The organism is Methylobacterium sp. D53M (assembly GCF_053345625.1).
In genome coordinates this window covers 1-55,479 of sequence record NZ_JBKFAL010000025.1, presented here as the reverse complement: position 1 = coordinate 55,479, position 55,479 = coordinate 1, and the positions used below count along the sequence as shown (strand labels likewise).

The 55,479-nt window shown below is 71.3% G+C and carries 51 protein-coding genes and 1 tRNA gene (1 of these 52 only partly in view); 18 read left to right on the top strand and 34 right to left on the bottom strand.

The window, feature by feature from the left end:
• Both ACLBYG_RS25785 and ACLBYG_RS25780 read left to right on the top strand, forming a co-directional pair.
• Window positions 1–1,376: the 3' portion of a B12-binding domain-containing radical SAM protein gene (locus ACLBYG_RS25785; RefSeq protein WP_447683369.1), read on the top strand. Its footprint begins 310 nt before the window's first position; only the last 1,376 of its 1,686 coding nucleotides appear in the window; its start codon lies off the left edge, out of view; it ends in the stop codon at window positions 1,374–1,376.
• Between the two features lie 128 nt (window positions 1,377–1,504).
• Entirely contained in the window at window positions 1,505–1,825 is a 321-nt protein-coding gene (locus ACLBYG_RS25780) for a DMT family transporter (RefSeq protein WP_042672508.1), read from the top strand.
• A gap of 15 nt (window positions 1,826–1,840) precedes the next feature.
• Here the strand turns inward: ACLBYG_RS25780 and ACLBYG_RS25775 are convergent, their stop codons facing one another.
• The 16 genes from ACLBYG_RS25775 to ACLBYG_RS25700 all read right to left on the bottom strand — a co-directional run bounded on the left by ACLBYG_RS25775 (window position 1,841) and on the right by ACLBYG_RS25700 (window position 19,581).
• A complete protein-coding gene (locus ACLBYG_RS25775) occupies window positions 1,841–3,526 on the bottom strand; it encodes a methyl-accepting chemotaxis protein (RefSeq protein ID WP_447683368.1) in 1,686 nt (561 codons plus the stop codon).
• A gap of 97 nt (window positions 3,527–3,623) precedes the next feature.
• Window positions 3,624–4,628 carry a magnesium transporter CorA family protein gene (locus tag ACLBYG_RS25770; RefSeq protein ID WP_012320756.1) on the bottom strand — a complete coding sequence of 335 codons (1,005 nt, stop codon included), beginning with the start codon at window positions 4,626–4,628 and terminating at the stop codon, window positions 3,624–3,626.
• 138 nt (window positions 4,629–4,766) lie between these two features.
• Complete coding sequence (locus tag ACLBYG_RS25765; RefSeq protein ID WP_447683367.1) at window positions 4,767–6,014, bottom strand: methyl-accepting chemotaxis protein; 1,248 nt, start codon at window positions 6,012–6,014, stop codon at window positions 4,767–4,769.
• A 93-nt stretch (window positions 6,015–6,107) separates the two neighbouring features.
• The gene (locus ACLBYG_RS25760; protein WP_085986780.1) at window positions 6,108–6,476 is read right to left on the bottom strand and encodes a response regulator; all 369 of its coding nucleotides are present in this window, start codon (window positions 6,474–6,476) and stop codon (window positions 6,108–6,110) included.
• A gap of 51 nt (window positions 6,477–6,527) precedes the next feature.
• Window positions 6,528–7,325, bottom strand: coding sequence for a ParA family protein (locus ACLBYG_RS25755; protein ID WP_447683366.1), 798 nt, complete (start codon window positions 7,323–7,325; stop codon window positions 6,528–6,530).
• Complete coding sequence (locus ACLBYG_RS25750) at window positions 7,322–7,591, bottom strand: hypothetical protein (RefSeq protein ID WP_447683365.1); 270 nt, start codon at window positions 7,589–7,591, stop codon at window positions 7,322–7,324. Before ACLBYG_RS25750 ends, ACLBYG_RS25755 begins: the two co-directional genes overlap by 4 nt.
• A complete protein-coding gene (locus ACLBYG_RS25745) occupies window positions 7,591–10,173 on the bottom strand; it encodes a chemotaxis protein CheW (protein ID WP_447683364.1) in 2,583 nt (860 codons plus the stop codon). The genes ACLBYG_RS25750 and ACLBYG_RS25745 overlap by 1 nt, the downstream gene beginning before the upstream one ends.
• Window positions 10,170–10,541, bottom strand: a complete 372-nt coding sequence (locus ACLBYG_RS25740) for a response regulator (protein ID WP_447683363.1) — start codon at window positions 10,539–10,541, stop codon at window positions 10,170–10,172. The genes ACLBYG_RS25745 and ACLBYG_RS25740 overlap by 4 nt, the downstream gene beginning before the upstream one ends.
• Window position 10,542: 1 nt before the next feature.
• On the bottom strand, window positions 10,543–11,406 hold the full coding sequence (locus ACLBYG_RS25735; RefSeq protein ID WP_020095616.1) for a CheR family methyltransferase: 864 nt from the start codon (window positions 11,404–11,406) through the stop codon (window positions 10,543–10,545).
• Window positions 11,407–11,418: 12 nt separating this feature from the next.
• Window positions 11,419–12,018 carry a HEAT repeat domain-containing protein gene (locus ACLBYG_RS25730; RefSeq protein WP_447683362.1) on the bottom strand — a complete coding sequence of 200 codons (600 nt, stop codon included), beginning with the start codon at window positions 12,016–12,018 and terminating at the stop codon, window positions 11,419–11,421.
• 19 nt (window positions 12,019–12,037) lie between these two features.
• Window positions 12,038–13,093: a chemotaxis-specific protein-glutamate methyltransferase CheB gene (cheB, locus tag ACLBYG_RS25725; protein ID WP_447683361.1), complete on the bottom strand. Its 1,056-nt coding sequence runs from the start codon at window positions 13,091–13,093 to the stop codon at window positions 12,038–12,040.
• Between the two features lie 50 nt (window positions 13,094–13,143).
• Window positions 13,144–14,727: a chemotaxis protein CheW gene (locus ACLBYG_RS25720; RefSeq protein ID WP_447683360.1), complete on the bottom strand. Its 1,584-nt coding sequence runs from the start codon at window positions 14,725–14,727 to the stop codon at window positions 13,144–13,146.
• 54 nt (window positions 14,728–14,781) lie between these two features.
• The gene (locus ACLBYG_RS25715; protein WP_447683359.1) at window positions 14,782–16,710 is read right to left on the bottom strand and encodes a methyl-accepting chemotaxis protein; all 1,929 of its coding nucleotides are present in this window, start codon (window positions 16,708–16,710) and stop codon (window positions 14,782–14,784) included.
• 491 nt (window positions 16,711–17,201) lie between these two features.
• On the bottom strand, window positions 17,202–17,474 hold the full coding sequence (locus tag ACLBYG_RS25710; RefSeq protein ID WP_091683006.1) for a hypothetical protein: 273 nt from the start codon (window positions 17,472–17,474) through the stop codon (window positions 17,202–17,204).
• Between the two features lie 53 nt (window positions 17,475–17,527).
• Window positions 17,528–18,793 (bottom strand): class I SAM-dependent RNA methyltransferase, encoded by a 1,266-nt coding sequence (locus ACLBYG_RS25705; protein ID WP_447683358.1) that lies wholly within the window; start codon window positions 18,791–18,793, stop codon window positions 17,528–17,530.
• Window positions 18,790–19,581, bottom strand: a complete 792-nt coding sequence (locus ACLBYG_RS25700) for a TlyA family RNA methyltransferase (RefSeq protein WP_447683357.1) — start codon at window positions 19,579–19,581, stop codon at window positions 18,790–18,792. Before ACLBYG_RS25700 ends, ACLBYG_RS25705 begins: the two co-directional genes overlap by 4 nt.
• 109 nt (window positions 19,582–19,690) lie before the next feature.
• Between ACLBYG_RS25700 and ACLBYG_RS25695 the strand changes: the two genes are divergently transcribed.
• Window positions 19,691–20,230, top strand: a complete 540-nt coding sequence (locus ACLBYG_RS25695; protein ID WP_056526253.1) for a superoxide dismutase family protein — start codon at window positions 19,691–19,693, stop codon at window positions 20,228–20,230.
• Here the strand turns inward: ACLBYG_RS25695 and ACLBYG_RS25690 are convergent.
• The 4 genes from ACLBYG_RS25690 to ACLBYG_RS25675 form a co-directional block, all read right to left on the bottom strand.
• The gene (locus tag ACLBYG_RS25690) at window positions 20,223–20,675 is read right to left on the bottom strand and encodes an acyl-CoA thioesterase (protein WP_020095626.1); all 453 of its coding nucleotides are present in this window, start codon (window positions 20,673–20,675) and stop codon (window positions 20,223–20,225) included. The genes ACLBYG_RS25695 and ACLBYG_RS25690 overlap by 8 nt on opposite strands.
• Before the next feature lie 26 nt (window positions 20,676–20,701).
• Window positions 20,702–20,839, bottom strand: coding sequence for a hypothetical protein (locus tag ACLBYG_RS25685; protein ID WP_165923092.1), 138 nt, complete (start codon window positions 20,837–20,839; stop codon window positions 20,702–20,704).
• A gap of 149 nt (window positions 20,840–20,988) precedes the next feature.
• Window positions 20,989–21,258, bottom strand: coding sequence for a hypothetical protein (locus ACLBYG_RS25680; RefSeq protein WP_331293994.1), 270 nt, complete (start codon window positions 21,256–21,258; stop codon window positions 20,989–20,991).
• A gap of 162 nt (window positions 21,259–21,420) precedes the next feature.
• Window positions 21,421–21,606 carry a YegP family protein gene (locus ACLBYG_RS25675; protein WP_026605317.1) on the bottom strand — a complete coding sequence of 62 codons (186 nt, stop codon included), beginning with the start codon at window positions 21,604–21,606 and terminating at the stop codon, window positions 21,421–21,423.
• 228 nt (window positions 21,607–21,834) lie between these two features.
• Between ACLBYG_RS25675 and ACLBYG_RS25670 the strand changes: the two genes are divergently transcribed.
• Window positions 21,835–23,973, top strand: a complete 2,139-nt coding sequence (locus ACLBYG_RS25670) for a molybdopterin-containing oxidoreductase family protein (RefSeq protein WP_447683356.1) — start codon at window positions 21,835–21,837, stop codon at window positions 23,971–23,973.
• Between the two features lie 170 nt (window positions 23,974–24,143).
• Here ACLBYG_RS25670 and ACLBYG_RS25665 read toward each other — a convergent pair whose 3' ends face one another.
• The 3 genes from ACLBYG_RS25665 to ACLBYG_RS25655 form a co-directional block, all read right to left on the bottom strand.
• On the bottom strand, window positions 24,144–25,694 hold the full coding sequence (locus ACLBYG_RS25665; RefSeq protein ID WP_447683355.1) for a DEAD/DEAH box helicase: 1,551 nt from the start codon (window positions 25,692–25,694) through the stop codon (window positions 24,144–24,146).
• A 652-nt stretch (window positions 25,695–26,346) separates the two neighbouring features.
• Window positions 26,347–26,431 (bottom strand) — tRNA-Leu (locus ACLBYG_RS25660).
• A 118-nt stretch (window positions 26,432–26,549) separates the two neighbouring features.
• Complete coding sequence (locus ACLBYG_RS25655) at window positions 26,550–26,855, bottom strand: FliM/FliN family flagellar motor switch protein (protein WP_020095633.1); 306 nt, start codon at window positions 26,853–26,855, stop codon at window positions 26,550–26,552.
• 89 nt (window positions 26,856–26,944) lie between these two features.
• Between ACLBYG_RS25655 and lipB the strand changes: the two genes are divergently transcribed.
• Complete coding sequence (lipB, locus tag ACLBYG_RS25650; protein WP_447683354.1) at window positions 26,945–27,676, top strand: lipoyl(octanoyl) transferase LipB; 732 nt, start codon at window positions 26,945–26,947, stop codon at window positions 27,674–27,676.
• Window positions 27,677–27,824: 148 nt separating this feature from the next.
• Here the strand turns inward: lipB and ACLBYG_RS25645 are convergent, their stop codons facing one another.
• On the bottom strand, window positions 27,825–29,948 hold the full coding sequence (locus ACLBYG_RS25645) for a carbohydrate porin (RefSeq protein ID WP_447683353.1): 2,124 nt from the start codon (window positions 29,946–29,948) through the stop codon (window positions 27,825–27,827).
• Between the two features lie 353 nt (window positions 29,949–30,301).
• Here ACLBYG_RS25645 and ACLBYG_RS25640 point away from each other — a divergent pair, with 353 nt between their 5' ends.
• Genes ACLBYG_RS25640 through ACLBYG_RS25625 form a run of 4 tightly spaced genes read left to right on the top strand, consistent with a single transcriptional unit; the run spans window position 30,302 to window position 33,539 of the window.
• On the top strand, window positions 30,302–30,865 hold the full coding sequence (locus ACLBYG_RS25640; protein WP_020095636.1) for an iron transporter: 564 nt from the start codon (window positions 30,302–30,304) through the stop codon (window positions 30,863–30,865).
• A gap of 17 nt (window positions 30,866–30,882) precedes the next feature.
• Window positions 30,883–31,233, top strand: a complete 351-nt coding sequence (locus tag ACLBYG_RS25635; RefSeq protein ID WP_447683352.1) for a cupredoxin domain-containing protein — start codon at window positions 30,883–30,885, stop codon at window positions 31,231–31,233.
• Entirely contained in the window at window positions 31,230–32,663 is a 1,434-nt protein-coding gene (locus ACLBYG_RS25630) for a 4Fe-4S binding protein (RefSeq protein WP_447683351.1), read from the top strand. Before ACLBYG_RS25635 ends, ACLBYG_RS25630 begins: the two co-directional genes overlap by 4 nt.
• A gap of 51 nt (window positions 32,664–32,714) precedes the next feature.
• The gene (locus ACLBYG_RS25625) at window positions 32,715–33,539 is read left to right on the top strand and encodes an FTR1 family iron permease (protein ID WP_447683350.1); all 825 of its coding nucleotides are present in this window, start codon (window positions 32,715–32,717) and stop codon (window positions 33,537–33,539) included.
• A 65-nt stretch (window positions 33,540–33,604) separates the two neighbouring features.
• On the opposite strand, the gene sseA is transcribed toward ACLBYG_RS25625, so the two are convergent.
• The gene (gene sseA, locus ACLBYG_RS25620) at window positions 33,605–34,453 is read right to left on the bottom strand and encodes a 3-mercaptopyruvate sulfurtransferase (RefSeq protein ID WP_447683349.1); all 849 of its coding nucleotides are present in this window, start codon (window positions 34,451–34,453) and stop codon (window positions 33,605–33,607) included.
• A 378-nt stretch (window positions 34,454–34,831) separates the two neighbouring features.
• Here sseA and ACLBYG_RS25615 point away from each other — a divergent pair, with 378 nt between their 5' ends.
• The gene (locus tag ACLBYG_RS25615) at window positions 34,832–35,089 is read left to right on the top strand and encodes a GcrA family cell cycle regulator (RefSeq protein ID WP_012320730.1); all 258 of its coding nucleotides are present in this window, start codon (window positions 34,832–34,834) and stop codon (window positions 35,087–35,089) included.
• A 25-nt stretch (window positions 35,090–35,114) separates the two neighbouring features.
• Here ACLBYG_RS25615 and ACLBYG_RS25610 read toward each other — a convergent pair whose 3' ends face one another.
• The 7 genes from ACLBYG_RS25610 to cpaB all read right to left on the bottom strand — a co-directional run bounded on the left by ACLBYG_RS25610 (window position 35,115) and on the right by cpaB (window position 43,182).
• Window positions 35,115–36,092 (bottom strand): type II secretion system F family protein, encoded by a 978-nt coding sequence (locus ACLBYG_RS25610; protein WP_020095643.1) that lies wholly within the window; start codon window positions 36,090–36,092, stop codon window positions 35,115–35,117.
• Between the two features lie 31 nt (window positions 36,093–36,123).
• Window positions 36,124–37,101, bottom strand: a complete 978-nt coding sequence (locus ACLBYG_RS25605; protein ID WP_020095644.1) for a type II secretion system F family protein — start codon at window positions 37,099–37,101, stop codon at window positions 36,124–36,126.
• A gap of 4 nt (window positions 37,102–37,105) precedes the next feature.
• Window positions 37,106–38,554, bottom strand: a complete 1,449-nt coding sequence (locus tag ACLBYG_RS25600; RefSeq protein WP_026605321.1) for a CpaF family protein — start codon at window positions 38,552–38,554, stop codon at window positions 37,106–37,108.
• A gap of 57 nt (window positions 38,555–38,611) precedes the next feature.
• Window positions 38,612–39,856, bottom strand: coding sequence for an AAA family ATPase (locus ACLBYG_RS25595; RefSeq protein WP_056526226.1), 1,245 nt, complete (start codon window positions 39,854–39,856; stop codon window positions 38,612–38,614).
• 78 nt (window positions 39,857–39,934) lie between these two features.
• A complete protein-coding gene (locus tag ACLBYG_RS25590; protein WP_175556351.1) occupies window positions 39,935–40,702 on the bottom strand; it encodes a CpaD family pilus assembly protein in 768 nt (255 codons plus the stop codon).
• A gap of 30 nt (window positions 40,703–40,732) precedes the next feature.
• The gene (locus tag ACLBYG_RS25585) at window positions 40,733–42,361 is read right to left on the bottom strand and encodes a type II and III secretion system protein family protein (RefSeq protein WP_447683348.1); all 1,629 of its coding nucleotides are present in this window, start codon (window positions 42,359–42,361) and stop codon (window positions 40,733–40,735) included.
• Between the two features lie 5 nt (window positions 42,362–42,366).
• Window positions 42,367–43,182, bottom strand: coding sequence for a Flp pilus assembly protein CpaB (gene cpaB, locus ACLBYG_RS25580; RefSeq protein ID WP_447683347.1), 816 nt, complete (start codon window positions 43,180–43,182; stop codon window positions 42,367–42,369).
• Between the two features lie 257 nt (window positions 43,183–43,439).
• Between cpaB and ACLBYG_RS25575 the strand changes: the two genes are divergently transcribed.
• On the top strand, window positions 43,440–44,669 hold the full coding sequence (locus ACLBYG_RS25575) for an ABC transporter substrate-binding protein (protein ID WP_447683346.1): 1,230 nt from the start codon (window positions 43,440–43,442) through the stop codon (window positions 44,667–44,669).
• A gap of 129 nt (window positions 44,670–44,798) precedes the next feature.
• Here ACLBYG_RS25575 and ACLBYG_RS25570 read toward each other — a convergent pair whose 3' ends face one another.
• Together ACLBYG_RS25570 and ACLBYG_RS25565 are read right to left on the bottom strand one after the other, a co-directional pair.
• On the bottom strand, window positions 44,799–45,962 hold the full coding sequence (locus ACLBYG_RS25570) for an iron-containing alcohol dehydrogenase (RefSeq protein WP_447683345.1): 1,164 nt from the start codon (window positions 45,960–45,962) through the stop codon (window positions 44,799–44,801).
• A gap of 87 nt (window positions 45,963–46,049) precedes the next feature.
• The gene (locus tag ACLBYG_RS25565) at window positions 46,050–46,958 is read right to left on the bottom strand and encodes a LysR family transcriptional regulator (RefSeq protein WP_244491912.1); all 909 of its coding nucleotides are present in this window, start codon (window positions 46,956–46,958) and stop codon (window positions 46,050–46,052) included.
• 116 nt (window positions 46,959–47,074) lie between these two features.
• Between ACLBYG_RS25565 and ACLBYG_RS25560 the strand changes: the two genes are divergently transcribed.
• The 7 genes from ACLBYG_RS25560 (at window position 47,075) to ACLBYG_RS25530 (ending at window position 54,982) form a co-directional block, all read left to right on the top strand.
• A complete protein-coding gene (locus tag ACLBYG_RS25560) occupies window positions 47,075–48,571 on the top strand; it encodes a CoA-acylating methylmalonate-semialdehyde dehydrogenase (protein ID WP_020095653.1) in 1,497 nt (498 codons plus the stop codon).
• A 124-nt stretch (window positions 48,572–48,695) separates the two neighbouring features.
• Window positions 48,696–49,841, top strand: coding sequence for an isobutyryl-CoA dehydrogenase (locus ACLBYG_RS25555; RefSeq protein WP_020095654.1), 1,146 nt, complete (start codon window positions 48,696–48,698; stop codon window positions 49,839–49,841).
• Window positions 49,838–50,899 carry an enoyl-CoA hydratase/isomerase family protein gene (locus tag ACLBYG_RS25550; protein ID WP_447683344.1) on the top strand — a complete coding sequence of 354 codons (1,062 nt, stop codon included), beginning with the start codon at window positions 49,838–49,840 and terminating at the stop codon, window positions 50,897–50,899. The genes ACLBYG_RS25555 and ACLBYG_RS25550 overlap by 4 nt, the downstream gene beginning before the upstream one ends.
• Before the next feature lie 185 nt (window positions 50,900–51,084).
• On the top strand, window positions 51,085–51,978 hold the full coding sequence (mmsB, locus tag ACLBYG_RS25545) for a 3-hydroxyisobutyrate dehydrogenase (RefSeq protein ID WP_056526206.1): 894 nt from the start codon (window positions 51,085–51,087) through the stop codon (window positions 51,976–51,978).
• Entirely contained in the window at window positions 51,975–52,754 is a 780-nt protein-coding gene (locus ACLBYG_RS25540) for an enoyl-CoA hydratase (protein WP_020095657.1), read from the top strand. Before mmsB ends, ACLBYG_RS25540 begins: the two co-directional genes overlap by 4 nt.
• Window positions 52,755–52,768: 14 nt before the next feature.
• Entirely contained in the window at window positions 52,769–53,203 is a 435-nt protein-coding gene (locus ACLBYG_RS25535) for a hypothetical protein (RefSeq protein WP_447683343.1), read from the top strand.
• Between the two features lie 45 nt (window positions 53,204–53,248).
• Window positions 53,249–54,982: an AMP-binding protein gene (locus tag ACLBYG_RS25530; RefSeq protein ID WP_447683342.1), complete on the top strand. Its 1,734-nt coding sequence runs from the start codon at window positions 53,249–53,251 to the stop codon at window positions 54,980–54,982.
• Window positions 54,983–55,479: the final 497 nt, after the last annotated feature.

Genomic DNA, 55,479 nt, shown 5'->3' with positions numbered 1-55,479 from the left:
GCGTCGGCGGCCCGGCTCCGACCTCGACGCCGGAGGTCTACGACAAGGCCGACTTCCTGGTGCTGGGCGAGGCCGAGGGCATTCTCGACAAGTTCGTGGCCGCCTGGGAGGCCGGCGAGCGCCGCGGCCGGCTCACGGCCGAGAAGTTCAAGGCTGACGTCACCAAGAGCCCGATTCCGCGCTTCGACCTGCTGACCTTCAGCCACTACCTCTACATCGGCGTCCAGTTCTCGCGCGGCTGCCCGTTCACCTGCGAGTTCTGCGACATCATCGAGCTCTACGGCCGCGCCCCGCGGACCAAGACCACGCCGCAGATGCTGGCCGAGCTCGACCGGCTCTACGGCCTCGGCTACCGCGGCCATGTCGATTTCGTCGATGACAACCTGATCGGCAACAAGAAGGCGATCAAGCTGTTCCTGCCGCACCTGATCCAGTGGCAGGAGGCGCACGGCTACCCGTTCAAGTTCTCCACCGAGGCCTCGCTGAACCTCGCGGACGACGACGAGCTGCTCGGGATGATGCGGGACGCGAATTTCTTCGCCCTGTTCACCGGGATCGAGACGCCCGACGAGGCGACGCTGATCCAGACCCAGAAGAAGCAGAACACCAAGCGGTCCATCGCCGACAGCGTGCACAAGCTCTACGAGCACGGCATGTTCGTCACGGCCGGCTTCATCGTCGGCTTCGACACCGAGAAGGACAGCATCAGCAAGGCGATGTCGCTGTGCATCGGCCAGACCGGCATCCCGATCGCCATGGTCGGCCTGCTCTTCGCGCTGCCGAACACGCAGCTCTCGCGCCGCCTGCGCAAGGAGGGCCGCCTCTACGAGAACTACGCGGCGACCACCGCCGACCAGGGCGATCAGTGCACGCAGGGCATCAACTTCGTGACCCTGCGGCCGCAGCGCGACGTGCTGGCCGACTACCGCGACGTCCTCCAGGAGATCTATGACCCGCCGAACTTCTTCGACCGGGTCCGGGTGGTCGCCCGGCGGGTGAAGCGGCCGAAATTCGCCGCCCAGAAGCTCAACTGGGGCCACATCGCCCACGATCTCTACTCGCTGCTGCGGGTGTGCTGGCGGATGACCGTGCGGCGTCCGGAACTCGCCAAGCACTTCTGGAGCGTGTTCCTGGAGACCGCCCGCCGCAACCCGGCCGCCCTGGAGGCCGTGGTCACCAACATGGTGATCTACCTCCACGTCTACCCGTTCTCGCGCTACGTCATCCGCGAGATCAACGGCCGGATCGCCGACCTCGATGCCGGCCGCTGGGTGCAGCCGCCGGTCCTGGCGCCCGAAGCGGAGACCTGCAAGGCGCCGCCGGTCGGCAAGGTGGTGGCCAAGGCCGAGGTCAAGCACCTCGCCGCGGTGGCCTGAGGGATCCGCGGCCGCTGCGCTTGCGGGCTCGGCCGATCATCGCTAGCTGACCCGCCGCGAGGCCACGTCCTCCCCCCGCCGCGCGGGGCACAAGTCCGGGACGGCCCGGCCCTTTCGGGAGGGCCGCCGTGGCCTGGATCTATCTCGTCACCGCGGGCGTACTGGAGGTCGTCTGGGCCTTCGCGATGAAGCAGTCGGAGGGCTTCACGCGCCTCTGGCCGACCGCCATCATGGCGTTGGCGATGGCCGGCAGCGTCGGCTTCCTGGCGCTGGCCATGCGCACGCTGCCCCTGGGCACCGCCTACACGATCTGGACCGGCATCGGCGCGGTCGGCGCCTTCCTGGTCGGCATCGCCGTGCTGGGGGAGCAGGCGAGCGCCAGCCGGATCCTCGCGGCCGGCCTGATCGGCTCCGGGCTCGTCCTGATGAAGCTGTCGAGCCCCGGCTGAGCCTGAGGCCGAGCCTCAGGCCGCGCGCACGGTGTGCAGGAAGGCGTCGATCTCCCGGCGCAGCTCGGCGGCCTCCTCCGAGAGACTCGACGCCGAGGCCAGCATCCGCGTGGCGGCCGTGCCCGTGTCGTCGGCCGCCCGCGCCACCGCGTCGATCGTCCCGGTGACCGCGCCGGTCCCGGACGCCGCCTCGGCCACGTTCCGGGCGATCTCCCGGGTCGCCGCGCCCTGCTGCTCGACGGCGGCCGCGATCGAGGTCGCCACCCCGTCGATCTCGCGGATGCGCGCCGTGATCCCGTCGATCGCGTCCACGGTCTGCCCGGTCGCGCCCTGGATACGGCCGACCTGACCGGCGATCTCCTCAGTGGCCCGGGCGGTCTGGGCGGCGAGCTGCTTCACCTCGCTGGCGACCACCGCGAAACCGCGCCCCGCATCGCCGGCGCGGGCCGCCTCGATCGTGGCGTTCAGCGCCAGCAGGTTCGTCTGGCCAGCGATGTCGGTGATGAGGCGCACGACGTCGCCGATCCGGCCCGCGGCGGTGCTCAGTTCCTGCACGAGGCCGGCCGTGTCGCCGGCCTGGACCACCGCGCTCCGGGCGAGTTCTGCGGACCCGTCGACCTGGCGGCCGATCTCCTGCACCGAGGCGCCGAGTTCCTCCGCGGCCGCCGCGACCGTGCCGACATGCTGGGCGGCCTCCTGGGCGGCGCCCGCCACCGTGGCCGAGCGCTCTGCGGTGTGCGTGGCCGTGCCGCTCATCGCCTCGGCGTCGGCCCGCAGGCCGAGGGCGGCGTCCGCCACCCGGGCCAGCACGCCGCCGACCGCGGCCTCGAAGGACTCGGCCATGGCGTGGACCGCGCGCCGGCGCTGCGCCTCGGCGCCGTCCCGCGCCAGGGCGGTCTCCCGCTCCAGGGCACGGGTGTGGATCAGGTTGTCCTTGAAGACCTGCACGGCCGCCGCCATCGCGCCGATTTCGTCGCGGCGCCCCGTATGCGGGACCGGCACGGTCTCGTCGCCCTCGGCGAGGCGGCCCATCGCGCCGGTCATGCGCTCGATGGGGCGCGCGATCCCGAACAGGGCGAACAGCATCGCGGCCGCCGCGACCGCGAGGCCGACCACCGTGGCGAGCAGCGCGATCAGCTTGGCCCGCGTCGCCGCCTGCACGGTCTGGGTGACGTTGGCCTCGGTCTGGCCCCGCGCCGCCGCGATCGACTCGGTCAGGCTGGCCACCGCGGCGTCGTTCTGCGCCCCCGTCGCGGGATCCAGCACGAGTGCGAGGGCGCCCGGCTGGTCGCCCGCGATCATCAGCTCGACCACCTGCAGCTGGATGTTCTGGTAGGCGTTCCACGCGTTGGTGAAGCGCTCGTAGATCGCCCGGGCCTGCGGGCTCGTCAGGCGGTCCTGATAGGCTTGCCGGAGGCTGGACAGCTCGCCGAGGGCGTCGGTCAGGGCCGTCTGGTTCTTGTCCAGGGCCGCGGCGTCGGGAGAGGCCACCGCGAGGCGGTAGAGGCGCAGGCGCGCGTCCCGCACGGCCGTCCCGATGGCCTCGGCCTGGTTCTGCACGGGCAGGGCATGCTGCGAGATCGCCGCGGCGTTCCGCTCGATCTCCGACAGGCTCACGACGCTGGCGATGCCCTGGCCGACGGCGGCGAGGGCGAGCAGGCCGATGGCACCGGCGAGGACCGTCTTGAGGGAGAAGCGCATGGGAGGTTCCGTCTACGCGGCCGCGCCGCGCCTTCAGGCCCCACCATGCTCCCGCAGAGGTCTTAAGATTCTGTCGGCTCTATACCAGCATTTGTTGTCAGAGCCACTTCTTCCACCGAAAGAAAAAGTAGGGAAATACGGCGGCCACGACCATCATGATCAGCGCCATCGGATATCCGAAGGCGAAATCTAGTTCCGGTATGGACTTAAAATTCATGCCGTAGATCGACGCGATCAGGGTCGGCGGCATGAAGACCACCGCCATGACCGAGAACAGCTTGATGATGTTGTTCTGCTCCAGGTTGACGAGCCCCAAGGTCGCGTCGAGCAGGAACTGGATCTTCGTCGACAGGAAGGTGGCGTGCTCCTCGAGGGACTGAAGATCCCGCAGGGTCGAGCGCACGTCCTCGCGCAGGTCGCGCGGGGCCTTGTTGGTCCGGTAAGTCGCCGACAGCGAGAGCAGGATCCGCTCCATGGAGACGAGGCTCTCGCGCTGCTTGGAGATGAGATCGCCGTGCCGGCCCAGCGCCCGCAGCGTGTCCTGCAGCGCGGTGTTGCGGGCGGAGGGGTCTTCCTGCACTTCGAAGATCTTGCCCGACAGGCGGTCGATGCGCTCGCCCTGGAGCTGCAGAACGTCGGCGGCCCGGTCGATCACCGCCTCGATCAGCCCGGCCAGGATCGACTCGCCCGAGGGTGTCGAGGCGCCGCCGTTGCCCATCGAGCGCCCGGCGCGCTGCGTGTACATGCGGAAGGCCTGCGGCTCCTCGTGGCGCACCGTCACCAGCCGGTTGCCGCGCAGGATGAAAGTGATGCCGGCCAGCCCCGGCTCCTCGGCGTCGCTGACCTTCGAGAGCACCCGGCCGGTCATGTAGCGGGCGCCGTCCTCGACGTAGAGCAGCTCCGAGGGCTCGATGTCCTTCATCTCTTCGCGGGTCGGCACCTCGATGCCCGCGAACGACTCGACCTTCAGTTCCTCCTCGCGGCTCGGGCGGATCAGATCGAGCCAGACCGTGTCCTCGGGGATCGTGTCCTGGAGATCGATGACGCGGCGCTCAAGCAGCGTGGCTCCGGCGCCGACGGCGGGCTGGTGGATGAAGATCACGTACGGGTCTCGGATGCGGATCGGTCACGGGACAGCGCGGGGCCGCAGCCCGCATCCGGCACCGCGACGGTCGATGCAAGCTGTGCCGCGGATGTGGCGCTGTTTTCTGACGCTTCCGTGACATCGCGGCCCGCCCCGTCAGAACAGCTCGATGTCGGGCGCTACCGGGTCGAGGGCTTGGTCGACGACGTGGTCGAGGGCCTGGGCGTCGACGCGGCGCTGGATCTGGGTGACGTAGCGCGCCCGCGCGGTCTCGAGGATCGCCGCCGGCGCGATCGCCCGCCCCGGCCCGGTGCCGATCAGCCGCCGGCGCAGGCCGTCGAGGCAGAGCTGCAGCGCCGCGTTGGCGGCGTCGACCGCCTCGATCTGCTGGCGGACGACGTCCTGGAACTGAACTTGGCCGAAGACCGACAGCACCTCGTCGCCCACCGCCGCATTCTGCGCCTTGACCTCGGCGAGGTCCGTCCGCGCCATCCCGAGGAGGACCCGGGTGGTCGTCTCGGCGATCCCGCCGAGTTCGGCCATCAGCGCGCGGAGGCGCTCCTGCTCGGTGCGGGTCGCGTCGTCCCCGCGATCGGCGATCAGCACCCGGCTGATCGTCTGCTGCGCGTCCGCCACCTGCACGCGCGCCTCGGCCATCGCGGTCTGGGAGGTCTGCGCGAGATCCTGGAGCTCCCGGGCGATGACCCGGAAGCCGGCTCCGTGGGCCCCGGCGCGGGCCGCCTCGATGTTGGCGTTGAGCGCCAGCATCCGGGTCGCCGCCCCGACCTTCTCGAGGCTGAGGATCAGGGCATCGAGCCCGCGCATCTGCCCGACGGCCACTTCGACGGTGCCGCGTTCCTCGCGGGTCTCGTTCAGGCGCCGGTCGAGATAGGCGCCGAGGGCCGCCGCCAGGGATTGCAGCGCGGCGTCGCTCTGCTCGGCGAAGCCGACGATGCGGTCGTGCGCGCCGCCGATGCAGGCGGCGCTGCGCGCCTGGGCGGCGTCGAGCCTCTGCAGCGAGGCGAGGATCGCGGCGGCGGCCGCCTCGGTCTGCGCGACGATGCTGCGCAGCTGCTCGCCCGTCACGGCGAAATAGGGGTCGAGGTCGCCGAGATCCCGGGCCACGGCCCCGGCGCAGGCCGCTCCGTGCGCCGGGGCGGCCGCCGGTTCGGCCCGAAGCGTGACCGCCATCGGCGGGGCATCCGGCTCGACCGCGCGGCAGGACGGTTGCAGCCCGCGGGTCACGATGCCCCCGCAGAGCGCGGCGGCGGCCGCGAAGAGGAGCTGCGCCGGCTGCGCGATCCCCAGGATCAGCGGCACGGCCCCGACCGCGCCGCCGGCCGCGGCACTGAGCAGGAGCGTCCGCAGCTCGGTCTTCGCGGAGGGACGGGCAGCAATCTGCATCGCGGGAACGGTCATTCGGTCGGAAGCGGTGGCGCGGGGCCGGTCGAGGCCGAGGCCCGCGGAGCGGGCTTCAGCGGAGAGGGGTCGCCCGGATCAGGCGGCGCGGCGCTGAATCGCGGGGGCGACCTGTGTCAGGACCTGCAGCAGCTTGTCGGCCTGGACCGGCTTCACCAGCCAGCCGGTCGCCCCCGCCTGACGCGCGCCGTCGCGCTTCTCCTGCTGCGATTCCGTCGTGAGAACGAGCATCGGCGTGAAGCGGGTCGGCGCGAGCTTCCGCAACTCCTGGATCAACTGGACGCCGTCCATGCCGGGCATGTGGAAGTCCGTGATCACGAGGGCCGGCTTCAGGCCTGCCTTGACCTTCGCGAGTGCTGTCTCGGCATCGGCGGCCTGTTCGGTTTCATATCCCGAACTGCGAAGTATTCCTGACATGCTCGAAAGAATGGTCGGTGAGTCGTCCACCAATAATATCGTATTCATCTCTCGCTCTGAGCTCCATCTCTGTGCGAACGGCTAAGTTTTAATCGTTCCAATCTGCCCGGCAATGCATTTTTCCATGACGTGGTCGCATAACAGCTCGAAGTCCTGCACCGCCCGCGCACGGGGCTTCACGTACCGAACCGGCCGTCCGCATCCGAAGGCCTCCGCCAGAGCGATGTCCGTGCGGATCCCAGCCAGGAGGCGCTCCCGGCCGAACCGGCTCGCGAGCTGCTCGAGGGCCTCCCGCTGCATCGTGATCCGGAGATCCACCTGCACCGGCACGATCGAGAGGCCGCGCAGACCGGGATTGAGGCTCGTCGCCACCCGGAAGAACGCGCGCGCGAACTGCCCGACGCCGTCCACCGCGAGGTGGCTGAGCTGTGTCGGAACCAGGACGTGGTGCGCGCTCGCCAGGGCGCTGATCAGCAGGGCGTCGGCCGTCGGTGCGGTGTCGATCAGGATCACCGCGTAATCCGTCGCCAGGGGCTTCAGCGCCGCCGCGAGGCCGAGGGGCGCGACGGCGCCGTCGGGGCCCGAGAATCCGCGATCGGCCGGCAGCACGTCCACGTTCGGCACGGCGGTGCGCCGCACGGCGCGCCCGAGATCCGTCACCCCGGTGCCGCGGAACAGGTCGTGCACCGTCGGCTCGCCGGGCCTCGCCCGCACGCCGAAGCCGAGGCCGGCATGGCCCTGGCTGTCGAGGTCGACGAGCAGCACCCGCCGGCCGCGCTCCGCGAGGCTTGCGGCGAGATTCACGGTCGTCGTGGTCTTGGCGGTGCCGCCCTTGCGGTTCGCCACGGCGAGGATGCGCCCGGTCCCCGGCTCGGTCATCCGCGCTCGGCCTCCGCGGCGCCTTCCGCGGCGGCCTCGGGCAGCGCGGCCAGGCAGGCCGCCGGCACGGCTCCGGCCGGCCGGCCGCGGAGGGCGGGTGCCGCGACCATCAGCACCTGGAGCACCGCCGTGTGGAGCCACGCCGCGCCGGTGAGGTCGACGACGGCCTCCGGGGTGGCGCGCAGGATATCGAGCAGCGGCTCGGCATCCTCGACCGGGCAGTGGCCCGAGAGCCGGATGCGGGCGCCCCTGTGTTCGAGGGCCATCAGAGCAGATCCGACAGGTTGAGGACGAGGAGAACCCTTCCGTCGCCGAGGAGCGCCGTCCCGGAGAAGCCCGCGAGGCCGGCGAGGAGACCGTCGAGGGGCCGCACGATGACCTCCATGCGCTCGCGGAAGCCGTCGACCACGATGCCGACCCGCTCGCGTCCGACACGGGCGACCATGACGGCCTCCTCCTCCGGCGGCGCGTCCGAGGCCGCCGGGAGGCCCAGGCTGTCGGCGAGCCGGATCAGGGGGATCATCGCGTCCCGCAGGACGAAGGTCTCGCGCTGCTTGATCCGGTGGATCTGGTCCCGCGGAACCTTCACGGTCTCGGCCACCGCGTCCATGGCGACCCCGTATTGCTGGCCCCGCGCCACCACGGTGACGATGCGGGTCACCGCCATGGTCAGGGGCAGCTGCACGGTCACGCAGGTGCCCGCGCCCGGCTGGCTCGCGAGCCAGACGTCGCCGCCCGCCCTGCGCACCGCGCTGCGCACGACGTCCATCCCGACGCCCCGACCCGAGAGGTCCGAGACCTGATCCCGCGTCGAGAAGCCGGGCGCGAAGACGAGGTTGACGAGATCCTCCGCGGTCATCTGGGCGGCCTGATCCGGGCCGATCAGGCCGCTGCGCAGCGCCTTCTCGCGGACCGCCTCCGGGTCGATGCCGCGGCCGTCATCGGCCACCTCGATGATGACGTTGTCGTTCTCCTGCCGCGCCGCGAGCCGCAGGGTGCCGCGCGCCGGCTTCCCGGCGGCGATCCGGATCGCGGGGGTCTCGATGCCGTGATCGAGGGCGTTGCGGACCATGTGGATCAGCGGGTCGGCGAGGCTCTCCAGCACGTTCTTGTCGGCCTCGGTCTCCTCGCCCAGGATCACCAGCTCGACCTCCTTGCCGAGCTTGCGCGTGATGTCGCGGACGAGCCGGGGGAAGCGCTGGAAGACCTGGCTCACCGGCATCATGCGGATCGCCATGACGCCGACCTGCAGGCTCTGGGCGATCCGGTCGATGACCGCGTACTGCTCCTTGATCTCCCGACCGAGCTGGCGCGAGCCGCTGACCTGCTCGACGCGCCCGGCGAGATAGGCGAGCCCGTTCTTGGCGACCGTCAACTCGGCCGCGAAGTTCATCAGGGCGTCGACCTTGCCCTGCTCGACCCGCAGCATGCGCGCCGGACCCTTGGCGTCGGGGCCGGATCCCTCCGGGGCATCGCGCGGCTCGGTCGCCGGCGGCGGGGCCGCGGTGGGCCGCGGCGCGGGCTCTCCGGAGGGTGTCGGCATCGGCGGTGCGGCGGTCGCGCCGCTCGCCGCGCCGCGGAGGACGGCGCCGAGGGGCTCGGTGGCGCCCGCGCGCGCTCGGCCCAGGGCTGCTTCCAGGGCGGCGGCCCGGCCCGGCGCCAGATGCGGCAGGCAGCGCCGCACCACCGTGCGCACGGACTCGAACCGGCCCTCCGCGACGGCCGGGTCCGTCGGCACGGCCAGCATCTCGGCCTGCGCGGCGAGGATCGCCTCTGCCTGCTGGCGCAGGGCGAGGTCCGGGGCGGGCGCGTCTGCGGGCGGCCGATCGGTCGGCGGCGAACCCGAGGCCGGCCGCGGGCCGCCGAGGTCGGCGGCGAGGCGGCGCAGCGTCTCGGTCTCCGCCGTGGCGGCCAGCGCCGCGATCCAGCGCAGGGCGCAGGCCTGCCGGGTCCCGGCGCCGACGATCCCCAGCAGGGCGTCGGCGGCGGCGGCGAGGTCCGCCCGGGCGTCCTCGGCGAGGAGCGTCCCGGCCCGCGCGGCGAAGTCGCCGAACACCTCGGCCTCATCCTCCGTCCCGGTCAGGACGATCAGGTCGTCCGGCCGGATCGCGCCGACCCGGACCTGATCGGCGACGTAGCGCAGATGGTCGGCGACCGCCTCGGCGTCGGCGACGCACAGAACCTCGAAGCGGAGCCAGCTCAGCACCGGATCGCAGGTCTCCGGCGACGGAGTTGCGGCGCGCGGCCGTACCCGCAGCGCGACGAGGCCCGGGGCCTGCGCCACAAGATGGGCCGGGTCGTCGCCGCGGAAGAAGCAGGTCTCGTCGGGCTCGTAGTGCCAGGCGGTCAGGGGGGCGCCCGCTGCCGCGGCGCGCCTCCAGGCGGCCTGCCGGTCCGCCTCGGGGAGGTCGGCGAGCCAGTCCGGCGGCCCGTAATCGGCCCTCGCGACGGTGGCCTCGATCGCCGCGGGGAGCCACGCCCGCAGGGCCGTCACCCGGCCCGCCATCACGGCGTCGGCGTCGTCCGGCAGGACCGCGCGGCTCTCCAGGACGTCGATCCAGTGGCCGACCAGATCGAGGCTGTCGAGGAGCCCGTCCACGATCGCGGGTTCCAGGACGAGCGTGCCGGCCCGGACCTCGACCAGAAGGTCCTCGGCCGCGTGGACCAGATGGGTCAGCGGCGCGATCTCGAATAGGCCGGACGTGCCCTTGAGGGTGTGCACCGCCCGGAAGACGTCGTCGAGGGATTCGGCGCCCGGCGACTTCTCCAGGACCAGCATGCCGCTCCCCGCGCGCTCCAGGAGCTCGCGGGCCTCGGGGATGAACTGGGCGAGCAGGGCGTTGGTCACGGTGCGGCTCCGGCCATCACGGTGGCGACCGCGACGAGGGCGTCCGGGCGCACCGGCTTGACGAGGTAGAGGTTGGCGCCCGCCGCGAAGGCCCGCGCGCGGTCGGCGCTGGCGCTCTCCGTGGAGATCATCACGGCCGGCACCGCCTGGAGCTCCGGCATGGTCCGGCCCTGCCGCAGGAAGGTGTAGCCGTCCATCTTGGGCATGTTCACGTCGACCAGGACGAGGTCGAAGCCCTCGGCGACGGCCTTCTCCAGGCCCTCGTAGCCGTTCACGGCCTCCTCGACCGCGAAGCCGGCCTCTTCCAGCACGTCGCGGTAGTACAGGCGCACCGTGGTGGCGTCGTCGATGACGAGGATCCTGGCCATGTCAGGCCTCCGCGCTCAGGGGCTTCTGGTAGACGATCGCCTCCGCGAACTTCCGGAGGTCGAACAGCGCGGAGATCCGACTCATCGACTCGGAATGGCCGAGGCAGACGAAGCCGCCGGGATCGAGCGCCTCGTAGAGCGTCTGGGCGGCGCCGCGGCGGGACGCGTCGTCGAAGTAGATCAGCAGGTTGCGGCAGAACACGACGTCGAAGCCGCGGAACTGCCGGGTCGAGAGCGGGTCCGAGAGGTTGACCTGCGCGAAGGCGATCGACTCGCGGATGTCCGGGATCACCTCGTGGGCGCCCTGCACCCGCCGGGTGTAGCGCTCCAGGGTCGCCCGGGGGACGTGCTGGACCGCGCGGTCGCCGTAGAGGCCGCGCTTGGCTTGGTCGAGCACGGCGGTGTCGATGTCCGAGGCGACGATCTCGATGTCGTACCGGTCGACCTCCGGCCACGTGTCGAGGAGCTGGAAGGCGATCGAGTAGGGCTCCTCGCCGGTCGAGCAGGGCACCGACCAGATCCGCACCGGCTCGCCCGGCCGCTTGCGCCGGGTGACCTCCGGGAGGATCGACCGGACGAGGCAGCGGAACTGGTACTCCTCGCGGTAGAAGTAGGTCTCGTTGACGGTCATCAGGTTGACGAGCGTCTGGAACTCCTGGCCGCTGGCCTGGAATCGCAGGGTGTTGAAGTAGTCGCGGAAGACCGGCAGCGCGCTCGCGAGCATCCGCTCCTGCAGGCGCTTGTCGACGAAGTAGCGCTTGTTGTCGGCGAACATGATGCCGGTCTTGCGGTAGAAGAAGTCGCGGAAGCGGACGAAGTCGGCATCGGTGACGACGGGCGTCGGCGGCGGGAACGGTGCGGTCATGCCGGCCGCCGGTCAGGTGATGCGGCGGCAGGCGGCCCTGGCCGCGAAGCGCAGGAACGGCGCGTCGGGGAAGCGGGCGGCGGCGGCCTCGATCTCCGGCACCATCTCGGGCGTACCGATCTCGGCGAGCACGTCGAGGGCGGCGGCGCAGACGTTGACGTGCCCGTCCTCGGCCAGGACCCGGCGGGCGTAGGTCGCGGCCGCCGGGTGGCGCAGGGAGACCAGCACGTTCACCGCGAAGATCCGGCGGTCGCTGTCGGGATCGGCGAGGGCCCGCTCGAGGGCGCCGAGCACCGCCGCGTCCATCTCCTGCAGCGTCTCGATCGCGGCGTTGCGCAGCCAGACGTCCTCCGAGCCCAGCAGGCCGAACAGGCGCTCTGCCGCCGCCGGGGTGCCGATGCGGCCGAGGGCGCCGAGGATCGCCTCGCCGACGCTTCGGTCCGCCTCGCGGCCGAGGCGGTCGGCCAGCAGGCCGGCGGCGTCGGGATCGGCGGCCAGGCGATGGGCCGCGTCGCGGCGCCCGGTGGCCGTCGGGCCCTCCAGGGCGATCCGGGGATCCTCCGGGGCTTCCGCCGGCGCGGGGAGGGCGGGGTGCTTGCGGACCAGGGCCATGGCAGTCTCGGTGTCGATCTCAGGAGAGCCAGCCGACGAGCTGGGCCGGGATGGAGCGGGCGGGCAGCGTCAGGGTCGCGCCGCCGAGGCGGATCAGCTCGGCCGGCATGCCGAACACGACGGCGCTCGACTCGGCCTCCGCGATGGTGCGGCCGCCGGCAGCCCGCAGGGCCGCCAGGGCGGCGGCGCCGTCGTCGCCCATGCCGGTGAGTTCGACGCCGATCAGGGCTTCGGGCAGCAGGTGATCCCGGGCGCTGCGGACGAGGCGGTCGACGCTGGGGTGCCAGCGCAGGGCCGGGTCGCTCGGGACGGTGGCGACCGCGAGCCGGCCGAGCCGGCGCTCGATCACCACGTCGGCGTCGCCCCGGCCGATGTAGACGCGGCCCGCCGCGAGGGGGACCGGGGCGGTCACCTCCACCACCTCCAGGGCGCAGAGGCGGTCCAGGCGCTGGGCGAAGGCCCCCGTGAAGGAGCCCGGCATGTGCTGGGCGATCACGACCGGCCAGGGCAGGTCGGCCGGAAGCTCCGGCAGGATCTCCTCCAGCGTCCGCGGTCCCCCGGTCGACACGCCGATCAGGACGCAGCCCTCGACGCGGGCCGCGGCCCGGGGCGCCGGGCGGCGCTTCGCGATCTCGCCGCGCCCGCGCCGGACCCGGTCGAGGAGGCCGCGGGCGCGGCGGGGCTTGGCCCGGGCCGCGACGCGGACCTTGGCGACCATCTCGTCCCGGACCTCGCCGATGTTGAGGGAGACGGTGCCGCCGGGCTTCTCCACGTAATCGACGGCGCCGAGCTGCATCGCCTCCAGGGTCACGGCGGCGCTCTCGCGGGTCAGCGACGAGACCATGACCACCGGGCGCGGGCGCGCCGCCATGATCTCGCCGAGGCAGGTGAGCCCGTCCATCTCGGGCATGTTGATGTCGAGGGTGACCACGTCTGGCTCGAAGCTGTCGATCTGGTCCAGGGCGTCACGGCCGTTGCGCGCCGTGCGCACCTCGAACTGGCCCGTCTCCTCGAAGATCAGGCGAAGGTGTTTGCGCATCAGAGCGGAGTCGTCGACGATCAGGAGCTTGGGCATGGCGGGTTGCGTGGCAGGAGCGGCCTCGGACCGGGCCCGGAGACGGCGGCTCAGGCCGCCTGCAGATCCGCGAGCTCGTGCCGGCTGAGGAGCCGGTCGACGTTCACCATCAGGATGATCCGCTTGGCGGCGGCGAGGTTGGCGACCCGCTCGACGGCGCTGTCGTCGTCCTGCGCGAGGTCCGGCGCCGGCACGATGGCCGAGCGGGGGATCTTCAGGACCTCCGAGACCGAGTCGACGATGAAGCCGGTCCGCACCCCCGCGATCGCGAAGACCATGATGCGCTGGCGGTCGTTGCGCGCGGCCTCCGGGAGCCGGAAGCGGCGGCGCTGGTCGACCACCGGCAGCACCGCCCCCCGCAGGTTGACGATGCCCTCGATGAAGCCGGGCGTCCGCGGCACGTGGGTGAGCTGCTCGGGGACGCGGACGATCTCGTGCACGGCGTCGATCGGCACGCCGTACTCCTCGTCCGCCAGGCGGAAGACGACGAACTGCTCCTCCTCGTCGGCGCGCGTCGGCCCGGTCGCGGTCTGACGTTCCTGCACGGGTCCCTCCTCTGCGGCTCCGAGGCCGGCGAGGCCGGCGGCGATCCCGGTGGTGGCGAACAGGCGGGCGGCCGACAGGATCGAGACCAGCCGCTTGCCGCCGCCGAGCCGGCAGATCGCCTCGACCTCGCGCAGCGCGTCGCCCTGCGCGAGCAGGTCGGGCAGCGGGTCGACCACCGCGCGGGGCACCCGCAGCACCTCCTTCACCGTGTCGGTGACGATGCCGACGGAGCCGGCGGATCTCCGGGAGGCGACCACCACGATCCGGTTCTGCTCTCCCAGGGGCACGCCCGGCAGCCCGAACAGCGCCCGCAGGCTGACCAGGGGCAGCAGCCGGTCGCGCAGGTTGATCACACCGATGACGTGGCGCTCGGCCTTCGGCAGCTCGCTGACGCGGTCGGGGACCTGGACGATCTCCTGCACCTGCTCGATCGGCAGGGCGTATTCCTGGCCCGCGAGCTCGAAGGACACGAGCTGGATCTCGTCGGAGAGCCCGGCCTCGCCCTCCGGCCGCACCGAGGCCGCGCCGCCGGCCTCGATCGGCCCGACCGCGTTCCGTCCGCCCGACCCGCCCTCTGCGCCGGCGCGCCCGGACCCGCTGCGCTGCAGCAGGCGCCCGAGATCGATGATCAGCACGATGCCGGCCGGCCGCTTGATCACGCCCGCGAGCAGCTCGGTCGCCGCGGTGGCGGTGAGGCCGTCGGTCCCCTCGATCTCCCCGGGCTCGGCGGTGATCACGCTCGCCATCCGGTCGACCACGAAGCCGGAGGTCCCGCCAGCGCCGCCGCCGTCGCCGGACCCCTGGCCGACCACGACCACCCGGGCGGCGTCGTCGTGGACCCGGTCGGGCAGCTCGAACAGCCGCCGCAGGCTCGCCACCGGCAGGACCGAGCCGCGCAGGTTGGCCAGTCCCACCAGGGCGGGGGGTGCCAGGGGAACGTCGACCATGTCGGGCAGGCGGATGATCTCCTGCACCTCCGCGAGGGGCACCGCGTAGGTTTCGCGGGCGACGTGGAAGGTCACGAACTGGAGCGCGGAGGCGGTCTCCGACCGGCCGGTCGCGGCCGAGGCTGGGGCGTCGTTGGGCATGGCGGGCTCCGGGCTGAGCAGGATTCGGGTGGGGCCGTCCCGGCCGGGCGCGTCTCAGTCCTGGTTCTGGAGTTCGTCGGCCAGCGACGCGACCTCCTCGATGGCGGCGGCGAGTTCCTCCGCGCCGTTCGCCTGCTCGCGGGCGGCCTGCTGCGCCTCGTTCACCGCCTGGCCGCCCTGGCGGGCCGCCGTGGCGATCTGGTCGACGCCGCGCTTCGCCTCCTCGACGTTGCGGATGATCAGGTCGGCGCCCTGGAGGATCTGCCGGTTGCCGTCGAGCACCACGCCCATGTCGTCGGCGGTGGTCTCGAGGTCGCGGGTGATCGCCCGGTTCTTCTCGACCTCGGCGGCGGCCGCCGCGGAGATCGCCTCCAGGTCCCGGCGCACCACCACGATCTGGTCCTGGATCGCCTTCACGAGGTCCTTGATCCGCTCCGCGTTCTCCGAGGAATCCCGGGCGAGGTTGCGGATGTCGGTGGACACCACCATGAAGCCCTTGCCGAACTCGCCGGCCCGGGCCGCCTCGATCGAGCCGTTCACCGCCAGCATGTTGGTCTGGATCGCCACCGTGGTGATCGCGTCGACGATCTTGTCGATCTTCCGGCTCACCTGCTCCAGGGCGTTGATCTGCTCTCGGCTCCGGTCGGTCTCCGCGAGGGCGTTGCCGACGCCCGCGACCAGTCCGTCCACCGCGGCCCGGTTCTCCTGAAGCTGGCTCGTGATCAGGCCGCCCTTCTCCAGGGCGTCGCGGGCGCTGTCCTGGGCGAGGATCGCTCCCTTCTCGATCTGCGCGATCGCGGCCGCCGATTGCTGCGCGGCCGCCGTCTGCTGCTGGGCGCCCCGGTCGATCTGGTCGAGCGCCGTGGTGATCTGCGCGGCGGCCCGGTTGATCTCCTCCACCGCCGAGGACAGCTCCTCGGCCGCCGAGGCGACCTCCTCGGCGCTCTTTCCGACGTCGGTGGCGTTCTTCAGCTCGTCCGCCAGGGTCGCGAGCTCGGTGGCAGCCTGCTCGCTCTCCCCGAGGGCGGTGGTCTGCTGCTCGATGGTCTTGAGCGATTGCTGGCAGGCGGAGGATTGCTCCTCGGCCGCCGCCGCGATCAGCTCGGACCCCTTCTGCGCCTCGACCGCGGCCCTCTCAGACTCGACGGCCACCCGGGCGATGGTCTCGGCGCCGCGCATGATCTCGACCATGGCCTGCCGCACCGCCTCGAGCTGGGCGGTGATCGTCTCGCCCCGCGCGACCTCTTGGCGCGCGCCCTCGGCCGCGCGGTTGATGCCCTCGGCGATGACCTTCACGTCTTCCTGGATCCGGCCGATCAGCGCCTGGATCTCCTGGGCGCTGCGCTCGGAGGTCTCCGCCAGGGTGCGGACCTCGTCGGCGACCACCGCGAAGCCCTTGCCGTGCTGGCCGGCCCGGGCCGCCTCGATGGCGGCGTTCAGGGCCAGGAGGTTGGTCTGGTCGGCGATACGGGCGACGGCGCGGACGATGTCGCCGATATTGGCCGCCTGCCGCTCCAGCTCGACGATCAGCGTGACCGAGGCCGCCTGACGCTCGGCCGCCGTGGCGATCGAGCCGACGCTGAGCCGGATCTGCTGGCTCACGGCGGCGATGAGTCCCTGAAGCGCCTCCGATTTCTGGCGCGAGGTCTCGGCCTCGGTGCGGGCGGTGCCGATCGCCTCCGACACGGTCGTGACGGCGCGCTGCGACTGCTCGGAGGCCCCGGCCGCCTCCTCGGCGCCGGCGGCGATCTGCTCCATCGCCTTGCGCAGCTCCTCGGCCGCCGACGAGGCCTCGGCGACGCCGCTGGCGAGCTGGGTTGTCGCCGCCGCGATGCGCTCCGCCGCCTTCTGCTGCTTGGCGAAGGTCCGGGCCTTGCGCCGGCTCTCCTCGTTGAGGCGCCCGAGCTGGCTCAGACTGGCCGGCTCGCCCTTCCGGACCTGCGCGTGCGATCCCGACAGGGCGGCTTTCTTCACGAGGGCCATGGCGGCGTTTCCTTCACTTGAAGTCGCGGCTGTACGTCGCCGCCCCCAGGCTAGGACCCGCGACGCGCAAGTCTTACGAAGCATCAAGTTGCGAATCAATAAACGAGAACACGATTTTTGAGCAATGATTCGCTCTAAGGAGCTCCATATCCGTGAATATGAAGATCAATATTTGGAGTATATCTACAAAAAGACTGGCTTGAAGATAGGATATTGGGTTATGAAGATGGATATATTTGCAACCAATATGGAAATATGCGCTGGCAACAATCCTGCTCGCCGGTCGCTGCTGTATCGAGCCGGCGGTTTGGCCAAGCCCCTCGGCGGACCCGCGGGGCCCGCAGGCCGGAGCGAGCGCGATCTGAAGTTCCGCGCCGCCCGAGGTCGCGCCGAATGGAGAGCCGTTTGCGGGGCACGGCCCGGTCGAACACCGCAACCCGGACAGGCGATGGCCTGAGCGGGAACCCGGCCCGAGCGACCCGGACCCGATCTCAGTTGCAGCCGTCGCAGATGCTGCCTTCGATCTTGTCGGTCAGAGCGCGCTCGCGCCGCCGCTGCTCCGGGGTCGGCACCTCGCCGGGGCCGAGGGACGTGCCGGGCGGCTTGGTGACGCCGAGGCTGTTGGTGTTCGGCGCCGTGATGGTCGAGACCGGGCCGCCGCCCGTGCCGGTCTGGTCAGGCGCTCGCGTCTGCGCCGCGAGCGGGGTGATGAGGGCGAGGCTCAGCGCACCGAGCGTCGCGGTACCGAGGAATCCGCGGATCATGGAAGGTCTCCCGTCGCCGGGAGAACGGGAAACGTGGCCGCCGGTTGCGTGGCCTAGCGCCGCCGCGCCGTCTCGCGCCGGAACACCCCGACCATCTCGACATGGCCCGAATGGCGGAACTGGTCGACCGGCGTGACGGTCTCCAGCCGGTAACCGCCGGCGACCAGCGTCGCCGCGTCCCGCGCGAAGGTTCCGGCGTCGCAGGCGATGCCGATCACCAGGGGCACGCGGGCGGCGGCGAGCTGGCGGGCCTGCGCCTCCGCGCCGGCCCGGGGCGGGTCGAACACCACCGCGTCGAAGGCGTCGAGTTCGGGGGGCAGCAGGGGCCGGCGGAACAGGTCGCGGCGCTCGCTGCTGATCTTGCGCAGGCCCGCGGCGGCGCGCGCGGCCCGCTCGAGGCCCGCGAGGGCCGCGGCATCGGATTCGACGGCGTGGACCGCGGCCGTCCGGGCGATCGCCAGCGTCAGCGGCCCGCAGCCCGCGAACAGGTCGGCGACGCGCCGGATGCGGGGGCCGAGGGCCGCCAGGGTCAGGTCGCAGAGCGTCGCCTGACCGGCCGCGGTCGCCTGCAGGAAGCCGCCGGGGGCCGGGTAGAGGCGCGTCGCCGCGGCGGGGCCGTCCGCCGTGACCGAGACCGGCTCGGCCTCCATCAGGCGCTCGCCGTGCAGGGAGAGCCGGGCGAGGCCGAGTTCGCCGGCGATCCGCACCAGTGCGGCGCCGACGCCGGCGCTGACCGGTCCGTGACCGCGCAGGTCGACGTCCAGGCCCTGGTCGGTGGCCGTCACGGCGACGTCGAGGGGCTTGCGCCCGTGGCCCAGCGGGGCGGCGAGGCGGCGCGCGACCTCCGGGGCCGGGTGGAGCGCCGGCACGGTGATCGGGCAATGGTCGATCGGCACCAGCGCGTGGCTGCGCGCCGCCATCAGCCCGGCCTCGGCCCGGCCGCCGATCTCGCGCACGTGCAGGGTAAGGCGGCGGCGGCCCGCCCCGTGGGCGTCGATCGCCGGACCGGGTGTCACATCGAGGCGCGCCTGGGACAGGGCCTGGGCGACGAGGTCGCGCTTCCAGGCGAGCTCCGCGGGCCGCGCCAGGTGCTGGGTGCGGCAGCCGCCGCAGCGCATGTAGTAGGGGCAGAACGGCTCCACCCGGTCGGGAGAGGCCTGCGCGACGCCGAGCAGCGCGGCGCGTCGCGCCTCGCGGCGGATCTCCGCGCGCTCCCCGGGCAGCGTGTAGGGCACCGGGGTGCCGTCCTCGGCGATCCCGTCGCCGCGGGCGCCGAGCCCCCGGATCGTGACCGTCTCGCTATCTGTTGTCTCACTCACCGCAACCTCGCGCCGATCAGGAACTCGGCGTTGCCGTCGCCGCCCGGCACCGGCGAGTCGATCAGGCCCAGGATCGCGGCGCCGAGCCCCTCCAGGGTCCCGCGGACGGCCGCGCAGACCTCGGCGTGGACCGCCGGATCGCGCACGAGCCCGCCGCGGCCGACCCGGGCGCGGCCGGCCTCGAATTGCGGCTTGATCAGCGCGACGATCGCCGATCCCGGCCTCAACAGGCCCGGGAGGACCGGCAGCACGAGGCGCAGGCCGATGAAGCTCACGTCCACGCTCGCCAGCTCGGGGGGCGGCACGAGTGCGTCCGCGCCGAGGTCGCGGATGTCGGTGCCCTCGCGGTTGGTCACGCGCGGGTCCCCGGCGAGGCGCGGATGGAGCTGCCCCCGGCCCACGTCGAGGGCGTGGACGTGGCGCGCCCCGCGGGCGAGCAGCACGTCGGTGAAGCCGCCCGTCGAGGCGCCGACGTCGAGGGCGACGCGGCCGGCCGGATCGACGCCGAACGCGTCCAGTGCGGCGGCGAGCTTGAGGCCGCCGCGGGACGCGTAGGGATGCTCGGCTTCCGCTTCGACCCGCGCGCCCGGTGCGATCGGGTCCGAGGCGCGCGCGAGCGGGCGCCCGTCGACCCGCACGAGCCCGGCACGGATCGCCGCCTGAGCCCGGGCCCGGCTCTCGAAATGGCCGTGCGCCACGAGGTACAGGTCGGCGCGCCGCGGCGCAGGGTTCTCCGCGGGATCGTCCGCGGGGGACGCGCGGTCCGGGCTGGTCCGGTCTCGGGTCATCGGGGCTTCGTGCGGTTCCGGCAGGTCTGCGGCGGAGGTTTCGGGCCGCCGCCCTGTCGAAGGCCGGCGCGCTCTCTAACTAGACCGGGCCGGAAAGGAGAGCCACCGCATGACCCGCACCCTGCCGCTGCTCGTATTGCTCGGGACCGCCGCCGCCGGCGGCGCCCTGGCACAGGAGCCTCCCAAGGAGGCGGCCAAACCGGCAGAGACCTACACGGCGCCGATCAAGAACGCGAAGGGCGACCCGATCGGCACGCTGGCGATCCGCGACGGGGCGAATGCCCTGGTCCTGCGCGTGACGATCCAGCCCGGCGGCCTGCCGCCCGGCTGGCACGGGATGCATTTCCACGCCGTGGGCGACTGCTCGGACCCGAAGTTCATGAACTCCAAGGCGCACGTGAACCACGACCAGAGCAAGCACGGGCTGCTCAACGCGGAGGGCCCCGACGAGGGCGACCTGCCGAACCTCTACGCGGCGCAGGACGGCTCGGCCAATGCCGAGGTCTCCAGCGAGACGCCGCTGAACGGCGAGGGCGGCCTGAAGGACGGGGACGGCGCGGCGCTGATCATCCACGCCAACGAGGACGACCACAACACCCAGCCGATCGGCGGTGCCGGCGACCGCGTCGCCTGCGGGGTGATCAAGTAGTCGTCGCGGACGGGGACGGCACGGCCGGCGGGATCTGCCGCGGCCGGCCGTCCTCGTCGATGGCCACGAAGGTGAAGGTGGCCTGCGTGACCCGCTCGCGAACCTGGGTGCAGAACCGCCGTGCCCAGGCCTCGACCTCGATCTTCATCGAGGTCCGGCCGACATGCGATACCCGGGTGTAGACGCACAGCACGTCGCCGACCCGGACCGGCCGGATGAAGGTCATCGATTCCAGCGCCACGGTGACCACCCGGCCCTGCGCCCGGTCGACGCCCGCGATGCCGCCGGCCTGGTCCATCTGCGACAGCACCCAGCCGCCGAAGATGTCGCCGTTGGCGTTGGTGTCGGCCGGCATGGCGATGGTGCGCACCGTGAGATCGCCCTTGGGCAGATCGACCTCAGCGGGCGGCGCGCCTCCGGCCGGTGAGAGTGCGACGTGCTGCATGCCGTCCATCCGCCCCCCGCACGCCGTCAGGACATCACGCCGGCGAGCTTGAGCCCCGCCGCCAGCAGAACGGCGACCGCGCTCAGGATGCATTCGAGCGGGATGGATTGCCAGAGGTCCGGCGTCGCCGCCGCGGGCTCGGCGCGTTGCGCAATATCGTTCATCGGGCTTCCTCTCGGGCGCGCCGATCTGCCGTCGGCGGTCCCGTTCCCGGCACGATAAAGCAAGGCTCGCGGTCGCGCACCCCGAATCGGGGTGTGAAAGAGCCCGGCGGCTCGCTGGAGCCGCCGGGCCGGTCAGGTCGGAGAGCCGATCAGTAGTAGAACCGACGGCGCCAGTAGGGACGACGGTAGTAGGGCCGCGGGCCGTAGTAGAACCGGCGGCCGTAGTACGGGCGGCGCCAGTAGGGCCGCGGGCCGTAGAACCGGCGACGGTAGTAGTACTGGGCCTTCTCGGCCACCGCCGGCGCGGCTTCGGCGGGCAGAGCCAGCCCCGGGCCGATGGGCGCGGCGGACGCGCCCTGCGGCGCCGCGGCCGCGAAGCCCAGCGCCAGCAGGGCCGCGAGCAGGAATTTCCTCAGCACGGTCTCGACTCCCTTTGTGTCATTCGTCCTGGTCGACGAACCGCGCAGGGCGACGGGCTCCGCTCGGTCCGAACCGCTGCAACGCGTGGGCGAGCGGAAGCGTTGCAGCTTAACCGCTGCGACGTTTCGGACAGGGTTGATCGCAGGTTGAGACGCGCGGGGTCAGGCGATCTTCGTCGTCATGTCCTCGATGCGCGCCTCGGCGCTCTGACGCACCAGCGCGATGCCGTGCTCGCAATCCTCGCGGCGGACATAGCCTTCGCCCGAATCGGCGATCACCTCGCCGTTGCGCGCCCGCAGGCGCCAGCGCCACTCGCCCTTGGCGTCCCGGTAGAGTTCGAACCGCATGTCGCAGGCCCCCGCTTCGTCCATCCCTCAGATGGGGGCGCGCCCGCGCAAGGGAAGGCGGGGCGGTGAGGGCGCCGCGGGGCGGACGGGCCACCGAGCGGCGGGCGTGCGCGATCGGCCGCCGGGATTCGAGTTAGAATTTTTCTTCCTCTCATTGTACGCTCCGCCCACCGGGAGCCGGGACGCCTGAACAATAACGGGACGCCCGCGGCCGGTGAGGGAGAGAGCATGAACGAGATCGTCCAGCCCGAGGCCTACTCGGAGGTCTTCTACGGAGGCTGCCCGCACGATTGCCCCGACACGTGCTCGATGCTGTTCGAGGTGAAGGGCGGCGAGCTCCTGAGCGTGCGCGGCAACCCGGACCACCCGATGACCCGCGGCGGTCTCTGCGTGAAGCTGAAGGACTACGAGAAGCGCCACTACCACCCGGACCGGCTGCTCTACCCGATGAAGCGCGTCGGCCCGAAGGGCTCGAAGCAGTTCGAGCGGATCACCTGGGACGAGGCGCTGGACACCATCGTCACCCGCTGGAAGGCGATCATCGACCAGTACGGGCCGCAGGCCATCGCGCCCTACAGCTACCTCGGCAACCAGGGCCTCGTGCACGGGCTGAACGGCGGCGACGCGTTCTTCAACCGCATGGGCGCCACCGTCACCGAGCGCACCTTCTGCGGCGAGGGCTCGTGCACGGCCTGGCTCCTCACCGTCGGCCCGACCGCGGGCCTCGACCCGGACAGCTACATCCACTCCAAGTACATCGTGATCTGGGCCTGCAACTCGGTCAGCACCAACCTGCACCACTGGGCGATCGTGAAGGACGCCCAGAAGCAGGGCGCCAAGGTCGTCGTGATCGACGCCTACGCGTCCCGCACCGCCAAGGCCGCCGACTGGCACATCGCGCCGAAGCCCGGCACCGACGGCGCGCTCGCCATGGCGCTGATCAACTCGATCATCGAACAGGGCCTCGTCGACCAGGACTACGTCGACAACCACACCGTCGGCTTCGCGGAGCTGAAGGAGCGGGCCAGCACGCGCACGCCCGAATGGGCCGCGGCGATCACCGGCGTCTCCGCCGACGACATCCGGAAGCTCGCCCGCGAGATGGCGACCGAGCAGCCGGTGGGCATCCGCATCGGCGTGGCGCTGGAGCGGCACTACGGCGGCGGCCAGACCATCCGGGCGGTGACCTGCATCCCGGCGCTGACCGGCGCGTGGCGCCATGTCGGCGGCGGCATCACGCAGTTCGGCGTCTGGGAGCATCCCTACAAGTTCGACGTCATCTGCCGCCCGGACCTGATCCCGGAGGGCGCCCGGGTCGTCTCGAACCTTCAGATCGGCCGGGCGCTCACCGGCGAGATGCAGCTCGACCCGCCGATCATGTCGATGATGTGCTGGAACTCGAACCCCGTGACGCAGGCGCCCGAGACCGACAAGATCGTCGAGGGGCTGATGCGCGAGGATCTGTTCATGGTCTCGGCCGAGCACTTCATCTCGGACACGGCCTCCTACGCCGACATCCTGCTGCCGGCTACGATGGGCGCCGAGATGGAGGACATGATCCTCTCCTGGGGGCACCTCTACCTGACCTACAACACCAAGTGCGCCGAGGCGCCGGGCGAGGCGATCCCCAACAACGAGATCTTCCGCCGGCTGGCCGCCCGGCTCGGCTTCGAGGAGGAGAACTTCAAGTGGAGCGACAGCGAGTGCCTTGAGCACTACGTCGACTGGTCATCGCCGGCCTGCGAGGGCATCGACCTCCAGTACATGCGCGAGCACGGCTTCGCCCGGCTCAAGGTCGGCACGCCAGACGACCGGGCGCCGCACCGGGAGGGCAACTTCCCGACACCGACCGGCAAGTGCATGCTGAAGGTCGAGGGCGCCACGAACTTCGTCGCCCCGCCGTTCCGGCAAATGTACGAGGGCTTCCAGCCCGGCGAGGCGCTCGACCCGCTGCCGGACTACCTCGGCCCGCGCGAGTCGCACACGAACGATCCGGAGCTCGCCAAGCGCTACCCGCTCAACATCGTCTCGCCGAAGAGCCACTACTTCCTGAACTCCTGCTACGCCAACATGGAGGACAAGCAGAAGGGCCAGGGCGAGCAGTTCGTGATGATCAGCCAAGCCGACGCCGACGCGCGCGGCATCCGGGACGGCGACCGGGTCCAGGTCGCCAACGACCGCGGCGCCTTCAAGGGCGTGGCCCGCATCACCGACGACGTGAAGGCCGGGATCGTGGTGGCGACGCTGGGCTACTGGCGCCAGCTCAACGAGGGCACGGTGAACAGCATCTCGTCCGGCGCCTTCACCGATATGGGCCACGCGCCCTCGTTCTCCGACAACCTCGTCGAGGTCTCACGGGCGAACTGAACGGCTCCGCGCGCGGCGATCCGCTCCCGATCGCCGCGCCGAATTCACACGGAGGGTCGAGCCGTCATCCGGTTGCGGTTTCGCCGCTCGTCCGGCGCGGTCACCGGAAACGAAGCCGCCCGGGACGGATCCGTCCCGGGCGGCTCGATCGTCACTCAGGCCATCTTCGCTCAGGAACGGGGCGCCCGCTCCAGCCAGCCGATGCTGCGACCCTCGCCGCCGCCACCGCCGCTGCGCGGACGGGCATCGGTGCGCTGGGGCCGGGCGTCGCGGCTCGGGCGACCCTGATTCGGGCGCTCGCCCTGCGGGCGGGCGGGCCGGTCCGCGCGGGCGTCGCGGCCCTGCGGGGCGTGGCCACGATTGTCACCGCGGTTGTCGCCGCGGCCGTCCTGGGGTCGGCCCTGCCGGGGCGCGCCCTGGCCGGGACCGCCGAAGCCGCGGCCGCCCTCGGGCCGGCCCTGCTGGGGACGGCCCTGCTGCTGCCGGGGCCGCTGGCCCTGGCGGCCGCCGCCGGGGCGCTGCTGCGGACGCTCGGGCCGGCGCTCCTCCTCGCGGGCGATCTCGGCGGCCTCCTGGCGGGACGGCGGGGTGAAGCCCTCGGGGAAGCCCGCCACCGGGACCTTCTGCCGGGTCACGCGCTCGATGTCGCGCAGGTAGGCCTTCTCCTCGTCGTTGCAGAACGAGATGGCGAGGCCGTCGGCGCCGGCGCGGGCCGTGCGGCCAATCCGGTGGACGTAGCTCTCCGGCACGTTCGGCAGGTCGAAGTTGACCACGTGGCTCACGCCCTCGACGTCGATGCCGCGGGCCGCGATGTCGGTGGCGACCAGGACCCGGCAGGAGCCGTCCTTGAAGGCGGCCAGCGCCCGCTCGCGCTGGGGCTGGCTCTTGTTGCCGTGGATCGCGGCAGCCGCGATGCCGACCTTGTCGAGGCCGCGCACGACCCGGTCCGCCCCGTGCTTCGTCCGGGTGAAGACGAGCACGCGCTCGATCGCCGGATCGCGCAGGATGTGCCCCAGCAGCGCCTGCTTGGCGCCGGTATGGACGAAGATCACCTCCTGCTCGACCCGCTCGGCCGTGGTGGCGACCGGCGTCACCGCGACCTGGACCGGATCGGTGAGGTACTGGGACGCCAGGCCCGCGATGTTCTTGGGCATCGTGGCCGAGAAGAACAGGCTCTGGCGCTTCTGCGGCAGCATCTTCACGATGCGCTTGAGGGCGTGGATGAAGCCGAGGTCGAGCATCTGGTCGGCCTCGTCGAGGACAAGGATCTCGACGCCCTCCAGGGTCAGCGAGCGGCGGTCGACGAGGTCGATCAGCCGGCCGGGGGTGGCGACGAGGACGTCGACGCCCGGCGCCAGCGCCCGCTCCTGGCGGCTGATGGTGACGCCGCCGAACACCACCGTCGTGGTGTAGGACAGGTGCCGGCCGTAATCGGTGAACGACTCGGCGATCTGGTTGGCGAGCTCGCGGGTCGGCGAGAGCACCAGCACCCGACAGCCGCGGCGCGGCGCGCGGCGGTCCGAGAGCGAGAGGCGGTGCAGGATCGGCAGCGCGAAGGCCGCGGTCTTGCCGGTGCCGGTCTGGGCGATGCCGCAGAGGTCGCGGCCCGCCATGGCCGGCGGGATCGCCTGGGCCTGGATCGGGGTCGGCGCGACGTAGCCGGCCTCGCTGAGCGCCCGCAGCACGGGCTGGGCGAGGCCGAAATCGGTGAATTGGGTCAAGGATGTATCCGATGCAGCAGGGCCGGCCGGGCGCCTCGCGTCGCTCGCGAGCTGTGCCGTGTATGAGCCGGTCCGTTGGCAGGGGGCAGCCCGCGTGATGGGGCGGCCCGGGTGCATGCACGTTATGAAGAGGGGGGCCGGATCACGCCGAGTGGCGCCCGATCCGTCACGCAGCCCCCTCAAGCGGGCCGTGGCGGCCGCTGACGCTGCATCGCCGATATGCGTGTGTGCGGCTGCGAAGTCAATGCAGGGCCGGAGCAGGGCCGGGTTGCGGCCCGCTCAGGCTGGGCGCCGCGCGTTCCGATGGAGCGCCACCGTCGCGCCGGAGATGGAGCCGCGTCCCGCTCGAGGATTCCTGTCGGTTCAAGGACCGCCACGGCCTGACCCCGCACGAGTACGTGGAAGCCGCCGTGCTGGGGCGTCCGGCGCTCCGTCGGCTCGCTGGCCGATCCTGTGACGTCCCGGCTCGGAATGATGCGGGCGGTCCTCGCGCAGCCTCTGGTCGGGCGCAGGCGCCCGGGCAGGCGCGCGAGCGGCACGCGAGTCTCAACCCGGCGCTTAAGTTCAGATGATGGTATGTCGTGATCGGCGGCGCACCGCCCTGTCATGCACCACATCCGGGTTGCCGCAGGTCCGGGCAACCGAAACAATGTGGTGCGGCCAAGAGGACTCGAACCTCCACCCCTCTCGGGACTAGCACCTCAAGCTAGCGCGTCTACCAATTCCGCCATGGCCGCATCGGACGCGAAGACCGGTCCGTTCGCCCGACCGTCGCGCGCCGCGGGAGAACCCGGGGCCGCTTTCGTGTCGCGCGGCGCAGCGGATAACAGATCGTCCGGCCGCCGACAAGCGCAGTCACGGGGAATCGTAGCCGCCCTCCAGGAAAGGCGCCGCGCCGTCGCCGATGCTGACGCCCGGCTCGACGATGGAGGCCGCCTTGCGGATCAGCTCGGTCACCTCCACGGAGATGCGGTCGCCCGTCACCACGATCTGCCCGCGCGCGATCGGGTGGTCGTTGGCCAGGATCTCGACCATGTCGCTGTCGCTGGCTTCGAGCTCGATCACGGCGCCGCGGCCCATCCGGAGGAGCATGTGCAGCGGCATGCGGGCCCGGCCCAGCACCACCGTCAGATCGACCTTCAGGGTCTCGAAGACCGCCACCGTCCGCCATCCCGTCTCGCAGCCGGAACCTTGCAACCACCGGCCGCGGATGTTGAAGGCTTCGACCATCGACGCAGGATGGTGAACTCTTGGTAAACGCGCCCCGCCTCACGGTCAGCCCGCCCGCCTTCCCGAAGCGGCCCGGCACCGATCCGGTCGCCGGCCCGGTGGGCTGGCGCGTGAGCGACGCGGCGGTGGAATACGCCTCCGCCCTCGCCTGGATGGAGGCGCGCGCGGAGGCGATCGCCCGCGGCGCGACGCCCGAATGCGTCTGGCTGCTGGAACACCCGCCGCTCTACACGGCGGGCACGTCGGCCCGGCCGGCGGATCTCGTCGCGCCGGACCGGTTCCCGGTCCACGCGACGGGGCGGGGCGGGCAGTACACCTATCACGGTCCCGGCCAGCGGGTGGCCTACGTGATGCTCGACCTCGACCGGCGCAGCCGCGACCTGCGCGCCTACGTGGCGAGCCTGGAGGCGTGGCTGATCGAGACGCTGGCCGCCTTCAACGTCCGCGCCGAGCGCCGCGAGGACCGGGTCGGCGTCTGGGTGCGCCGGCCCGAGAAGGGGCCCGGTGTCGAGGACAAGATCGCGGCGATCGGCATCCGCGTCCGCCGCTGGGTCAGCTTCCACGGCATCAGCCTGAACGTGGAGCCCGACCTCGCGCATTTCGACGGGATCGTGCCGTGCGGCGTCCGGGAGCACGGCGTGACGAGCCTCGTCGATCTCGGCCTGCCGGTGAGCATGGCCGAGGTCGACATGCAGCTCCGCGACACCTTCGAGGCGATCTTCGGGGCGACCGCGATCGAGGCGGCGGAGTGAGCAGGGCCGCGCCATCGGGCGATGCCGCCGTCGTCGCGAGCGCAGCGACCCAGGGGGCGTGTCGTCCGGAGCCCGGACCGGATCGCTTCGCTCGCGAATACGCATCGCGTCCGAACGCTCCGGCCGGAGGCCGTCTCACCGGCGCCGATCAGAAATCGGCGTGCAGCCGCGAGGCGAAGAAGTGCGCCGGCCCGCGGTCGCGATTGTATCCGGGATTGTCGATGAACTGGTAGTCGAAGGTCAGCGTGACGAACTTCGTGAGGTTCAGGGCGTAGTAGGTCTCCAGCGCGCGCTCGGTGCCGTAGTTGAGACGCCCGTCGCCGATCAGCAGCCCGAGATAGCCGGCTGCGAAGGCGGCCCGGTGCGAGGGCGAGAGCCCATTCATGGCAGCGCCGATGCCGACCGTGTCGTCGGGGCGGTCCCAGGCCTTGCCCTTCAGCGACAGGCCGCCGGAAAAGCTCCGGTCGATGTCGGTGAAGGAGATGTTCTCGGTGCGCCCGTCGTTCAGGCTCGCCCGGGCGAACAGCCCGAGTTCGGGCGTCAGCGCCTGCTCCAGGTTGATGTAGCCGCCGGTCTTGCGCCGGGGGCGCCGCGTTGCCGCGACGGCGTCGTTGATGTCGTCGAACAGGCCGAGCTGAGTCAGGGTGACGACGTCGCGGTTGTTGGCCGAGACGCCGACATTCGAGAACAGCCCGATGCGGATCTTGCCGGGCTGCTCCAGCCACGGGAGCACGTGCCGCTCCTCGAACTCGACGTTCAGCCCCGCGCGCCGGAACACCCGCGGGTCGAGCACGTCGCTCGACGGCTCCTTGGGCACCTGCGTGTAGGCGGCGCGGATCGCGAACTCGGGCCGGTTGTACTCGGCGTAGACGCCCTGCGTGAAGCCCGGGAGATTAGCCGGGAAATCCCAGGCCGAGGCACCCCAGAGCGACCAGTTGAAGAAGTCCACGCGCGGGTCGTGCGCGTAGATGTTGCCGTCGAAGAAGTCGCCCAGCGCGAACTTGCCGGCGATCAGCGTGATCCGCTCGGCGTCGTAGCGGGTGGCCACTTGGTTCGGGCCGTCCGGTACCTCGACGGTCTCGCCGCCCAGCCCGAAGGTCTGCTTCACGTAGTAGCGGTTCGAGCGCAGCTTCGGGAACGGGGCGCCGGCCTTCTGCGCCTCGCCGTTGACGAAGCCGGCGACGCCCAGCGTCCGCGACAGGCCGAAGCCCTGGCTGAACTCGGGATTGTAGTAGACCTCGGTGCTATCGGTGAGCTTGAGGCCGAGGAAGATCGTGGCCGTCGTGGTCTGCCGGGCCTGATGGGGGATCAGGCTCTGCGCACCCTCGTAGGGCGAGCGGAAGCCGGGAACGCCCTGCGCGATCAGCGTCGTCTGGCCGTGGAGCGAGAAGCGGCCGGTATCGCCGTTGTCGGGATCGTGCGGGGCGGTCTCGTCCCGGTCCGGGGGGACCTTCAGCCCGTCCGGAAACCACATCAGCCGCGCGAACAGCTCGTTGGACGTGAAGCGCGCCCGGGTCGTGACCGGCCCGCCCGCGTCGCCGGGCACCGTGCCCAGCGGGAAGCGCCGGCTGCCTCCGAGATCGATGTAGCGGTAGTCGATGCCCAGCGCGAGGCTGTCGGTGATGGCGTACTGCACGCCCGCGCCGAGGGTGAAGCCGACGTAGCCGAGGTCCCGCCGCGCGGTGGTCTGGCCGCCCGTGTCGAGGTCCGGGTAATTCGCCAGGATGCGTGCGTTCGCCCCTGCGAGGCCGAAGGTGCCGTAGATCAGGTAGCGGTCGAAGCTGTAGCCGAGCCGGGCGCGCAGGGTGCCGTAGAAATCCGTCTTGGCGCGCACGATGTTGAAGGCCGGGTCCACGTCCGCGTAGCCGAAGCCCGCGATCGTCGAGGGGACGGGCCGCTTCAGATTCGCCGCGTCGAGACTCGCCTCGACGCCGTAGACCCACGGCCCGGCCTGCCAGTTCCAGCCGCCGAACAGGCCGCCGACCGCCGTCGTGGCGTTCTTGCCCTGGTCGCTGCGGCCGGTGGAATCGCCGCTCTTGAAGGCTGGGACCGACCGGGCGCCGATCATCGTCGGACCGAAATTGTAGGCGCCGTAGGACCCGCCGGCACTGCCCTCGAGGCCGACATAGCCCCCCGACCAGTCGGTGTAGGACGGCGCCTCGACTGGGCGCGGCGGGGAGATGTCGGCCGCCCGCGCGGCGGCGGGCGCCAGGAGAGGGACGGCCAGGACGAGCGCCGCAGTGCGGACCAGGGACACGGAACGGGATCTCATCCGACTCACAGAAAAGTATAGCATTTGCTAAAACGCGTCACGGGGCCGCGCAAGCCGGGTCGCGCGCTCGTGATCGCGGGCCATCGTGCGATCCATGGCCTTGCCGCCTCGCATCCTCGGTTCGTCGCATGGCACTGGCGTGACGATCCAGCCCGCGTTGGATTCGTCAAGATCCAGAGGGCATCGTACCGCGAATAGCTTCGTGAAAGTGCGTCGTGATCGACCTTTGGCGATGCAACGACATGCGAATACCGTAATGTCGATGCGGCTGACCGGCAGATTAGAATTGTTATTATTTGACTGTCGTGCGATTCCGGTTTGATCTTCCCGCGGCCTGGATTATGTGCGGTCGCATGCACGCCTCGCACATCCTCCCGGTTCTCCGCGGCCTCGCCGCGGCCTCGCTCCTGGCGTTCGCCGGTGCCGCGGCCGCCAAGGAGGTGCCGATCGGTCCGCACGTGACGCGCAACGGCCTGGAGGTTGCGGCCGTCTATCTGCAGCCGATCGAGATGGATCCGCCCGGCATGATGCGCGAGGCCGCCAAGTCGGACATCCACCTCGAGACCGATATCCGCGCCGCCAAGGACAACCGCAACGGCTTCGCGGAAGGGGACTGGGTGCCGGCGCTCGACGTCCGCTTCGAGGCGGTGAAGCTCGACGGCGACAAGCCCACCGACCAGACGGTGTCGGGCATGCTGATGCCGATGGTCGCCAATGACGGGCCGCATTACGGCGACAACGTCAAGCTGTTCGGCCCGGGTCGTTACCGTCTGAAGGTCACCGTCGCGCCCCCGGGCAAGGACAGCCATTTCGGCCGCCACGTCGACAAGGAGACGGGCGTCGGCCCGTGGTTCGAGCCCTTCGAGATCACCCAGGACTTCACCTTCGCCGGCGTCGGCAAGAAGGGCGCCTACTGAGAGTGCCGGAGCTGATCGTGTCCCGCCTGCCGCGCTCCCTCGTCCCAGCCATCCCGCTACTGCTGGTCGCCGCCGCGTCGGCCTCCGCGCCCGCGCGCGCCGACGACATGCCGGTCATCAAGGTGGAGATGCGCGACGGCGTGATCATCCCGACGGTGATCGAGGTTCCGGCCAACACCCGGTTCAAGCTCGAGATCTCGAACACCGGCCAGACGCCGGTGGAGTTCGAGAGCACGGAACTGCGCCGCGAGAAGGCGCTGGCCGCTGGCTCGACCTCGGCGATCGTGTTCCGCACCCTCGATGCCGGCACCTACCAGGTGTTCGACGATTTCCACCCGGAAGCGAAGGCGACCCTGGTGGCCAAATGAGCGCATCCACGACAGCGCCCGGCTCCCTGGCCCTCGCCGACGTCACGCCGCGCCGGTCAGCGGTCGACGCGCGGCTCGCCCGGTTCGGCGACGCGCTGCGCCGGTACGGCTGGATCATCCGGTCCGTGCAGTGGCTGATCGTCGCCGTCTACGCGGTGCTGGTGATCGTGCCGGCCCTGCTGCCGCTGCCCGACAACGCCGCCCACATCTGGACCAACCTGACGCTCGCCGCGCAGTTCGCCTTCTGGGGGATCTGGTGGCCATTCGTGCTGGTCAGCATGGTGCTGGTCGGCCGGGCCTGGTGCGGCGTGCTCTGCCCAGAGGGGGCCCTCAGCGAGTTCGCGAGCCGGTGGAGCCGCGGCTACGCCGTGCCGCGCTGGATCACCTGGCAGGGCTGGCCGTTCGTGGCCTTCGCCGGAACCACCGTCTACGGGCAGATGACCAGCGTCTACGGCTACCCGAAGCCGGTGCTCGCGGTGCTCGGCGGCTCGACCCTGGCGGCGATCGTGGTCGGGCTGCTGTACGGGCGCAACAAGCGCGTCTGGTGCCGCTACCTCTGCCCGGTCAACGGCGTCTTCGCGGTGCTGTCGAAGCTCGCGCCGGTGAGCTTCCAGGTCGACCGCGCCGCCTGGGCGGACTCGCCCAAGCCCGTCGGCGGCACCGAGTCCTTCAACTGCGCGCCCCTCGTGCCGGTCAAGACCATGCGCGGCGCGGGCGCCTGCCACATGTGCGGCCGCTGCAGCGGCCACCGCGGCGCCGTGCGCCTCGCCTTGCGCTCGCCCAACCACGAGATCGTCCACGTGGCCGGCGCGGAGCCCAGCCTCGACCAGACCATGCTGATCCTGTTCGGCATGCTGGCGTTGGCGGTGGGCGCCTTCCAGTGGTCCTCGAGCCCCTGGTTCGTCGATGCCAAGCAATGGGCGGCCACGTGGCTCATCGAGCGCGGGACGACGTGGCCCCTGGAGCACTCGGCACCCTGGTTCGTGCTGACGAACTACCCCGACCGCAACGACGTCATGACGCTCCTCGACGGCGGGCTGCTGCTGGCCTACATCGGCGTCGCGACGATCGTCCTCGGGCTCGCTCTGTCGGGGATCGTGGCGCTCGCGACCCTGAGCCTCGGCGGCTGGTCGCTCCGGCGCTTCCACCACCTGACCCAGACGCTGATCCCGGTCGCGGGCTGCGGCGTGTTCCTGGGTCTGTCGGCGCTCACCGTAACGTTCCTGCGCGGCGACGGCATCGTGATCCCCTACGTGGCGGAGATCCGCGCGGGCCTGCTCGCCGGCGCCAGCCTGTGGAGCGTCTGGCTGGCCTGGCGGGTGGCGGGCCTCGCCGCCGGCGGCCTCCGCCGGGTGGCGGCCTCGGCCTGCATCGCCGGCGCGGCCGCCCTCTCGGTGGCCAACTGGGTGCTCCTGTTCTGGATCTGGTAGCGCGCGGTCCGCGCGCCGCGTCACACGACTTCACAAACCCTGGAGACCGCCATGATCGGCGCCTTCGTCATCGCCTTCCGCGAAGTCATCGAGGCGGGCCTCATCATCTCCATCGTGCTGGCCGCCACCCGCGGCATCCCGGGCCGGATGCGCTGGGTCCTGCTCGGCATCGCCGGCGGCCTCGCGGGCGCCGCCCTGGTGGCGCTGTTCGCCGAGAAGATCTCGGACGCGTTCGAGGGCAGCGGGCAGGACATCCTGAACGCCGCGGTCCTGATCGTCGCGGTGCTGCTGCTGATCTGGCACAACACCTGGATGAGCAAGCACGGCAAGGAGCTGGCGGGCGAACTGCGCGCCGCCGGCGCGGCGGTGCGCTCGGGCGAGCGGGAGGCGGCGGCCCTGTCGATCGTGATCGGCGCCGCGATCCTGCGCGAGGGGGCCGAGCTGGTCCTGTTCCTCTACGGCCTCGTGGCCTCGGGCACCTCGGGCGCCGACATCCAGTTCGGTGCGGTCGCCGGCATCGGCGCCGGCGCGCTCCTCTCGGCGGTGACCTATCTCGGGCTCGCCTCGATTCCGAGCCGCTACGTCTTCTCGGTGACCAGCGTCCTGATCATCTTCCTCGCGGCCGGCCTCGCCGCGCAGGCGGCGCAGTTCCTGGCGAATGCCGGCTTGGTCGAGGTCCTCGGCTACACCCTCTGGAACAGCTCCGGCGTGATCGCCGAGAATTCCTGGCCGGGCCGCGTCCTGCACGCCCTGGTCGGCTACACCGACCGGCCGACCGCCCTCCAGGGGCTGGTCTACGTCGCCACCATCGCGGTGATGGTCGGCCTGATGCAGTGGAGCGCCGCCGACAAGCGCCGCGCGGTGCGGCCGGCCTAGCTGCGACGGGCCTGCGGGCGGCGGGCATCGATCTCGCCGCCTCCACGGCGTCCGATCGCCGCGCGCTACGGCGCGCCCGTCGCCACCGCCCGGGCCGGGTCGGCGCCCCATTCCGACCAGGAGCCGTCGTAGAGCCCCCGCGACGGGCGGCCCATGGTCTCCAGCGCCAGCGCGATGATCGCAGCGGTCACGCCGGAGCCGCAGGTGGTCACGATCGGCCGGTCCGGATCGACGCCGTTCTCGTCGAAGACCGCCTTCAACTCCTCGGGGCTCTTCATCCGGCCGTCGCGCTGGAGGGCCGCGTAGTGCAGGTTGCGCGCGCCGGGCATGTGCCCCGGCCGGACGCCGGGGCGGGGCTCCGGCTCCTCGCCGCGGAACCGCGTGCCCGAGCGGGCGTCGACGACCTGCGCCGAGCCGCTGTCCAGGGCGCGGGCGACGTCGTCCGCGTCCGCCACGGCGCCGTGGTCGAAGCGGGCGGTGAAGTGCCGCCGCTCGGTCTGGCGCGGCTCGCCCTCCTCGGTCGGGTAGCCCGCCGCCACCCAGGCCGGCAGGCCGCCGTCCAGCACCAGCGCGTCGCGCACGCCGAAGGCCTTGAGCATCCACCAGACCCGCGGGGCGGAGAACAGCCCCTGCCCGTCGTAGACGACGATCTGCATGCCGTCGCCGACGCCGAGCGCGCGCATCCGCGCCGCGAACACCTCGGGCCGTGGCAGCATGTGCGGCAGGTTCGACTCGGTGTCGCTCATGGCGTCGAGATCGAAGCGGCGGGCGCCGGGTATGTGGGCGGTGCGGAACTCGGCCTCGGGATCGCGGCCCGCTGCGGGCAGGTACCAGGAGGCGTCGAGCACGACGATGTCGGGGGCCGCGAGGCGGTCGTGCAGCCATTCGGGTGACACGAGGGGCGCTTGGGCCATGGTCGGCGGATCCGGCTCTGTTCGCGTTGCGGACTCACAGAACCACAGGTCGCCCAGCGTTGCACGCCCGGGCCATCGCGGGACGGCGGCGTTCGGGCGGATTCGTCAGCCGCGCCAATGCCAATCGAGCGCGCGCCGTATCGGATGAGCTACGCATCCCGCACCGTGGTCCGATGCATCCAGCGCAGGCTGGCCTTGTTTTAAAGAGCCGTAACCCCAGTTACGACACCATGATGACGCCAATCGCGTCGGCCGTCCGGCCGGCATCGTGTTGGCCGCCCCGGACGTTCCGCTCGCGGACGCGATACTGGGACGTCGCCTGAACGAGACGCGTTCAAACCTTCCCTGTCTGCCCGGGCGCCCGACCCACCGTGCAGGATGCTTATTGAGCCGATCGACACCATGAATCAACTCGTCCGCATGTCCCAGATCGGCGACGCCGAGACCGTCGAGGAGCCGTCGGCCGACCTGCGCGTGCCCTTCGCGCAGTCCGGCGCCTTCGTGTGCAAGTACATCATCGGCGAGCCGAACGACCGCGCCGTCTGCTGCGGCGCGCCCGTGTCCGACGGCAAGAGCTGGTGCGCCTACCACCGCCGCATCGTGTTCGAGCCGACCCGCCCCGGCCGCATCCGCTGAGCCACTCCCTGCGCCATCCCGGCCGTCACTGCGTCCGCATGATCTGGATGACCGCCGGGGTGATGATGACGACGAACAGCACGGGCAGGAAGAACAGGATCATCGGTACGGTGAGCTTCGGCGGCAGACCGGCCGCCTTCTTCTCGGCCTCGTTCATGCGCATGTCGCGGCTTTCCTGGCTCAGCACCCGCAGCGCCTGACCGACCGGCGTGCCGTAGCGCTCGGCCTGGATCAGCGCCGTCGCCACGGACTTCACCGGCTCGAGGCCGGTGCGCATCACGAGGTTCTCGTAGGCCTGACGCCGGTCAGGCAGGAACGACATCTCGGCGGTCATCAGCGCGAGTTCCTCGGCCAGCACGACGGAGGACGTGGCGATCTCGGTGCTCACCTTCCGGAACGCGTTCTCGATCGCCATGCCGGATTCGACGCAGATCAGCGTGAGGTCGAGGGCGTCCGGCCACGCCTTGCGGATCTCGGTCTGACGCTTCTTGGCGGTGTTCACCAGGAACAGCTCGGGCGCCTTGATGCCCATGTAGGCCGCGCCGATCACCAGCCCGAACCGCATGAGGTACGAGGCATCGAGCACCTCCAGCACGAACAGGTAGAACAGGGCCGCGATCACCGCCGCGACCGGCACGACGAGGCGGAAGAACAGGAAAGCGGTCTCCGCCCCCTGGCCGCGGTACCCTGCCTGCATCAGCTTGCGCTTGGCCGTGTCCGTGCCGAGCCAGCGGCGCAGCTGGTACTTCTCGACGACCGACTTCATGTAGGCCTTCGGCTCCGTGCGCAGCGTCGCCCGGCTTCCGGTCCGCTCCGCGCTCAGCCGCTCGCGACGCCGGATCTGCTCGCGCTCGTCGCTGACGAGCTTCATCCGCTTGCCGAGGCGGTCGGTCTCCAGGAAGGGCTGCGCCACCGCGTAGGCGGTCGCGGCCGCCGCGACGGCGGTCAGCAGCGTGCCCATGAAGCGGGGATCGAACAGCTTCTCGGCGATGGCGTCGATCATCGGGCGGGATCCGGCAGACGGCGCACCGCGCCTAGAACTCGAAGGCGATCATCTTCTTGATGGTGAAGATGCCGATGGACATCCAGATCGCCGCGCCGACCAGGGCGATCTTGCCCGTGTCGGTTGTCCAGAGCAGCGAGATGTAGTCGGGGCTGGTGAGCGCGGTGATGCCCGCCACAGCGAAGGGCAGGCAGGCGATGATCGAGGCCGAGGCCTTGGCCTCCATGCTCATCGCCTGGACCTTGCCGCGCATCTTGGCGCGGTCGCGCAGCACCGTGGAGAGGTTGTTCAGCGCCTCGGAGAGGTTACCGCCCGACTGCTGCTGGATGTTGATCACGATAGCGAAGAAGTTCACCTCGGCGGTGGGCACGCGCTCGAACAGCCGCGTGCAGGCCTCGCCGAGAGACAGGCCCATCGCCTGCGTCTCCACCACGGTCCGGAACTCGCTGCGCACCGGCTCCTCGGCCTCGCGCGAGACCATGCGGAAGCAGTCGCCCACCGGGATGCCGGTGCGGATGCCGCGGACCACCACGTCGACGGCGTTGGGCAGCTCCTTGTTGAACTTCGCGATGCGCTTGAGCCGCAGGTGGCGCAGCAGGTAGGCCGGCAGGCCGAAGCCGCCCGCGAAGGCGGCGCCGAGCGCCGCCAGGGCGTTGTCGGTGATGACGAAGAGCAGGAGTCCGAAGACGACCCCGCTCAGGGCCGAGACCCCGTAGAAGGTCTGCTTCGTCCAGCCGAGGCCGGCGCGGGCGAGCTTCAATTCCACGCTGGCCTTCGAGGCGCCCTTGGCCTTCGCCTCGATCTCGCTCAGCGTCTTGGCGACCTGCTCGCGCCGGTTGACGGCGACGCCCCGGGTCGCCGCCCCCGAGGCGGAGACGCTGATCGTCTTCAGGCGCTTGGTGGCCCGGCGCTCGCCGCCGAGCAGGGGCAGGACCGCCACGTAGGCGATGGCGGCCACCGCGATGCCGGCGAGGCCGGCGGCGATCGGCAGGTTGGAGGCGTCCGCCATCGGCTCAGTTCCGGTCGACGACCTCGGCGGCGTCGAGCGCCTCGCCGAGCCGCTGTTCGAGGCCGTAGTAGCGGGCGCGCTCCCAGAATTTCGGCCGGCCGACGCCGGTGGAGCGGTGACGCCCGATCAGCTTGCCGTTCGCGTCCTCGCCGACGATGTCGTAGAGGAACACGTCCTGGGTGGTGATGACGTCGCCCTCCATGCCGAGCACCTCGGTGATGTGGGTGATGCGCCGGGAGCCGTCGCGCAGACGCATCGCCTGGATCACGACGTCGATCGAGCCGCAGATCATCTCGCGCAGGGTCCGCGACGGCAGGGTGAAGCCGCCCATCGAGATCATCGATTCGATACGCGACAGGCACTCGCGCGGGCTGTTGGCGTGGAGCGTGCCCATCGAGCCGTCGTGGCCGGTGTTCATCGCCTGGAGCAGATCGAAGGCCTCCGGTCCGCGCACCTCGCCGACGATGATCCGCTCCGGGCGCATGCGCAGGCAGTTCTTCACGAGGTCGCGCATGGTGACCTGGCCCTGGCCCTCCATGTTGGGCGGCCGTGTCTCCAGGCGCACGACGTGCGGCTGCTGGAGCTGCAGCTCGGCCGCGTCCTCGCAGGTGATGACCCGCTCGTCGTGTTCGATGAAGGCGGTGAGGCAGTTGAGCAGCGTGGTCTTGCCCGAGCCCGTGCCGCCCGAGATGACCACGTTGCAGCGCGACTGGCCGATGATCTTGAGGACCTCGGCGCCCTCGGGCGAGATCGCCCCGAAGCGCACGAGCTGCTCCAGGGTGAGCTTGTCCTTCTTAAACTTGCGGATGGTGAGCGCCGGACCGTCGATGGCGAGCGGCGGCGCGATGACGTTGACGCGGGACCCGTCCGGCAGGCGCGCGTCGCAGATCGGCGAGGCGTCGTCGACGCGCCGGCCGACCTGGCTGACGATGCGCTGGCAGATGTTCATCAGCTGCTGGTTGTCGCGGAACCGCACGCTGGTCAGCTGGATCTTGCCGTTGACCTCGATGAAGGTCCGGTGGGCGCCGTTGACCATGATGTCGGCGATGTCGTCGCGGGCGAGCAGCGGCTCCAGCGGGCCGTAGCCCAGCACGTCGTTGCAGATGTCGTCGAGCAGTTCCTCCTGCTCGGAGATCGACAGGACGATGTTCTTGAGCCCGATGATCTCCGTGACGATGTCGCGGATCTCCTCGCGCGCGGTCTCGGCGTCGAGGCGCGAGAGCTGCGTCAGGTCGATCGCCTCGATCAGGGCGCCGAAGATCAGGCTCTTGGTGCGGTAGTAATCCTCCGAGCGCGCGGTCTCGACGACGACCGGGGCCGCCGGCGCCGGGCGCTGGGCCGGCGCGGGCGCCGGCGCGTCGCGCAGCACCGGCGTGGCCGGAGCCGGGGTCCGCATCTGCGGCATCGGCGGGGGCGGCGCCGACGCGCCGCCGGACTGTCGCCTACCGAACATGGGTCAGAGCCCCGACGCTGACCCGCGGCACTGGCCGGGTGAGGGATCGCGTCCGCATCAGGATGCCTTGCGGCCGGAAAGCTTGGCGAGCAGCGGCTCCAGCAGGCTCGGACGGCCCCGCCGGCTCTCGGGACGCCCGAGGGTCATGGCCGCCAGATCGTTGAACAGCTCCGCCACCTTCGAGCCCGCCTGGATCTCGGCGATCATCTGGCCGTTGTTGGCGGCCGTGCCGAACAGGGTCGGCTCGAACGGGATCGTCAGGGCGACCGGCGCCTCCAGGGCCTTGGCGAACTCGGCGGTGCCGATCTCGGGGCGCTTGGGCACGCCGACGCCGTTCAGCACGATGCGGGGCGGCTGGTCGTTCGGGCGACCGTGCTTCAGCGCGCCGAGGAGGTTCTTGGCGTTGCGCAGGCAGGCGAGGTCGGGCCCGGTCACGATCAGGATCTCGTCGGCCGCCGTCAGGACGCGCTTCGTCCACGCGTTCCACTGGTGGGGGATGTCGAGGACCACGCACGGGACGCTCGCCCGCATGTGCTCGATCAGGGTGTCGAAGGCCGGCTCGGACAGGTCGATGGTCCGGTCGAGGCTCGCCGGGGCCGAGAGCAGGCTCAGGTTGTCGCTGCACTTGGACAGCAGCCGCTCGACCAGGGCGGAGTCCAGCCGCTCGGGGGCGAACACCGCCTCGGCGATGCCCTGGGGTGGGTCCTGGTTGAAGTTGAGCGAGGCGGTGCCGAAGGCGATGTCGAGATCGGCGATCACCGTCTGGACGCCCTGGCCCCGGGCCACCGACCACGCGAAATTATGCGCCACGGTCGAGGCGCCGATGCCACCCTTGACGCCGTAGACCGCCACGGTCCGGCCCACCGGCTTGACGCCCGGGGCCGTGAACAGGTCGGAGATCGCCGCGATTAGCGTCAGCGGCTCGACCGGCGCCATCAGGTAATCGGACACCCCGCGCTGGATCAGCTGGCGGTAAAGCATCACGTCGTTGACGTGACCAATCACCAGGACGCGGGTCCCCTCGTCGCAGACCTCGGCCAGGGCGTCGAGGCACTCGATCGGCCGCGAGCGCGCGCCCTGGATCTCGAGGACGATGACGTTGGGCGTCGGCGCGTGCCGGTACGCCTCGATCGCCGCGGCCCCGCCGCCCATCCGGACCTTGACCTGCGCCTTCTGCATGCGCCGGTCGAGGGCCGCGCCCTCGATCATCGCCGCGGTCTCGCCGGTCTCGCAGAAGGCCTGGATGGTGATCCGGGGCACCGGGGCGATCGTGCGCTCGGTTGTCTCGGACAGCTCTGCCATGACGGCGCTTTCGGGTTCGCGTGCGGGGTGCGGCGTTGCGATCGGCGGCGGGGCTGCCCATCCCCGGCGCCGGCTGTCTCAGTTCGTGACCTGGGCCTTCACGGCGGTCTGCCCATCTTGCCGCCATGTGGTTGACGGATCCTTGCCGTCCCGCAACTGACCAATGTCCCGGACCCGCTTGACCGTGTCGATGCGGCCCTCGGGCCGGCCGCGCACGAGGTCGACCGGGTCGGCGACCTGGGCGGCGACGTTGGACTGCATGGCGCAGCCCAGGTTCCAGCTCGGCCGGTTGTTGTAGTCGGTCGCGAAATTGCCGGCCCCGAGATCCTGAGGCCAGAGGCCGCAGGCATCGGCCACCTTGGCCTGCATGCGCTGGAAGCTCAGCCGGATCGGCGCGGCGAGGGTCGGCGCCGCCACCGCGTAGCCGCTGACGGCGATCTCGCGGGCGTTGACGCCGTTCTGCGTGCCGAGTCGGCCGAGAACCGAGGCCGTCCGCTGCACGGCGGCGACTTGGTCGGGCGGGACGCCCTGGGGTACCTGCATCAGAAGGGTTCCGCGGCCGTAGCGCCGGTACTCCAGCATGAAGGCGTCAACATCGGTCGCCTGGCGCGGGTCCAGATGGCCCGTGCCGGTCGGGAACACGTCGAGGCTGCGGGGCCCGTCGGTCAGCACGATCGGGTGGCGCGCGCGGTAATCCGTGACGTCGATGCCGCCGGTCGTGACGGGATCGGTCTTGCAGGCTGCCGCGAGGGCGGAGAGCGCGCAGGCGGCGAGCACGCTCGCGGCGCGGCGCGGCAGGGCGGGCGGGTGACGTCCGGTCGTGGGTCCGGTCATGGGTCCGGTCATGGGTCCGATCCTGGGAGGCGCGGCGGGGCGCTACTCGACGATGAAGCCGACGCGGCCGCGGTAGGTGCGGCCGAGCGGCGCCGCGGCGGCCGCGCCGGGCGGGGCGACCTTGCCGTAGATGCGGTTGATCTGGCCGAGCAGCACGGCTTGGCCGTCGCTGGAGTCGACGAAGTTGTCGTCGGGCCGGCTGACCTGCTTCGCCTCCATCGGCCGGGCGATGTAGGGCGTGCACATGATCATCAGCTCGGTCTCCTGGCGCTGGTAGTCGCGGGAGCGGAACAGCGCGCCGAGGATCGGGAGGTTGATCAGGCCGGGCAGGCCGGCGATCGCCTGCTTGTTGAACTGCTGGATCAGGCCGGCGGTCATCATCACACCGCCGGAGGGCAGCTCGACGGTGGTCTCGGAGCGGCGCACCCGGGTGCCCGGCACTGCGACCGAGGTGTTGCCGATCACATAGTTGAAGCTCTGCTGCGTATCGATCTCGGTCACGTCCGTGGCGACGCGGATCGAGATCCGGTTGTCGGCCAACACCGTCGGTGTGAACGACAGGGCGACGCCGTAGGGCTTATATGTGATGCCGGGCGAGCAGACGCCGCCGACGGCGCAGGTTGCCGAGGCCGGCACCGCGAACTCGCCGCCGGCCAGGAACTTGGCGGCCTCGCCCGAGATGGCGGTCAGCGTTGGCTCCGCCAGGATGCGCGAGACGCCGGCCTGCTCGAACGCCTTCAGGGTCGCCTGAAGCGAGAAGCCGCCCCCCTGCACGGAGGCCTGGACCAGATTCCCGGTCGGCGTGTTCGTGTTGATCGGGAAGGGCAGGTTGTTGGTGATAACATTCGGGATGTACGCCGGGACCTGCGTGGCCGCCGCGGTGCCGCCGTTCACGAGCGTCTGCCCCAGGTTTCCGACCGGGTTCAGAGCCGACCAGTTGCCGGCCATGTTGATCCCGAACTGCTTCAGGACGTTGCGGGACACCTCCACCACGGTGACGCGGAGCATCACCTGGTCCTTGTTGCGGATCGTGAGGTTGTTGATCACCGCGCCCCGCGAGCCGGCGGCGACGCCGCCGCTGGCCGCGCCCGCGGCCCCCGCGGCCCCGGCGCCGCCCAGGCCCACGAAGGCGTTGGCGATGTCGATCGCCTGCTGCGCGTCCGCCGAGGAGTTGACCGCTCCCGACAGGAGCACCGAGGCGCCCGAGGAGCGCACGTCGAAGCGTCCGCCCGGGATGCTCTGGTTGAGTAGCTCGCGCAGGGTCCCGAGGTTCAGGTCCCGCGCCACCGTCACGTCGAGGGCGGCGATCTGGCGGCCCTCGGCATCCATGATGAAGATCGAGGTCGCGCCGTCCGCCATGCCGATCACGAAGACCTTGCGGGTCGAGCGGACCACGGCGTTGGCCACCGCGGGGTTGGCCACGAACACCTCCTTGGCGTCCCGCGGCAGGTCGACGATGACGGACCGGCCCGCGGTCAGCTCGACCCGCCGGGTCGAGCTCGCTTCCGCGGCTCCGACCGTGAGGATCGGCGCCGGGCCGAAGGTCTGGCGGTCCTGGGAAGAGGCCGGCCCGGTCAGGGCGACGAGCAGCGCGACGGCGCCGGCCGAGCAACGGCGCGGGCCGCGGTCGGGGCGCCGCGTCGGGCGCGTGAGGGACAGCGAAGCGGTCATGGCGGTCACGGCGTCTGCTGCCGCGCGACGCCGAAGCGCACCACGGTCAGGGCGGGTTCGGGCATCTGCGCGGCGGACGCGTCGGCCAGCGGTACGGCTTCCGGCGGCAGCCCGGCATCGGCGAGGCTGCGCAGGGAGAGCGTCAGGGCGCCGACCTTCTGGGCGAGCGCCAGGGTCTCGGCCTGCGCGGGCGTCACGGCCAGCGTCGCGGTCTCGCCGGTGACGACGTTGGTGCCGTTCTTCTCCTGGACCAGCTGACCGATCGCCAGGACGCGGATGTCGGTGAGGATCGTCTGGGAGAGCTGCACGTCGCTGTTGTTGGCCCGCGAATTGGACTCGTCGCGGAAGGTGCGGATCACGTCGACGCGGTCGTTCGGCAGGATGAAGCCGCCGGCCGAGTTGGTTCCGCGGCTGTCGGTGACGATGGCGACCGCGCGCATGCCGGGCGGCAGGATCGCCGCCATGAACCCGCTCTCCGGGCGCACCAGCTTCTGTGCGCGGATCGGCTCGCCCGTCAGGAAGCCCGAGCGCACGGACGCGCCCACGGTCTCCTCGAGGGCCTTGGGGTTGATCTTGCGGGTCATGTAGCCGTTGGCCACGGCGCCGTCCGGCCAGGGCTGCCAGCGCAGGTCAGCGGCCCGGAGCACCTGGCCCATGGGCATGTCGATGGCGGCCACGAGCACGTCGGTCGTCGGCTGCGGCGGCGCCTCGGCCGCCGGCGGCGGTGGCGGCGGTGGCGGATCGCCGCCGCTCATCAGGAAGGCCGCCCCGGTGCCCGCCGCGAGGGCGATTCCGAGGACGGCGAAACGGGCTGGGTTCATCGCATCGCCACGCGCCGGAGACGGCCGGATTGCCGTCCATGACCGGAACCTGCGCGGGGATTCGTGTAATTATGGTTAAGGTATTATAACCTCTGCCTTTGTCGTCGGTCCGGAAACGGGTCGATCGGAACCGCGTCACAATCCGCGGAATCCTTCAGCTCCCGCCCGACCTCGGCCGTGGCGCGGCGCCGGGTCGTCCCCTATCGTGCCGCCGGAACCGCCTCAGAAGCGGGCACTCGGGCGAACCGGGGGGAGACATGATCAGGACAATCGGCGGCGCGGTGATGGCGGCCGCTCTCGCGGGGACCGCGCTCGGCTCCGCTCCGGCGGCCGCGCAGGGAAGCTTCTCGGACAACGCGATACGGATCGGCGTCCTCAACGACCAGTCCGGCCTCTACGCCGAGTACGGCGGCCAGGGCTCGGTCGAGGCCGCCCGGATGGCGGTGGAGGACATGGGCGGCAAGATCGGCAGCGTGCCGATCGAGATCCTCACGGCCGACCACCAGAACAAGCCCGACATCGCCTCGGCGATCGCCCGGCAATGGTACGACCGCGACAATGTCGACGCGATCATGGAGCTGACCACCTCCTCGGTGGCGCTGGCGGTCCAGGGCCTGTCCAAGGAGAAGAAGAAGATCACCATCACCACCGGGGCCGCGACCAGCGACCTCACCGGCAAGGCGTGCTCGCCCTACGGCTACCATTGGGCGTTCGACACGCGGGCGCTGGCGGTGGGCACCGGCGGCGCGCTGACCCGGGCGGGCGGCAACACGTGGTTCTTCCTCACCGCCGACTACGCCTTCGGCTCGGCGCTGGAGGCCGACACCAGCAAGGTCGTGCTCGCCAACGGCGGCAAGGTGCTGGGCAGCGTCCGGCACCCGCTCTCGAACCAGGACTTCTCGTCGTTCCTGCTCCAGGCGCAGGGCTCGAAGGCCAAGGTAATCGGGCTCGCCAATGCCGGCCTCGACACCTCGAACGCGATCAAGCAGGCCGCCGAGTACGGCATCGTCGAGGGCGGCCAGAAGCTCGCGGCGCTGCTGTTCACCCTCTCGGAGGTGCACGGGCTCGGCCTCAAGGTCGCCCAGGGCCTGACGCTCACCGAGGGCTGGTACTGGGACGCCAACGACGAGACCCGCGCCTTCGGCCAGCGCTACATGAAGCGCACCGGCCGGATGCCCAACATGATCCAGGCCGGCACCTACTCGGCGGTCCTGTCCTACCTGAAGGCCGTCAAGGCGGCCGGCACCGACGAGACCGACGCGGTGAACGCCAAGCTCAAGGATCTGCCGGTGGACGACGTCTTCGCCCATGGCGGGATCGTGCAGCCGAACGGACGCATGGTCCACGACATGTACCTGTTCGAGGTCAAGAAGCCGGCCGAGTCGAAGGGTCCGTGGGACCTCTACAAGCTGATCTCGACGATTCCCGGCAAGGAGGCCTTCGCCTCCCCGGCCGAGAGCGGCTGCCCGCTGACGGCGGCGAAGTAGGTCTCACCCCGTCAACGCGAGCGCAGCGCAGCGACCCGGGGCGGCGCGTCCCTGGATTGCTTCGCTCCGCTCGCACAGACGGCGGCGGGTCGAATGTCCCGTCTCAGGAGTGCTCTACTCCGGAGGGTATCACCCCGCCCAGACGCGCCGGTACAGGGCCACGATCTCGTCGGCGCTGGGCTCCACCGGGTTGTTGGCGGGGGAGCCGGAGGCCAGCGCCTGGGCCGCCATGGTGGGCAGCAGCGCCTCCCAGCGGGCCGGGTCGATCCCGTATTCCCGCGGTCCCGGCACGTCGAGGTCGTCGTTCAGCGCCTCGAGCTCGGCCACCAGGGCCGACACCGCGGAGCGGTCGTCGGTGTCCGGGCCGGCGATCTTCATGGCGCGGGCGCAGGCGGCGTAGCGGTCGATCGCGGCCGGGGCCGAGAAGGCCGTGACCGCCGGCAGCAGCATCGCGTTCGAGAGCCCGTGCGCGACGTGGAAATGCGCGCCGATCGGCCGGCTCATGCCGTGGACGAGCGCCACGGAGGCGTTCGAGAAGGCGATGCCGGCCTGGGTCGCGCCGAGCATCATCGCCTCGCGGGCCGCCCGGTCGCCCGGATCGGTCCAGACCCGGCGCAGGTTCGGGGCGATCAACCGCATCGCCTGAAGCGCCAGCCCGTCCGAGAACAGGTTCGACTTGCGCGAGACGTAGGCCTCGATCGCGTGGGTCAGGGCGTCGATGCCGGTATCGGCGGTGAGCCGCTTCGGCTTGGTGAGCGTCAGCTCGTAATCGACCAGGGCCGCCACCGGCAGGTAGGCGAGGCCGATGCAGAGCATCTTCTCGTCCGAGGCCTCGTCGGTCACGATGGTGAAGCGGGTCGCCTCCGAGCCGGTGCCGGCGGTGGTCGGGATCGCCACGATCGGCAGGCCCGGCTCGTCCTGCTGGCGCGGCGCCTTGTAGTCGCGCATGTGGCCGCCGTGGCGGGCGAGCACCGCCACCGCCTTGGCGGTGTCCATGGGGCTGCCGCCGCCGAAGCCGACTACGCAGTCGAAATCGCCCGCCTGGAGGGCCGTCAGCGCCGCCTCCACGGACGCCACGGTCGGGTCCGGCACGGTCTCGGAGAAGATTGTGGCCTTCGCGCCCGCCTTGGTGAGGCGCTCGAGCAGCGTGTCGGTGCGGCCGCTGCCGGCGAGATAGGGATCGGTGACTACGAAGGGCCGCGACAGGCCCAGCTGGCCGAGCACCTCCGGCAGGAGCCGCGAGGCGCCGGCGCCGACGCGCATCAGCCGGGGCAGGGCGATCGAGGCGACCATACTCTTGCTTCTCCCACCCGGCGCCTCTGCTGGTGCGCCGGAACGACGATCTTAGGACCTGCGCCCGCCGGGCGAAACTGCCGGTGCTTACACTGCCGGCCCGGCGAAGAGCGCGGCGGCGGCCTCCACCTCGCCCGCGATGAAGCCCGCCACGGCGCGGATATGGGCGGCCTTCCGGTGATCCTCGTGGATGTGCATGTGGAACGAGCGGGTCAGGGACACCGCCCCGGGCAGCACCGGCACGAGACCCGGATGGGCCGCCGCGATGAAGGCCGGCAGCACGCAGAGGCCTGCGCCGCCGAGCGTCGCGTGGACCTGGGCCAGGAGGTTCGTGGAGCGCAGCCGCGCCGAGACCGGCGGGCCCAGGGCGCCGAGATAGTTCAGCTCGCGCGTGAACAGCATGTCCTCGATGTAGCCGACGAAGGGATGCCCCGAGAGATCTCCGACCTCCGCGATCGGTCCGGTCCCGGCGAGGTAGGATTCGGCCGCGTAGACGAGCAGCCGGTAATCGGTCAGCCGGCGCGCCACCACCCGCGCCTGCTGCGGGCCGGACAGGCTGATGACGATGTCGGCCTCGCGCTTCGACAGGCTGAAGATCCGGGCGGTCGCCATGATCTCGACCTCCAGCCCCGGATGGCGCGCGGTGAGCCGGTGCATCCGGGGGGCCAGGAAGACGCTGCCGAACCCGTCCGGCGCGCCGATCCGCACCGTGCCGGAGACCGCCTGGGCGGCCTCCGTGGCGGCGCTCGCCGACAGGAACGCGCTCTCCATGGCCTCGGCGACGCCGAGCAGGTTCGCGCCGTCCTCGGTGAGCGCGTAGCCGAGGTTGCTGCGGTGGAACAGCCGGGCGCCGAGCCCTTCCTCCAGGGCGCGGATCCGGCGCCCGACCGTGGTGTGCTCGGTGCCGGTACGGGTCCCGGCGGCGCTCAGCGTTCCGGTCCGCGCTACGGCGAGGAAGAAGCGAAGGTCGTCCCAGTTGGGCCCCGTCCTGGCCATGATCGCACCCTCGCTGTGCATCGATGCACGACGGCTGTAAGCGCATCCGGCTTTATCGCTCAAGCGATCCTGATAGGGTGCGCCAAAATCGAACGCCACATCACAGGGAGGCGCGCATGCGCACGATCGGGCATTACATCGGCGGCCGGAACGTCGGCGGCGAGAGCGGGCGGTTCGCCGACGTGTTCCACCCCTCGACCGGCGAGGTGCAGGCCAAGGTCGCGCTCGCCAGCAAGGCCGAGATGCGCGCCGCGGTCGAGAACGCCGCAGCGGCCCAGCCGGCCTGGGCGGCGACCAATCCGCAGAAGCGCGCCCGCGTGATGATGCGCTTCCTCGAGCTCATCCGCGGCGAGAACGATTCGCTGGCCGAGCTGCTGGCCTCCGAGCACGGCAAGACCGTGCCGGACGCCAAGGGCGACATCCAGCGCGGCGTCGAGGTCGTGGAGTTCGCCTGCGGCATCCCGCACCTGCTCAAGGGCGAGTACACGGAAGGGGCGGGTCCCGGGATCGACGTCTACTCCCTGCGCCAGCCGCTGGGCGTCGTCGCCGGCATCACACCGTTCAACTTCCCGGCCATGATCCCGCTGTGGAAATGCGCCCCGGCCATCGCCTGCGGCAACGCCTTCATCCTGAAGCCGTCCGAGCGCGACCCGAGCGTGCCGATCCGCATCGCCGAGATCTTCTTGGAGGCGGGCCTGCCGCCGGGCATCCTCAACGTCGTCAACGGCGACAAGGAGGCGGTCGACGCGATCCTCGACGACGAGGACATCAAGGCGGTGGGCTTCGTCGGCTCCTCGCACATCGCCGAGTACATCTACGTGCGCGCCGCCGAGACGGGCAAGCGCGCCCAGTGCTTCGGCGGCGCCAAGAACCACATGATCATCATGCCGGACGCCGACATGGGCCAGGCGGTCGACGCGCTGATCGGCGCCGGCTACGGCTCGGCCGGCGAGCGCTGCATGGCGATCTCGGTGGCGGTGCCGGTGGGCGAGCAGACCGCCGACCGCCTGATGGAGAAGCTGGTCCCGCGGGTCGAGTCGCTCAAGATCGGCCCGTCGCACGACGGGTCGGCCGATTACGGCCCGCTCGTCACCCGGGAGGCCGTGCAGAAGGTCGCGAGCTACATCGACAAGGGCGTCGCCGAGGGCGCGCAGCTCGCCGTCGACGGCCGCGGCTTCAAGCTCCAGGGCTACGAGAACGGCTTCTACATGGGCGGCTCGCTGTTCGACCGCGTGACGCCCGACATGACGATCTACAAGGAAGAGATTTTCGGCCCCGTGCTCTCGGTGGTTCGGGCCAAGGATTACGAGGAGGCGCTGGCGCTGCCCTCCACCCACCAGTACGGCAACGGCGTCGCGATCTTCACCCAGGACGGCGACGCGGCCCGCGACTTCACCGCCCGGGTCAACGTCGGCATGGTCGGAGTGAACGTGCCGATCCCGGTCCCGATCGCTTACCACACCTTCGGCGGCTGGAAGCGCTCGGGCTTCGGCGACCTGAACCAGCACGGGCCGGACTCGATCCGGTTCTACACCAAGACCAAGACCGTGACGCAGCGCTGGCCGAGCGGCATCAAGAGCGGGGCGGAGTTCTCCATCCCGACGATGCGGTAGAGCGCGACGGCTCGAGGTCGGGGCCCGGGTCCCCCTCCCCCGCGCGGGTAGGGGGTTACGGCCCGCCTCGGGGCGGCCGATGTGCGTACCTCGCGCGGTGGCTGACGAATATGAGGGAGTGCCCATGAGTTTCGGGCTCGACGAGGACCGGACCGCGATCCGCGAGATGGCCCTCGGCTTCGCGGCCGAGCACATCGCGCCGCACGCCCTCGACTGGGACCGCGACAAGACCTTCCCGGTCGAGACCCTGCGGGAAGCGGCCGCGCTCGGCATGGCGGGCATCTACGTCCGCGAGGATGTCGGCGGTTCCGGCCTGTCGCGCCTCGACGCGACGCTGATCTTCGAGGCGCTCAGCACCGGCTGCCCGACCGTGGCGGCGTTCCTGTCGATCCACAACATGTGCGCCTGGATGATCGACGCCTACGGCGACGACGATCAGCGCCGCCGCTGGCTGCCGTCGCTCATGGGCATGGAGCGGATCGCCAGCTACTGCCTCACCGAGCCGGGCTCGGGCTCCGACGCCGCGGCGCTCCGCACCCGCGCCGAGCGGGACGGCGACCATTACGTGCTCTCCGGCGAGAAGCAGTTCATCTCGGGCGCCGGCGCCAGCGACCTCTACGTCTGCATGGTCCGCACCGGCGAGGCCGGCCCGGCGGGGATCTCCGCGATCGTGGTCGAGAAGGGCACGCCCGGCCTGTCCTTCGGGGCCGACGAGCGCAAGATGGGCTGGAACGCCCAGCCGACCCGCGCGGTGCGCTTCGACGGCTGCCGTGTGCCGGTGGGCAACCGCCTCGGCGCCGAGGGCCAGGGCTTCAAGATCGCCATGAGCGGCCTCGACGGGGGGCGGCTCAACATCGCGGCCTGCTCGCTCGGCGGCGCGCAGGCGGCCCTCGACAAGGCGCTCGCTTACATGGGCGACCGCCGCGCCTTCGGGGCGAGGCTCACCGACTTCCAGGCGCTGCAGTTCCGCCTCGCCGACATGGCGACGAGCCTGGAGGTGTCGCGCACCTTCCTGCGGCACGCGGCCGCCGCGCTCGACGCCAAGGACCCGGCCGCGACCCAGCTCTGCGCGATGGCCAAGCGCCACGTCACCGACGCGGCCTTCGAGGTCGCCAACCAGGCGCTCCAGCTTCACGGCGGCTACGGCTACCTCGCCGAGTACGGCGTGGAGAAGATCGTCCGCGACCTGCGCGTGCACCAGATCCTCGAGGGGACCAACGAGATCATGCGGCTGATCATCGCCCGCGGGCTGACCGGGGGCCGTCGATGAGCGACGTGATCGTCGAGCGTGTCGGCGCGCTGGGCCGGCTGCGGCTCAACCGGCCGAAGGCGCTCAATGCCCTGACCCGCGGCATGGTCGGCGAGATCGACCGGGCGCTCGACCGGTTCTCGGCCGATCCGGGCATCGCCGCGGTGCTGCTCACCGGGGAGGGCGAGCGCGGCCTGTGCGCCGGCGGCGACCTGCGCTCCCTTTACGACAGCCCCGACACCGCCTTCGCCGAGACCTTCTGGCGGGACGAGTACAGGCTCGATGCGCGCATCGCGGCCTACGAGAAGCCCTTCGTGGCGGTCATGGACGGCATCACCATGGGCGGGGGTGTCGGGCTCGCGGGCCACGCTGCGCACCGGATCGTCACCGAGCGTTCCCGCGTCGCCATGCCGGAGACCGGCATCGGCTACCTGCCGGATGTCGGCGGAACGTGGCTGCTGCCGCGCGCGCCCGGGGAACTCGGCACCTATCTCGGCCTGACCGGCGAGCCGGTAGGCGCCGCCGACGCGATCTTCTGCCGGCTGGCCGACGCCCTGGTGCCCTCCGCGGGGCTGCCTGACCTGATCGACGTCCTCGTGGCGCTCGACCCGGATGCCGGGCAGGCGGGCGTGCGGGACGCGATCGCACGGCTCGCCCGTGATCCGGAGCCGGCGCCGCTCGCCGCGCACCGGGCGGTGATCGACCGCTGCTTCGCCTTCGACATGGTGGACGAGATCCTGTCGGCCCTGGCGGCGGACGGCTCGGACTTCGCCGCCGCGACCCGGGCGACGCTCCTGACCAAGGCGCCGTCGAGCCTCGTCCTGACGCTGTGCCTCCTGCGGCTCGGCCGCGGCGCGCCGAACCTGGAAGCCTGCCTGGAGCGCGAGTTCCACGCCTCGCTGGCGCTGCTGGCGGAGGGCGATTTCCGCGAAGGCATCCGCGCCGCGGTGATCGACAAGGACAAAAGCCCGCGCTGGAACCCGCCGACCCTCGACGCGGTCGATCCGGCGCGGATCGCCCGCTGGCTGGAGAAGCGGGCGGAGCCGGTTTTTTCGGAATCGCGCACGGGGCCGGTGTGATGACGCGTCGCTCGTTCCCACCCACACCCTCATCCTGAGGTGCCGAAGCGTAGCGTAGGCCTCGAAGGAGGGCTCCAGAAGCCGCCGTCATTCCTGGAGCCCTCCTTCGAGGCCCGCGTCGCGGTCACTTCAGGATGAGGACGCGGGTGGAAGACGCGAACGACAGCAATCAAGGGAGAAGCAGGATGGCGCAGACCATCGGGTTCATCGGTCTCGGCAACATGGGCGGGCCCATGGCGGCCAACCTCGTGAAGGCGGGCCACACCGTGCGCGGCTTCGACCTGGTGCCGGCCTCGCTGGAGGCGGCGCGCGCCGGAGGCGTCGCTGTCACCGGCTCGGCCCTGGAGGCGGCCCAAGGGGCGGACGTCGTCATCACCATGCTGCCCGCCGGGCGGCACGTGGTCGAGGTCTGGACGCAGCTCGCCGAGGCCCTGCCCGCCGGCACGCTCCTGATCGATTCCTCCACGGTCGACGTCGAGAGCGCCCGCAAGGCCCACGCCCTCGCCGAGGCGCGGGGCTGCCTGTCGGTGGACGCGCCGGTCTCCGGCGGCACCGGCGGCGCGAAGGCCGGGACGCTGACGTTCATGGCCGGCGGCGCCGCGGCCGCCTTCGCCAAGGCCGAGCCGCTGCTGAAGGTGATGGGCAAGAACGTGTTCCATTGCGGCGATGCCGGCGCCGGGCAGGCGGCCAAGATCTGCAACAACATGATCCTCGGCATCTCGATGATCGGCGTCAGCGAGGCCTTCGCGCTCGGCGAGAAGCTCGGCCTGTCGCACCAGGCGCTCTACGACGTGGCCTCGGTCTCCTCGGGCCAGTGCTGGTCGCTGACCACCTACTGCCCGGTGCCGGGCCCGGTGCCGACCTCGCCGGCCAACAACGGCTACAAGCCGGGCTTCGCCGCCGCGCTGATGCTCAAGGACCTCCGGCTCGCCCAGGCCGCCGCCATCGCCGCGGGGGCGGCGACGCCGCTGGGCGCGGAGGCCGCGCAGATCTACGGCCTGTTCGAGGGCGCGGGCCACGGGGGAGAGGACTTTTCCGCGATCATCCGTATGCTCCGCGGGCAGGGAGGCGAGTCGTGAGCGACACGTACGAGACGATCCTTACGGAGACGCGCGGGCGCGTCCTGCTGATCACCCTCAACCGGCCGAAGGCCCTGAACGCCCTCAACGCGCAGCTCACCCGCGAGGTGATCCGGGCGGCGACCGAGGCGGATGCGGATCCGGGGATCGGCTGCATCGTCCTCACCGGCTCGGCGAAGGCCTTCGCGGCCGGCGCCGACATCAAGGAGATGCAGCACGCCACCTACGCGGAGATGTATTCCGGCGACCGGTTCGCCGACTGGGACCGGTTCGTCGCCGTGCGCAAGCCGATCATCGCCGCGGTGGCGGGCTACGCGCTGGGCGGCGGCTGCGAGCTCGCCATGATGTGCGACATCATCCTGGCGGCCGACACGGCGCAGTTCGGCCAGCCCGAGATCAAGCTCGGCGTGATGCCGGGGATCGGCGGCAGCCAGCGGCTAACCCGCTTCGTCGGCAAGGCCAAGGCCATGGAGATGTGCCTGACCGGGCGGATGATGGACGCCGCCGAGGCCGAGCGCGCCGGCCTCGTCTCGCGCGTGATCGCGGCCGACCAGCTCCTCGACGAGGCGCTGAAGGCGGCCGAGACCATCGCGTCGATGTCGCTGCCGATCGCGATGATGACCAAGGAGGCGGTCAACCGGTCCTATGAGACCACGCTGACCGAGGGCATCCGGTTCGAGCGGCGGGTGTTCCACGCCATGTTCGCCACCAAGGACCAGAAGGAGGGTATGGCCGCCTTCGTAGAGAAGCGGCCGCCCCGGTTCGAGAACACCTGAGCGGGGACCAGGCGATGGATGTGCTGGACCACGACGACGTCCGGTTCGAGATGGCCTTCCCGCGCGCAATCGTCGCCCAGAAGGCGCGCGGGCGCGAGGAGACCATCAACGAGCACCTCGTGAAGCTGCTCGCCTTCGAAGTGCCCCAACGGACGCGGTCGGTCTGGCGGAAAGAGCTGACGCGCCATTTCCGTTTCCTGGCGGCGCTGCGGGTCAAGCCCGGCGCCAGCCTGATCCCGCCCCGCGATTGGTGGGCATGGCTCTACGCGGATCCATTCGAACACAACGAAGCCGGCTACACGGCCGGCCTGATCGCGCTGAACGCCGACGATTTCGCCCGCAACGACCGCAGTGTTGGGGCGATCGCCGGGCAGATCCGCGACTTCCACGCCGCCATGGTTCAGCGCCTCGCGCAGGGCGAGGCCGGTGAGGATCTGATCCCGGCCTGAAGACGCCGGGTCGGGATCGGTCAACGAGGACGAGGGGGAACGACCATGCCGAGCTTCCGGGAGGCCCGCGACCTTCTGCTGGTCCACCGCACCGACTACGCCGCTGCCGTCGCGGCCTTCGCGTGGCCGGACCCGGTGCCGTTCAACTGGGCGCTCGACTGGTTCGACGCCGTCCTCGCCGGCCCAGAGAATTGCGACCGCGCCGCCCTGCGGATCGTCGAGGCTGGCAGCGGGGCCGAGCAGAGCCTCAGCTTCGGCGAGCTCGCGGCACGGTCCAATCAGGTGGCCAACCACCTGCGTCAGCTCGGCCTGAAGCGCGGTGACCACCTGCTCCTGCTGCTCGGCAACGTGCCGGCCCTGTGGGAGACCATGCTGGCCGCGATGAAGCTCGGCGCCGTGGTCATCCCGGCGACCACGCTGCTCACCGCCGACGAGCTCGCCGACCGCCTCGCCCGCGGCCGCCCGCGGGCGATCGTGGCCGGGCCGGAGCAGATCGCACGGTTCGCCGGCCTCGACACGGGCGGCGCCGTCCGCCTGGTCACCGGGGCTCCGACGGAGGGCTGGGCGGCCTACGACGACGCCTTCAAGGCCTCGGACAGCTTCGCGCCGGACGCCCCGACCGCCGCCGACGACCCGCTGCTCCTCTACTTCACCTCCGGCACCACGGCGAAGCCGAAGCTGGTGCGCCACAGCCACCGCTCCTACCCGGTGGGCGCGCTCTCGACCATGTACTGGCTCGGGCTGCAGCCGGGGGACGTGCACTGCAACGTCTCCTCGCCGGGCTGGGCGAAGCACGCGTGGTCCTCGTTCTTCGCGCCCTGGAATGCCGGCGCGACGATCCTGGTGATCAACCAGGCGCCGTTCAACGCGGCCGCGCTGCTGGCGCAGCTGGAGCGCACCGGCGCCACGACGCTCTGCGCGCCGCCGACCGTCTGGCGGATGATCATCCAGGAGGACCTGTCCGGGAAGCGGCTCGCCCTGCGCGAGGTCTGCGCGGCGGGCGAGCCTCTGAATCCCGAGGTGATCGAGCGCGTGAAGAGCGCCTGGGGCCTCACGATCCGCGACGGCTACGGTCAGACCGAGACCACCGCGCTCATGGCCAACACGCCGGGGCAGCCGGTGGTGCCGGGCGCCCTGGGCCGGCCTCTCCCGGGCTACCGGGTGCGCGTCCTCGACCTCGACGGCCAGCCGGCGACCGAGGGCGAGGTCTGCCTCGAACTCGGGGCCCACCGGCCCGCCGGCCTGATGCAGGGCTACGACGACGGTCAGGGCAACCTGTCGGGCGCCGCCGGCGACCTGTACCACACCGGCGACGTCGCCTTCGTGGACGAGCAGGGCTGCTACACCTTCGTCGGCCGCGCCGACGACGTGTTCAAGTCGTCGGGCTACCGGATCAGCCCCTTCGAGCTGGAGAGCGTGCTGATCGAGCATCCGGCCGTGGCCGAGGCGGCGGTGGTGCCGGTGCCTGATCCGATGCGTCACACCATCCCGAAGGCCTACGTCTCTCTGGTGGCCGGAGCCAGCCCCGGACCCGAGACGGCGCTCGACATCTTCCGCTTCACCAACGCCCGGCTCGCGACCTTCAAGCGCCTGCGCGCACTCGAATTCGTCACCGATCTGCCCAAGACGATCTCGGGCAAGATCCGGCGGGTGCAGCTCCGCCGCCTGGAGCACGAGGGCATCACCGAGGACCCGCACCGGGGCCGCGCCTACACGCAGGCGGACTTCCCGGAGCTGAAGGGCGAGGCCGAGCGCAAGCTCGACCAGACGGCGGGCTGAGCGTTTCCGCCCCGTGATCGCGGGCGCGGCGAGGCGACCCAGGGCAGCGCGCCATCGGTCGGCCTGGCGCAGTCCTGGCGCGCCCCGCTGCGCCCGCGAGGGCGGCGGCGCTCCTGAAGGCTCGGGTCCCCGGGTGACGAACCCTCAAGGTTTCCGGTTTCCGAAGCCGAAGCCGCCGATTTACAGGGGTTCTCAAGTCTCCCGTCGACGCTGTCGCGCGTGAGCGGGCCCGCGCCGGCGGATCGGTAAAATTGCGCGCATCCGCTTCAGCGCCGCGGAGGCTCTGCGGCGCAATCCTGTCCTCAACAACGGGGACGGGTTCGATGGGCGCGGCGCTTCTCAGGACGGTTCGGGGGATGCTGGTCGGAGCGGCGACGCTGCTCGGCCTCGCCGCTCCGGTTCAGGCGCAGACGTTGGCGAGCTTGCCTGCGGACGTGGGCGCCAAGATCCTGGGCGACGCCAAGCCGATCGCGGCGTGGGTGACGTTCTGTCAGAAT

What these genes read in the sequence shown, in the direction of transcription:
- ACLBYG_RS25615 (WP_012320730.1), top strand. Translation starts at nt 34,832, where the DNA reads ATGCTTATTGAGCCGATCGACACCATGAATCAACTCGTCCGCATGTCC.
- ACLBYG_RS25675 (WP_026605317.1), bottom strand. Translation starts at nt 21,606, where the DNA reads ATGCGGTTCGAACTCTACCGGGACGCCAAGGGCGAGTGGCGCTGGCGC.
- ACLBYG_RS25555 (WP_020095654.1), top strand. Translation starts at nt 48,696, where the DNA reads ATGAGTTTCGGGCTCGACGAGGACCGGACCGCGATCCGCGAGATGGCC.
- ACLBYG_RS25630 (WP_447683351.1), top strand. Translation starts at nt 31,230, where the DNA reads ATGAGCGCATCCACGACAGCGCCCGGCTCCCTGGCCCTCGCCGACGTC.
- sseA (WP_447683349.1), bottom strand. Translation starts at nt 34,453, where the DNA reads ATGGCCCAAGCGCCCCTCGTGTCACCCGAATGGCTGCACGACCGCCTC.
- ACLBYG_RS25755 (WP_447683366.1), bottom strand. Translation starts at nt 7,325, where the DNA reads ATGACCGAGCCGGGGACCGGGCGCATCCTCGCCGTGGCGAACCGCAAG.
- ACLBYG_RS25695 (WP_056526253.1), top strand. Translation starts at nt 19,691, where the DNA reads ATGACCCGCACCCTGCCGCTGCTCGTATTGCTCGGGACCGCCGCCGCC.
- ACLBYG_RS25560 (WP_020095653.1), top strand. Translation starts at nt 47,075, where the DNA reads ATGCGCACGATCGGGCATTACATCGGCGGCCGGAACGTCGGCGGCGAG.
- ACLBYG_RS25765 (WP_447683367.1), bottom strand. Translation starts at nt 6,014, where the DNA reads ATGCAGATTGCTGCCCGTCCCTCCGCGAAGACCGAGCTGCGGACGCTC.
- ACLBYG_RS25595 (WP_056526226.1), bottom strand. Translation starts at nt 39,856, where the DNA reads ATGGCAGAGCTGTCCGAGACAACCGAGCGCACGATCGCCCCGGTGCCC.
- ACLBYG_RS25550 (WP_447683344.1), top strand. Translation starts at nt 49,838, where the DNA reads ATGAGCGACGTGATCGTCGAGCGTGTCGGCGCGCTGGGCCGGCTGCGG.
- ACLBYG_RS25575 (WP_447683346.1), top strand. Translation starts at nt 43,440, where the DNA reads ATGATCAGGACAATCGGCGGCGCGGTGATGGCGGCCGCTCTCGCGGGG.
- ACLBYG_RS25590 (WP_175556351.1), bottom strand. Translation starts at nt 40,702, where the DNA reads ATGACCGGACCCATGACCGGACCCACGACCGGACGTCACCCGCCCGCC.
- mmsB (WP_056526206.1), top strand. Translation starts at nt 51,085, where the DNA reads ATGGCGCAGACCATCGGGTTCATCGGTCTCGGCAACATGGGCGGGCCC.
- ACLBYG_RS25670 (WP_447683356.1), top strand. Translation starts at nt 21,835, where the DNA reads ATGAACGAGATCGTCCAGCCCGAGGCCTACTCGGAGGTCTTCTACGGA.
- ACLBYG_RS25535 (WP_447683343.1), top strand. Translation starts at nt 52,769, where the DNA reads ATGGATGTGCTGGACCACGACGACGTCCGGTTCGAGATGGCCTTCCCG.
- cpaB (WP_447683347.1), bottom strand. Translation starts at nt 43,182, where the DNA reads ATGAACCCAGCCCGTTTCGCCGTCCTCGGAATCGCCCTCGCGGCGGGC.
- ACLBYG_RS25690 (WP_020095626.1), bottom strand. Translation starts at nt 20,675, where the DNA reads ATGCAGCACGTCGCACTCTCACCGGCCGGAGGCGCGCCGCCCGCTGAG.
- ACLBYG_RS25565 (WP_244491912.1), bottom strand. Translation starts at nt 46,958, where the DNA reads ATGGCCAGGACGGGGCCCAACTGGGACGACCTTCGCTTCTTCCTCGCC.
- ACLBYG_RS25645 (WP_447683353.1), bottom strand. Translation starts at nt 29,948, where the DNA reads ATGAGATCCCGTTCCGTGTCCCTGGTCCGCACTGCGGCGCTCGTCCTG.
- ACLBYG_RS25625 (WP_447683350.1), top strand. Translation starts at nt 32,715, where the DNA reads ATGATCGGCGCCTTCGTCATCGCCTTCCGCGAAGTCATCGAGGCGGGC.
- ACLBYG_RS25610 (WP_020095643.1), bottom strand. Translation starts at nt 36,092, where the DNA reads ATGATCGACGCCATCGCCGAGAAGCTGTTCGATCCCCGCTTCATGGGC.
- ACLBYG_RS25710 (WP_091683006.1), bottom strand. Translation starts at nt 17,474, where the DNA reads ATGATCCGCGGATTCCTCGGTACCGCGACGCTCGGTGCGCTGAGCCTC.
- ACLBYG_RS25640 (WP_020095636.1), top strand. Translation starts at nt 30,302, where the DNA reads ATGCACGCCTCGCACATCCTCCCGGTTCTCCGCGGCCTCGCCGCGGCC.
- ACLBYG_RS25740 (WP_447683363.1), bottom strand. Translation starts at nt 10,541, where the DNA reads ATGGCCAGGATCCTCGTCATCGACGACGCCACCACGGTGCGCCTGTAC.
- ACLBYG_RS25530 (WP_447683342.1), top strand. Translation starts at nt 53,249, where the DNA reads ATGCCGAGCTTCCGGGAGGCCCGCGACCTTCTGCTGGTCCACCGCACC.
- cheB (WP_447683361.1), bottom strand. Translation starts at nt 13,093, where the DNA reads ATGCCCAAGCTCCTGATCGTCGACGACTCCGCTCTGATGCGCAAACAC.
- ACLBYG_RS25605 (WP_020095644.1), bottom strand. Translation starts at nt 37,101, where the DNA reads ATGGCGGACGCCTCCAACCTGCCGATCGCCGCCGGCCTCGCCGGCATC.
- ACLBYG_RS25775 (WP_447683368.1), bottom strand. Translation starts at nt 3,526, where the DNA reads ATGCGCTTCTCCCTCAAGACGGTCCTCGCCGGTGCCATCGGCCTGCTC.
- ACLBYG_RS25685 (WP_165923092.1), bottom strand. Translation starts at nt 20,839, where the DNA reads ATGAACGATATTGCGCAACGCGCCGAGCCCGCGGCGGCGACGCCGGAC.
- ACLBYG_RS25750 (WP_447683365.1), bottom strand. Translation starts at nt 7,591, where the DNA reads ATGGCCCTCGAACACAGGGGCGCCCGCATCCGGCTCTCGGGCCACTGC.
- ACLBYG_RS25720 (WP_447683360.1), bottom strand. Translation starts at nt 14,727, where the DNA reads ATGCCCAACGACGCCCCAGCCTCGGCCGCGACCGGCCGGTCGGAGACC.
- ACLBYG_RS25730 (WP_447683362.1), bottom strand. Translation starts at nt 12,018, where the DNA reads ATGGCCCTGGTCCGCAAGCACCCCGCCCTCCCCGCGCCGGCGGAAGCC.
- ACLBYG_RS25585 (WP_447683348.1), bottom strand. Translation starts at nt 42,361, where the DNA reads ATGACCGCTTCGCTGTCCCTCACGCGCCCGACGCGGCGCCCCGACCGC.
- ACLBYG_RS25700 (WP_447683357.1), bottom strand. Translation starts at nt 19,581, where the DNA reads ATGACCCGAGACCGGACCAGCCCGGACCGCGCGTCCCCCGCGGACGAT.
- ACLBYG_RS25735 (WP_020095616.1), bottom strand. Translation starts at nt 11,406, where the DNA reads ATGACCGCACCGTTCCCGCCGCCGACGCCCGTCGTCACCGATGCCGAC.
- ACLBYG_RS25715 (WP_447683359.1), bottom strand. Translation starts at nt 16,710, where the DNA reads ATGGCCCTCGTGAAGAAAGCCGCCCTGTCGGGATCGCACGCGCAGGTC.
- ACLBYG_RS25570 (WP_447683345.1), bottom strand. Translation starts at nt 45,962, where the DNA reads ATGGTCGCCTCGATCGCCCTGCCCCGGCTGATGCGCGTCGGCGCCGGC.
- ACLBYG_RS25600 (WP_026605321.1), bottom strand. Translation starts at nt 38,554, where the DNA reads ATGTTCGGTAGGCGACAGTCCGGCGGCGCGTCGGCGCCGCCCCCGCCG.